Source organism: Kytococcus schroeteri (genome assembly GCF_002847825.1).
Taxonomy (GTDB): Bacteria; Actinomycetota; Actinomycetes; order Actinomycetales; family Dermatophilaceae; genus Kytococcus; species Kytococcus schroeteri.
The window spans coordinates 55448-110035 of sequence record NZ_PKIZ01000005.1 but is presented as its reverse complement, the minus strand read 5'-3'; the positions used below and the strand labels follow the sequence as shown (position 1 = coordinate 110035).

Here is a 54588-nt window from a genome sequence, read left to right as displayed (position 1 = left end):
GGCACCATCCGGTCGCGCACGCACCACTACCCCTTCCGGCTGGTGCCGCCCACCGTGCTGCAGGAGTACCTGGGCGAGGTGTGCGGGCGCGAGGGCATCGCCGTGGAGCCGGGGGTGCTCTCGTACGTGGTGCGCGCCGGCGGGGGGTCGGTGCGTGACTCGATGTCGGTGCTCGACCAGCTCATCGCCGGGTCCGGGGACGAGGGCATCACCCTGGCCGGCACCACGGCGCTGCTGGGCTTCACCGACACTGAGCTGCTGGACGGGGTGGTGGACGCCTACGCCGCCGGCGACGGGGCGTCGCTGTTCACCACCGTGGAGCGGGTGGTGGGCTCCGGGCAGGACCCGCGCCGTTTCGTGGAGGACCTCTCCGAGCGGATGCGTGACCTCATCCTCGTGGACGCCGTGCCCACCGGCACCGAGGCGGTGCTGCCCGGGGTGCCGGACGACCAGCTGGAGCGGCTGCGCCAGCAGGCCAGCGGGTTGGGGGCGGCCGAGCTCTCGCGGGCCTCGGACGTGCTCTTCCGCGGCCTGGCGGAGATGACGGGGGCGACCTCGCCGCGGCTGCAGCTGGAGATCATCATGGCGCGGCTGCTGCTGCCGCGGGCCGCGGGCGAGGGCGGGTTCGCCGCGCGGCTGGAGAAGGTGGAGCGGTGGATGGCCTTCCGAGGCGACGCGGCGCCGGTTCAGCAGACCTCGCAGCAGGGTGCCCCGGCCCAGGGGGCACCGGTGCAGCAGGAGGCGCCGGTGCAACGAGTCGTCGCTTCTGGGGGTCAGGAGCGTCCGTCGACCCCGACGAGCGACGACTCAACGGTGCGGGAGACGGGGGCGGAGGCGCCCGCGGCCGCGCCCGTGCAGGAGAGCCCCGCGCCGCAGCGGTCGGAGCCGGTGCGGGAGGCCGCTGTCCCGCGACAGGATGCCGCTGCCCCGCAGCAGGGAGCCCGCCTGGAGGCTGCGCAGCAGGAGGCCCCGGCGACTGAGGGGCGTCAGCCTCAACGAGTCGTCGCTTCTGGGGGTCAGGAGCGTCCGTCGACCCCGACGAGCGACGACTCAACGGTGGGGGCGTCGGCGGCACAGGAGCCGGCGGCAGCGAGAGGCGACGCCCCCGGTGTCGCCCCGGTGCCGGTGGAGACGCTGCGCCACGAGTGGCCGCAGGTGCTGGACCGCCTCAAGGGCATCAGTCGCGTGACCTGGGCGATGGTGTCGCAGTCCATGCAGGTGGTCGAGCTGAGCGCCGAGGGCCTCACGCTGAGCACCGAGGTGCCGCCGATCGCCGAGCGCTTCAACCGCGGCGACAACGCCCAGCGCGTGGCGGCGGCCGTGCAGGAGGCGCTCGGGTTCACCCCGCGGGTCCGCTGCGTGGTCGGCGGCCGGGGTGCTGCGGGTGGTCCCGGTGCCGCCGGTGGCCCGGGCGCCGGTGCCCCCGGCCCGATGGGGGGACCTGCCGCTCCGTCCGCTCCGTCCGCGCCGTCCGTGGCGGCCCAGGTGGCCCCCGGCGGCGGGGGTGGCTTCACCGGCGGTCCGGCGGGTCGATCCGGCGGTGCCGCGGGGCCGGTGGGTTCCCCCGAGTGGGGGCAGCGCAGCGACGCCGCCCCGGACTGGGCCACGGCGGACGCCCCGGCCCCGCAGGTGGCCCCCTCGGCACCCGGTGGCGGGCCCACCGCATCGGGCAGCGGCGGCCCGGGCAACCAGGCCGGGCCCCCGGCATCGAGGGAGGGCGGTGCGCCGACGCCCCCCGGCCCGGTGGGCGGCGACGAGCCCCCGCCCGAGGAGGAGCCGCCGCCGGAGGACGACTTCACGCCCGACCTGGACGACGAGACCGTGGAGTCCGTGGGCGTCATCGGCACGGCCGCCATCGAGAAGATCCTCGGTGGAACCGTGATCGAGGAACACACGGACCAGGCATAGGGTTCGGCCTGTGTACGAAGGCGCGGTCCAGGACCTGATCGACGAGCTCAACCGCCTCCCCGGGGTGGGTCCCAAGAGTGCCCAGCGCATCGCCTTCCACGTGCTGGCGGCCGACCCCGAGGACGTGCAGCGGCTGGCCACGGCCCTGCAGGTGGTCAAGGAGAAGGTGCGCTTCTGCGCCACGTGCGGCAACGTCGCCGAGGCCGAGGAGTGCCGCATCTGCCTGGACCCGCAGCGCGACGGCACGGCCATTTGCGTGGTGGAGGAGCCCCGCGACGTGCAGGCCATCGAGCGCACGCGCGAGTTCCGGGGGCGCTACCACGTGCTGGGCGGCGCCATCAGCCCGCTGGACGGCATCGGCCCGGACGACCTGCGCATCGCCCAGCTCATGCAGCGGCTGGGGGACGGCGAGGTGACCGAGGTGATCATCGCCACGGACCCCAACATGGAGGGCGAGGCGACGGCCACGTACATCTCGCGCCTGCTGCAGGTGCTGGACGTCAAGGTGAGCCGCCTGGCCTCCGGACTGCCGGTGGGCGGCGACCTGGAGTACGCCGACGAGGTGACCCTGGGGCGTGCCTTCGAGGGGCGCCGGGTGGTCGCCCGGCCCGGGGGTGCGGCGTGAGCGCCACCCGGTTGGTGGTGGCGCAGCCGCCGGCCAGCAAGCCCTCGCGCCGGTTCCCCAGCGCGCCCGATGCCGAGGAGCTGCGGTCGGGCTGGAAGGGCGCCCTGCGTCTGGCGGCCCTGGCCCTGGCGCCGCTGCTGGTGCTGGCCGGGCTGGTGGTGCTCATCGTCAACGTCTTCGGCCCCGTGGACGCCTACGAGGCGTGCGCCAGCCTGCGCGGGCAGTCCGTGGAGGCGGCCGAGCCGCTGCGTGTGGAGCGCACGCTGCTGCCCGTCTCGCTGACCTGCGACTTCGCGGACGGCACGAGCCAGACCATCACCGACCCGGCCGACACCGCCTGGCCGGTGGGGCTCATGCTGGGCGGGCTGGCGCTCACCGTGGTGGGGCGGGCGGCGCCGGTCCCGGCGGGTCACGTGCGGCGGCTGGTGGAGGATTCTGAACTCACCCCGCACATGATGTAGGATGCCGGGGTTGCCCGATGAGGGCGGCAGGCCTTCGGGGTGTGGCGCAGCTTGGTAGCGCGCCTCGTTCGGGACGAGGAGGTCGCAGGTTCAAATCCTGTCACCCCGACCACACAGAATCGGCTCTGGTCAGCGGAATCCGCGGCCAGGGCCGATTCGTTTTTGCCCGGTCTGCCATGGTCGGGCCATGACGGGGCCTCCCGGCGGGCTGGAACAGTGCCCGCCAGGAGGCACCCGGCTCAGGGGTGGACGCGCAGGTCGTGGGTGGGCGTGATGCCGCTGGCCGGCACGAGGTCGGCCTCCTCGAGGGCCTTCCGGAGGGACTCGGCCGCATCGATGTTGAGTGGGCTGCTCGTCCACGCCACGTAGGGCAGGGCGACGATGCGCCCCTGCTTCACCGCGGGCAAGTCCTTGGTGGCGGGGTTGGTGCGCAGGGTGCGGACCTTGTCGGCGACGCTCTCCCCGGGGTAGTCGACGATCGCGATGTAGTCCGGCTTGCCGGCCGCGACCTTCTCCCACGAGATGGCCGTCCAGGTGTCCTTGACGTCCTCGGCCAGGTTGGTGGCCCCGGCGGCCTCGATGATGCCCTGGGGTCCGCCGTACACGCCGCTGGAGAAGGGGGCGTCGGTGCCGCTGTCGAAGAGGAACACCACCGGCTTCCGCTGCGCCTGGGGGGCCTTGCGGAGCTTGGCCAGACGGGTGTCGATGTCCGCCTGGACCTCCTTCGCCCGGTCCTCGTGGCCGGTCACCGTGCCGATGTTGGTCAGGTCGGCGGCCAACGCCTTCCAGGGGTCCATCTCGCCGCGCTCCTCCTGGTCGGGGGAACGGCGACAGCTCTCGGTGAGCACGTAGGGCGCGATGCCGCGCTGGGCGAGGTCGTCGGGCATCAGGTTGCGCCCCTCGCCGAAGCCGTAGTTGTAGCCGGCGAACACCATGTCGGGCCGCTGGGCGAGGATGGGCTCGAGGCCGATGCCGACCTCACCGAGCTCCTTGAGCCCGGCGACCTCCTCCGCCCCGTAGACCTCCTCGAGGACCGCCTTGTCCTTCTCCAGGCCGGTCACCGCCACGATCTGGTCGGCCGCCCCGACCGCCAGGGTGGTGGCGATCATGTTGGAGTCGTTGACGAGCATGCGTTGGACCGGGGACGGGAAGGTGACCTCCTGGCCGCAGTTGGTCACGGTCACCGTCTCGGACGAGGCCGAGGACGCGCCGGCGCCGGAATCCGCGCCGGACGGGCCGGAGCAGCCGGCGGCGCCGAGGCCGATGACGGCGACGAGCGCCGCCGTGGTGAGCGTGCGGGTGGTCATGCTTCCTCCTGGTGGGGCTGCGGGGTCCGGGGCAGGCAGGTGAAGTGCTCGCTGCCGGTCTCCGGGTCGGTGAAGGTGACGAAGCGGACGGAGAACACATCGGCCACGCGCGGGTCGGCGAACACCTCGGCGGGGGTGCCGCTGGTGAGGACGCGGCCGGCATCGAGGACGACCACCTGGTCGCTGTACTGGGCGGCCAGGCCGAGGTCGTGGACGGCCATCACCGTGGTGCGGCCCGACCCGCGGACGAGGGTGAGCAGGTGGTGCTGCTGGGCGACGTCGAGGTGGTTGGTGGGCTCGTCGAGCAGCAGGATCGGTGTCTGCTGCACCAGCCCGCGGGCCAACAGGGCCCGGCGGCTCTCCCCGCCGGAGACGTCGCTGCAGGGCCGGTCGGCCATGCCGGTGAGCCCGACCTGGTCGAGGGCCTCCAGCACGGCCCGGCGCTCGTCGGCATCGCCCATCTCCCACGGCCTGGCCAGCGGGGTGCGGCCCATGGCGATCATCTCCCCGAGCAGCAGGTCCTCCGGCGGCGCCTCGTCCTGGGCGACCAGGGCCAGGCGCCGGGCGCGCTCGCGGGGCCGGATGCGGTCGACCGTCCGGTCGCCGAGCCAGACCTGCCCTGCCGGGGCGGGGCGGATGCCGGCGATGGTGCGCAGCAGGGTGGACTTGCCCGACCCGTTGACGCCGACCAGCGACGTGACGGTGCCGGAGGGCACCTCGAAGGTGACGTCCTGCAGGACCGTGGTCCGCCCGACCGCGGCGCTCAAGCCGTCGGTTCGCAGCCGCATCAGTCGGCTCCGTTGTAGCGGTAGTGGCGGCGACCGACGAGCACGAGGAACACCGGTGCTCCCACGATGCCGGTGACCACCGACAGCGGGATCTCCTGGGGGCGGACGCTGACCCGGGCGGCCATGTCGACCCACACCAGGAAGACGGCGCCGCTCAGGGCGGCCACGGGGACGACGGCCCGATGGCGGGCGCCGACCACCATGCGGACCAGGTGGGGTACGACGAGCCCGACGAACCCGATGCCGCCGGAGACGGCCACGAGCACCCCGACCAGCGCGGCGAGGCCGACGAACAGGGCCACTCGCAGGCCCTTGACCGGGATCCCGAGGGAGGCGGCGAGGTCGGGGCCGGCGGACAGCGCGTCGAGCCAGCGGGAGAAGGCCACCATCACCAGCACGGCGACCACGGTCGTGACCGTGGCGGGCAGCAGCACCTGCCAGCTCGCACCGCTGACGCTTCCCAGCAGCCAGAAGAGCACCGACTGGGCCGCCCTCGGGTCACCGGAACGGAAGACCAGGAAGCTGGAGACGGCGCTGAACGCCGACGACAGCACCACCCCGGTGAGCACGAGCCGCAGCGGCGTCAGGCCGCCCTGCAGCATCGCGACCCCGAACACCAGGGCTGCGGCGGCCAGGGCGCCCAGCAGCGCCCCGCCGGAGAGGGCCCAGACGCCCAGTCCGGACAGGGCGCCGGTGGTGATGACGGCCGTCGCCCCCACCCCGGCGCCCGAGGAGACGCCCAGCAGGTAGGGATCGGCCAGCGGGTTGCGCACCAGGGTCTGCATCCCGGCCCCGGCCACGGCCAGCCCCGCGCCGGCGACGGCGGCGAGCAGGGTGCGCGGGGCGCGCAGGTCCCACACGATGGCGTCCCAGGTCGGGTCGGCGGGCTGGCCACCCAGGTGCGCCTGAACGACGCTCCACACGGTGGCCACGGGCAGGGAGACGGCGCCCACTGCGAGCGAGGCGAGCATGCTGGCCAGCAGCACCAGGGTGAGCAGGACCATCAGGACCGCGGTGGGCGGCCGGGATCGGGCAGCATCAGGCAAGGGAGTGACCCACATCTCTCATCGGGGCCCAAGTCGCGAGGCCCGCGGACGGTGAACAGCGTCGGCAGGTCTTCGGACTCGGGCTCCCACGCGAGGACGCCTTCCCGGCCTGTGGCCAGTGGCACTGTGTCCCCGCGCACAGCCCATACCGCTGCGCGTCAGTCCCGGCCTCTCACCGGGTTCCCTCGCACCCCGACCGGGGTGCAACCGACCGGCACACTCTAGCCCCCGTTCCCCCGCGACGGGCAGGGCATGAGCCGGTGACCGCACCGGACCGGACGGGGTCCGGGCGGCCTGCGCGCCCTCGGCTGGGGACCCTCATTCCCCGGGGGAGCCCTCCCAGCAAAGGCAGAAGGGGTGCCCGGCCGGGTCGGCGTACACGCGGAAGCCGCCGCGGCCGTTGGGGTCCACGTCCTGGGTCTGCAGCAGCGTCGCGCCGAGCTCCAAGGCCTTGGCGTGCGCGGCCTCGAGGTCGGACGGGTAGAGGTCCAGGTGCACCTGTTGCGGCTGCCCGTCGGGCCACTGCGGGGGCACGTGGTCCGGGGCGAGCTGCACGCAGAACTCCCAGTCCCCGTCGATCAGCACGCGGTGCCAGTCGTCGTCCTGGCGTTCCACGGTGCCGTCCAGCAGGCCGGCCCAGAAGGTGGACACGGCCTCGAGGTCGGCGGCGTCCAGCACGATGATTCTGCGCGTCATCTCCATGCCCACCACGCTCCCAGCCGGCCCGTCGCCCCACAAGGCCCGGGCACGCGTGAGGCCCGCCCCGCCGGGGCGGGCCTCACGGCATCGAGTGCGGGGGTGCCGCGGGTGGGATGGGATCAGGCGTTCTTGATGGCCGACACCTCGAACTCCAGCTCCACCTTCTCGGAGACCAGCACGCCACCGGTCTCCAGGGCGGCGTTGAAGGTCAGGCCGAAGTCGCTGCGGTTGATGCTGGTGCGGCCCTCGAAGCCGATGCGCTCGTTGCCGAAGGGGTCGGTGGCGGCGCCCTCGAAGTCGAAGTCGACGGTCACGGGGCGGGTGGTGCCCTTGATGGTGAGGTCGCCGGTGACGCGCAGGGTGTCGGCGTCGGTGGCGGTCACCTGGGTGGAGCGGAAGGTGAGGGTGGGGAACTCGTCGGCGCCGAAGAAGTCCCCGGCCTTGAGGTGCTGGTCGCGGTCGGCGTTGCGGGTGTCGATGCTGGCCACCTGGGCGGTCAGATCGATGGAGGTGTCGGCGAGGTCGGCGCCGGTGGTGGCGGTGCCCTCGAAGTCGTTGAAGCTGCCGCGCACCTTGGTGACCATGGCGTGGCGGGTCACGAAGCCGATGCGCGAGTGGGTCGGGTCGATGGTGTACGTACCGGTGAGCTGCTCGAGCGTGGTCATGGTGACTCCTCCATTGGTAGGTGATCTGTCACCAACATAAGCGTGACGCATCACCGTGTCAACTGGTGGTGGTGCGCTCCGCCCTCAGACGGTGGGCTGGTCCCCCTCGAACAGGCCTGCGTGCAGGGCGCGCAGGGCGTCGTCGCGCTCGTCGGCGCGGATGACCACCGAGAGGTTGATCTCGTTGGACCCCTGGCTGATCATCTCGATGTTGGCCACCGGTGCCAGGCTGGCGAACACCCGTGCCGCCAGCCCGCGCGTGGCCCGCAGCCGGTCGCCCACCACGGCCACGATGACGCGGTCGCGCGCCACCTCCACGGTGGCGAACCCGCCGATCTCCCGCACCACCGCATCGAGGTCGACCTCGCCCTCCACGGTCACCGAGACGCTCACCTCGGCGGTGGAGATGAGCCCCACCACCACGCCGTGGCGGCCGAACACGTCGAACAGCCGCTGCATGAACCCGGCGTGCTCCAGCATCCGCGGGGAGGTGATGTTGAGCAGCGTCACCGGCCCCCGCGCCGCGATGGCGGTGGCGGACTGCGTGCCCACCTCGCCGGGGCGGATGGTGGTGAAGTCGCCCTCGGGGCGCTGGGTGTGGCGCACCGTCACCATCGCGCCCGCCTCCATGGCCGGCGCGATGGTGGCCGGGTGGAGCACGTTGGCGCCGAACGCGGCGAGCTCCGCGGCCTCGGCGGCTGACACCTCCGGCACCGAGTGCGCGGCCGGCACGACGCGCGGGTCGCACGTGAGCAGCCCCTCCACGTCGGTCCAGATCTGCACCTCCTCGGCGCCGAGCGCGGCCCCCAGCAGGGAGGCCGAGTAGTCGCTGCCACCGCGGCCCAGCGTGGTGGTGGTGCCGTGCGCGTCGCTGCCGATGAAACCCTGCGTCACCGCCGCGCCGGCCTCCTCCAGGGCCGGAACGGCCCGGCGCTGCACCGAGCGGGCGATGGCCTCGGTGTCCGGGCGGGCCGCGCCGTGGCGCGAGTCGGTGTGCACCAGCTGGCGGGCGTCCAGCAGCGGCACGCCCAGGTGGTCCGAGAGCAGACGGGTGGAGAGGCGCTCGCCGGTGGAGAGGATGGCGTCGCGGCTGCGCGGGGAGAGCTCGGCGAGGATCGCCACCGCCCGCAGCAGGCTGTCCAGGTCGCCGAACAGTGCGTCGAAGGCCGACTCCAGCTCCGGGGAGACGCCGCCCAGCAGCTCGTGCGCGATGGCCTCGTGCGCGCGCCGCACCTGCGCGCTGAGCCCCAGCGCCTCCTCGGTGCGGCCGGCCTCCGCCGCCTCCGCGGCCGCCACGAGCGCGTTGGTGGTCTTGCCCGTGGCCGAGAGCACCACCAGCGGGCGGCGCGGCATCGCGGCGGTCACCAGCTCACCCACCTGGGCGAGGCGCGCGGCATCGGCGACGGAGGAACCGCCGAACTTCATGACGAGGGACATCGGGGCTCCAGGCGGGGCGGTCCGGGCGTACCCGGAGGGGGTCAGGGCAGGAAGATGTCGGGCTGCAGCGTGTCGGGCGAGCCACCGTAGACGCTCAGGTCGGTGACGCCCGCCTCGGCCAGCACCTCGTCGTCCACGAGGAACTGGCCGGTCCGCTCGCGGGCGTCGCGCACCAGCACGGCGTGCGCGGCATCGCCCATGATGCGCGGGTCGCGGGCGCGGGCCATGGCGGCCTCACCGCCCAGCACGTTGCGGATGGCCGCCGTGGCGATGATGGTGCGCGGCCACAGGCTGTTCACCGCGATGCCGGCCTCCCGCAGCTCCTCGGCCAGGCCGAGCGTCACCATGCTCATGCCGTACTTGCTGATGGTGTACGCCGTGTGCGGGCCGAACCACTTCGGGTCCATGGTCAGCGGCGGCGACATGGTGAGCACGTGCGGGTTGTCCGAGCGCTCCAGGTGCTCGATGGCGGCGCTGGTGAGCAGGTAGGTGCCGCGGGTGTTGACCTCCTGCATGAGGTCGTACTTCTTCATGGGCAGCTCGCGGGCCGGCGAGACGTCCACGGCGCTGGCGTTGTTGACCACCACGTCGATGCCCCCGAAGCGCTCCACGGTGGCGGCCACGGCCTCGCGGACGGACTCCTCGGAGCGCACGTCGCCCACCACGGCCAGGGCCTGCCCGCCGGCGGCCTCGATCTGCTCGGCGGCGGTGTGGATGGTGCCCTCCAGCGCCGGGTGGGGCGTGTCGGTCTTGGCCAGCAGCGCCACGTTGGCGCCGTCCTGGGCGGCCCGCAGGGCGATGGCCAGGCCGATGCCGCGGCTCCCGCCGGACATGAGGATGGTGCGGCCGTTCAGGGTTCCGGTCATGGGGGCCTCCGGGGTGAGGTCGGGTCGTCGGGTCGGGGCAGGTGCGTCGTCGGGTCGGGCGGCGTGGGGCTCAGTCCGCGGACGGCGAGGAGGAGCCCCGCGGCACGAGGGTGAGCAGCGTCGCCTCCGGGCGGCAGGCGAACCGGTAGGGCGCCATCGGGGAGTGACCCAGACCCGCCGAGACGTGCATCCACGCGGCGTCGTCCGGGGCGGCCGCCGACGGGCGCGAGCCGGCCCCGGGCCACCAGCGGGAGACGCCCTTGACACGCCCGGGGTCCAGGTCGCAGTTGGTGGTCAGCGCCCCGATGCCGGGCAGGCACACCTGCCCGCCGTGGGTGTGGCCGGCGATCACCAGCCCGGCGCCGTCGGCCACCATCGCGTCCAGCACCCGCTGGTAGGGGGCGTGGGTGACGCCGATGGTGAGGTCCGCGTCGCGGGCGGCCGGCCCGGCCACGCTGGCGTAGTCGTCCAGCTCCAGGTGCGGGTCGTCCACGCCCACGAACTCCAGGCGCACCCCCTCCACCTCGATGCGGTGGCGGCGGTGCGTGAGGTCCACCCAGCCGCGCTCCTCGAAGCCGGCCACGAGCTCCCGCCAGGGCATGTCACGCTGGGTGCGCCCGCCGTAGCGGCTCCGGCCCTGGGTGACGTACTTCAGTGGGTCCACCGGGCGGGGGGAGAAGTAGTCATTGGATCCGCGCACGAACACCCCGGGCGTGGCCAGCAGGTCGTCGAAGGTGGCCATCACCCACGGCACCGCGGCCGTGGACGACATGTTGTCGCCGGTGTTCACCACGAGGTCCGGCTCCAGGGCGGCCAGGTCGTGCACCCACTGCATGCGGCGCCGCTGGCCGGGCACCAGGTGCAGGTCGCTGACGTGCAGCACCCGCAGCGGCAGCGCCCCCTCGGGCAGCACCGGCACCGTGAAGCGGCGCAGGGTGTACAGGTGGCGCTCCACGAAGTGGCCCCAGGCCACGCACGCGGCCCCGGCGCCGGCCACGGCGGCCGCCCCCAGCGCGGCGCCGCGTCCCACCCCGGCGAGCGCCCCGGGGCGGGGTTCGCGGTCGCGCAGGCGGGTCAGCAGGCGTCGGGTGTCCACGGCGCCATCATCGCACCGGGGAGGGTAGCGGCCCCGGCCGGTGGGATGATCTGCCCATGAGCGACCTCAAGCAGCAGATCACCGCCGACCTCACCACTGCCATGAAGGCCCGCGACAAGGTGACCTCCTCCACCCTGCGCATGGTGCGCACCGCCATCCAGAACGCCGAGGTGGCCGGCAGCGAGGCCAAGGAGCTGACCGACGAGGAGGTGCTGGCCGTCATCACCAAGGAGGGCAAGAAGCGCCGCGACGCCATCGCCGAGTACGAGAAGGCCGGCCGCCCGGAGCTGGCCGAGTCCGAGAAGGCCGAGCTCGAGGTCATCGAGGGCTACCTGCCGAAGCAGCTCTCCGACGAGGAGCTCGAGGCGCTGGTGGCCGAGGCCGTCGCCGAGGCCGGCGTCACCGAGACGTCCCAGATGGGTCAGGCCATGAAGGCCGCGCAGGCCAAGGTCGCCGGCCGCGCCGAGGGCGGCCGCGTGGCCGCCGCGGTGAAGAAGCACCTGGGCTGAGCCCCGGCCCGCGACGGGCCACCTCGCGCAGGGAGGGCGGGCACCCCGATGGGGTGCCCGCCCTCCCTGCGTGTGCCGGGGGCGACCGGTCAGTTCTCGCCGGTGTTCCCGTCGGCCACCGAGCCCTGCGTGCCGTCGCCCTGGGCCTCCAGCTCCTTGCGGATCTGGTCCGGGCTCGGCTGCTCGGCGTCGGTCCGCGGCGTGAGCTTCACGAACTGGGCCGTGTCCTGCTGGGAGCCGTTGGTGGTCTCGATGCTCTCGATGGTGGCGTCACCCGGGGCCCACGGCTTGGTGTTGAGCGCCAGGATGCCGGCCTTGCGCAGTTCCTCACGGGCCTCCAGCACGGTCTTGTCGCTGACGTCCGGCACGTCCACCAGGTGGCCCTTCGTCAGCTCGGCCGGCGGGGTCGGGAACTGCTCCACCGGCATGTCGCGGTGGGCGAAGTCCATGATCGACCGGAAGGTGGGCGCGGCCAGGCTGGAGCCGTACAGCCAGCCCGGGTAGGCCCGGCCACCCAGCTCGATGTCGCGCAGGTTGCCCAGACTGTCGGGCGTGCCGACCCACACCGAGGCCGCGAGCTGCGGGGTGTAGCCGGTGTACCAGGTCTCGTCCGAGCCGTCGGCCGTGCCGGTCTTGCCGGCCGACACGCGGCCCCCGGAGAGGCGGGCGCGGGAGGCGCCACCGGAGGTGGTCTCGGGCACCGAGCGGAACACGTCGGTCACCGCCGCGGCCTCACCCTCCTCGAGCACGCGCTCGCAGTGCTCGGCGTCCAGCTCCACCTCGCGGCCCTCGAAGTCGGTGATCTTCTCCACCGGGTAGGGATCGCAGCGCATGCCGCCGGAGGCCAGGGTGGCGAACGAGTTGGCCACCGTCAGCGGGCTGGCCTCGTCGGCGCCCAGGGCCACCGAGCCGGGCTTGGTGGAGAAGGGCACGTACTGGCCCTGGTCGTCCAGCTGGGAGCGGTGCAGGCCCATCTGCGTCATCGTGTCGCGCACGCGGCAGGGGTTCAGGGCGGTGGTCAGCTCGGAGTACGCGGTGTTCACGGACTCCTCGGTGGCCTCCTTGAACGGGATCGCGTCGCGGAAGCTGCCGTGGTCGTTCTGCACGGCCCACAGCTCGCCGTCCTTGACCTCAGCGCAGGGGTCGAACTCCTGCGGACGGAACACGGCCTTGGGCACGGTGCGCTCCTCGCCGCGGGAGTTGAGCGCGGTGAGGTCCACCGTCTCGCGCAGGCCGATCCTGCCGTCCACCGGGAAGCCGTCGCGCACTGCCGTGATGGCCGAGTAGAGCTTGGCCGTGGAACCGATGGCGAAGCCTCCGCTGGAGGTGAACGGCCGGTCCACCGCGTAGCCGACCGCGGTCTCGCCCTTGCCGCTGTTCAGGCCGTAGGGCCGGTTCTGCGCGATGGCGCGCACCTTGCCGGTGCCGGGCTCCACCACGGCGGCCGCGGCGGCCACGGCGTCGTCGTTCTTGGCCGGCACCTTGTCGCGCAGCTCGCGGGCGGCGTGGTCCAGCAGCTTGCTGTCGAAGGTGGTGCGGATGGTCAGGCCGCCACGGTCCAGCCGGGTGCGGCGGTCGTTCTCGGACTCGCCCAGCGCGGGCTGGCGCAGCAGCCACTCCACCACGTAGGTGCACACGAAGGGGTACTCGCTGGTGGCGCACGACCGGCGGGTGTAGGAGACCTTCAGGCCGAGGTCGCTCTTGCGGGCCTCCTCGTACTGCTCGTCGGTGATCTGCCCCAGCTGGTGCATCTTGAACAGCACCACGTCGCGGCGGTCGCGGGCCTTCTCCGGGTGGCGCACCGGGTCGCTGGACCCGGGGGCCTTCACGATGCCGGCGAGCGTGGCCGCCTGGGCGATCGTGAGTTCCTTGGCCGGCACGCTGAAGTAGTGCTGCGCGGCGGCCTCCACCCCGTAGGCGCGGTCGCCGTAGTAGACGAGGTTGAGGTAGTCGGTGAGGATCTCGTCCTTGCTGTGGGTCTTCTCCAGCGAGACGGCGTACTTGATCTCGCGCAGCTTGCGGGCGTAGCCCGCGGCGCCGTTCTGGGTGGTGGCGCGGCGGGCGGCCTCGAGGTCGCCGTCGCGCAGGGCGCGGTCCTGCAGGGAGACCTTCACGTACTGCTGGGTGAGCGTCGACCCGCCCTGGGTGCCCCCGCCCCCGAAGTTGTTGAACAGGGCGCGGCCGATGCCGGTGAGGTCGGCGCCGTTGTGGTCGAAGAAGCGCTCGTCCTCGATGGCCACCTGCGCCTTCTTCATCCACGGCGAGATGTCCTTGGAGCCCACGACCACCCGGTTCTCGCCGAAGGGGGCGGCGATCTGCTTGCCGTCGGCGGTGAGGATGCGGGTCTGCTGGGTCACGCCGTCGTCGCCGAAGTCACTCGGCAGCTCGTCGAAGTAGGTCGTGCCAGCCTGCGTGGCACGGCCCACCCCGATGGTGACGGGGACCAGCAGCACGGCCGCCAGCAGGCCCGCCAGCAGGCAGGCCACGACGAACGCCGACAGCGCGAGGAACGGGGAGGTGCGCCGGGGGGAGGGCTGGGACATGCGCCCAAGGGTACTTTCCGCATCCGCTATAGGCTCCGATCCATGCGCACATGGGAGTACGCCACCGTTCCGTTGATCGTCCACGCGACCAAGCAGATCCTCGACCAGTGGGGCGAGGACGGCTGGGAGCTCGTCACCGTGATCCCGGGGCCCGAGGGCTCCAACCCGGTGGCCTACCTGAAGCGCGAGAAGAGCGCCTGATGGGGGCCGTCGAGCAGCGCCTGGCCGAGGCCGGCGTCGAGCTGCCGCCGGCACCCCAGCCGGTGGCCGTGTACGTGCCCGCCACGGAGCACGCCGGGCTGGTCTACACCTCCGGCCAGCTGCCGGTGGTCGACGGCACCCTGGCCGGCACCGGCGTGGTGGGCGAGGGTGACGGCGACGTGACGCCTGAGCGCGCCGCCGAGCTGGCCCGCATCTGCGCCGTCAACGCGCTGGCCGCCGCCAAGTCCGTGGTGGGCGACCTGGACCGCATCGAGCGCGTGGTCAAGGTGGTGGGCTTCGTGGCCAGCCAGCCCGGCTTCACCGGCCAGCCGGCCGTGGTCAACGGGGCGAGCGAGCTCATGGGCACCGCCTTCGGCGAGGCCGGCGAGCACGCCCGCTCGGCCGTGGGCGTGGCGGCGCTGCCGCTCGGCGCGCCCGTCGAGGTCGAGGTCGTCCTGGCCGTCCGGTCCTGAGGGCCCGCGTGACCACCCCGCACCGCGACTTCCCGATGCCGCCGGCCCTCGTGCCGGCGGTGCGTGCCTGGCTGGACACCCCGGAGGCGGACCGCCCCGCCCCGGTGGCGCCCCGCGCCGCGGCCACCGTGATGGTGGTGCGCGACGGCGCACAGGGCGTCGAGGTGTTCATGCAGACGCGCGCGGCCTCGATGGCCTTCGCGCCGGGCATGATGGTCTTCCCCGGAGGCGGGGTGGACCCGCGCGACGAGGTCACCGACGCCGCCTGGTCGGGGCCCACGCCGCAGGAGTGGTCGGCCCGCATGCCCGGCACCACGCCGGCATCGGCGCAGCAGCTGGTGCTGGCCGCCGCGCGCGAGGTGTTCGAGGAGACCGGCGTGCTGTTGGCCGCCCACCCCGACGGACGTCCCGTGAGCGAGGCCGAGGCGAGTGCCCCGGCCGCCGTGGAGGGACGCCGCCGCGTGGAGGCCCGCGAGGTGGCGTTCAGCGACCTGCTGACCGAGCTCGGGCTGACTGTGCGCACCGAGTGCCTCAGCGTCCGGGACCACTGGACCACCCCCGAGTGCGAGCCGCGCCGCTACGACACGTGGTTCTTCGCCGCCCGCATCCCCGAGGGGCAGGAGCCCGACGACGGCACGAGCGAGGCCGTGTCGGCCAGCTGGGAGCGTCCTGCAGCGGTGCTGGAGCGCGCTGCCGGTGACGCGGGGCTGATGCTGCCGCCCACCATCGCCGCGCTGGAGGACCTGCGGGCTGCGGGCAGTGCCGCCGAGGTGCTGGCCGACCGCCACGAGGTGCCCGAGGTGATGCCCTGGCCCGAGGAGGTGCCGGTGGGGCCGGACGCCCCCGACGGTCTGGTCATGCGCACCCCCTGGAGGCGGTGAGCGTGCGCTCCTCCACGAGCCACCTGCCCGACGGGTCCGACTGGACCGGCGGCCCGGTGGGCGAGCGCGCCACCTGCCTGCTGTGCCCCAACCCCTCGCCGATGACGCTGGACGGCACCAACACCTGGCTGCTGGCCGAGCCCGGCAGCGACGAGGTGGTCGTGGTGGACCCCGGCCCGGAGCACCCCGAGCACCTGCGCGCCGTGGTGGACGCGGTGGAGGCCCGGGGCGCGCGCGTGGCACTCACCCTGCTCACCCACGGGCACAGCGACCACGCCGAGGGGGCCGACACCTTCCACCGCCTCACCGGGGCGCCCGTGCGGCGTGCCGTGGTGCGGGGCGGGGAGGACGACCTCGTGGCCGGCGACCACCTCAGCGTGGGCGGGCTCGACCTGGTGGTGGTGCCCACGCCCGGCCACACCGCGGACTCCGTCTCGTTCGTGCTGCCGGCCGAGAACCACCTGCTCACCGGTGACACCGTGCTGGGCCGCGGGTCCACCGTGGTGGCCCACCCGGACGGCGACCTGGAGGCCTACCTGGGGTCGCTGGAGCGCATCGAGCGGCTCACGGCATCGGGCGAGGTGACCTCGCTGCTGCCGGGGCACGGCCCGTCCGTGGCCGACGCCGCCGGGGTGGTGGGCTGGTACCAGCAGCACCGGCGGGAGCGCCTGGAGCAGGTCGCCGCCGCGGCGGGGCGGGTGCAGCCGGGGCCGGGGGAGGACCTGGCCGACGCGGTGGTGCGCACCGTGTACGCCGACGTGCCGCGCGAGGTGTGGCCGGCGGCCCGCCTCACGGTGCTGGCGCAGCTGGAGTACCTGCGCGCCCACGCCTGAGCGGCGCACCCTGCTGCACCCCATGACCCCCTGGGCCCGGGACGGGCACAGGGGGTCATGGGGTGGGGTGGGGGGGGTCAGCGGGCGCGCTTGCGCAGGCGCTCCACCTCGAGCAGGCGCACGGCGCGTGCCTCCAGGCGCAGCCACCCGCGGGAGGCGAAGTCCGCCAGGGCCTTGTTGACGGTCTCGCGGCTGGCGCCGACCAGCTGGGCCAGCTCCTCCTGGGTGAGCTCGTGCTGCACCAGCATGCCGGACCCGTCCTCGGTGCCGAAGCGCTCGGCGAGGTCGAGCAGGGCCTTGGCCACGCGGCCGGGCACGTCGGTGAACACCAGGTCGGCCACGGAGTCGTTGGTGCGGCGCAGGCGGTGGGCCAGGGCGCCGAGCATGGCCACCGAGGCACCGCTGTTCTGCTCCAGGAAGAGGCCCAGGTGGGCGTGGGCCAGGGAGAGCACCTCGGTCTCGCTCACGGTGATGGCCGATGCGGTGCGGGGACCCGGGTCGAAGAAGCTGATCTCGCCGATGATCTCGCCCGGGCCGAGCACGGCCAGCAGGTTCTCGCGGCCGTCGTGGCTGGTACGGGAGAGCTTGATCTTGCCGGAGGTGACGACGTAGAGCTTGTCGCCCGGGTCGCCCTCGGTGAAGATGACCTGCCCCCGCTTGAAGGTGCCGCGCTCGGTGAGCTCGAGCAGGGCGGAGGCGGCGGCCTCGTCCAGGCCGGAGAACAGGGGCGAACGGGTCACGATGTCGAGGTCCACGCCTGCAGTGTGCCACGCCACAGAGCCGAACCCGCGGATCGGGGCGGGAGGGGGCGGCCTATCGTGGGGCCGGTGAGTGCGCCCGCGGCCGACCCGCTCCCCGACGAGACCGACCTGGCCCGCACGCGACGTGCCCGCCGCATGTACCGGGTGCTCGCCGCGCGCCACCCGGACGCCGAGTGCGAGCTGGACTTTCGCAATCCCTTCGAGCTGCTCGTGGCCACCGTCATGTCGGCCCAGACCACGGACGTGGCCGTCAACGCCGTCACCCCCGGGCTCTTCGCCCGCTACCCCGATGCCGTGGCGCTGGCCGCCGCCGACCCCGCCGAGGTGGAGCAGCTCATCCGCCGCACCGGCTTCTACCGGGCCAAGACGCGCTCGGTCATCGGGCTGGCGCAGGCGCTCGTGGAGCGCTACGACGGCGAGGTGCCCGGCCGGCTGCGCGATCTGGTGACCCTGCCGGGCGTGGGGCGCAAGACCGCCAACGTGGTGCTGGGCAACGCCTTCGACACCCCCGGCCTCACGGTGGACACGCACTTCGGCCGGCTCGTGCGGCGCATGGGCTGGACCGCGCTGGAGGACCCGGTGAAGGTGGAGCACGCCGTCGCCGAGCTGTTCCCCCGCCGCGACTGGACCGACCTCTCGCACACCCTGATCTTCCACGGTCGGCGCGTCTGCCACTCCCGCCGGCCCGCCTGCGGCGCCTGCCCCGTGGCCCGCTGGTGCCCCTCCTCCGAGACCGGCGTGACCACGCCCCGGCAGGCGTGGGGGATGGTCAAGGGCGTGGTGCCGGTGGAGTTCCTGCCCGAGGACGAGGCCGTGCTCCCGCCCCGGGCGCGCGGCCTGGAGCCGGTGGACGGACGGGTGGTGCTGTGAGCCCGTCGGAGGCCGATCGCTCCTGGGTGTTCGACGAGCCCGCCGCGGGCGACCCGCTGCAGGTGCCGCGCTGGCTCGCCGGCCTGCAGGCCCGCGTCGACGCCGCGCCGATGGAGCGCCTCGCCCGCCCGCTGGCCACGCCGCCGGCGCAGGGGGTGCCTGCTCGCCGTGACGCGGCCGTCCTCGTGCTCGTGGGGCCCGAGGGGGTGGTGCTCACCCGCCGTGGGTCGAGTCTGGCGCACCACGCCGGCCAGGTGTCCTTCCCCGGTGGCGGGGTGGACGCCGGTGAGACCGCAGAGCAGGCCGCCCTCCGCGAGGGGACCGAGGAGGTGTGCCTCGACCCCGCATCGGTGCAGATGGTGGCCCGCCTGCCGCGGTTGCCCGTGGCGCCCAGCTTCCGCCCGGTGACCCCGGTGGTGGGTTGGTGGGAGCGGCCGCACGCCCTGTCCGTGGGCAGCGAGCTGGAGGTCGCCAGCATCCACGTGGTGCCGCTGGGCCACCTGGTGGACCCGGCGCGGCGCTTCACCGCCCGGCTACCCGGGGTGGGGCGCACGACGCCGGGTTTCGACGTGGACGGACTGTTCGTCTGGGGGTACACGGGGTGGCTGCTCTCCACCGTGCTGCGCCTCGGTGGGCTCGACCGGCCGTGGGACCCGCGCGACGTGCGCGACGTGCCGGACGGCTACCGCTGAGGGAGCCGGAACCGGCCCCGGACGCGGCGACGGCGGCCACCCCGGTGGGGTGACCGCCGTCGCGGTGCGTCGCAGTCCCGGCGGGACCTCAGGAGCGCGGCGTGGTGGTGTTGGGGTCGGCCGCGGCCTTGAGCGTCTTCTGGGTGCGGTCGGCGGCCTTGATGGCGCGCTCCGGCTTGCCCTTGATCTTCTTCATCTGCGAAAGGCCGAACAGGGCGCCGATGCCGGCGAAGACGAAGAGCACGGCGGCCACGATGAGGAAGGCGGCCCAGTGCGGCAGCACCAGGGCCAGCGCCAGGGCGGCGGCGATGAGCAGGATGCCGAAGCCGTAGGCGGCGAGCACGGCGGCGATGCCGAAGCCGGCGCCGGTCTTGATGCCCTTCTGGACGTCCTGGTTGATCTCGGCCTTGGCCAGGGCGATCTCGTCGCGGACCAGGGACTGGGCGTTGGCGGCGGCATCGCTGACGATCTGGCCGAGGGACCGCTCGTTCGCGCGCTCGGTCACGGACGCGGAGGTGCGGCCGGTGGTGGAAACGTTGGTCTTGGAGGCCGGGATGGCCATGACTACTCCCGTCGTCGGTTCTGCGGCAATGCTAGTGAGTCTTCTCCCGATTGTGCGCCCCGCCGTGCCGGGGCGCCAGTCCACACCCCGCACAGTGCCGCGTCTCACGCCGGGACCGGTCCCTACGCTGTGCGCATGGTCCAGCCCCCCACGTCGTCCTCCGCCCACCCCCTGCTGCGCGTGGCGGAGCTGCCCGGCGTGCGGGAGGCGGCCGACGCGGCGCGCGACGCCTGCACCGCCCTGCGCTGGCACGAGGCGCTGCGCCGGCGCTCCGCCGAGTGCGCCACCGAGGCGCGGGTGCACGGGGCGTGGGCGTCGGCATCGTTGGAGGGGGCCGAGCTGCCCGTGGACTGGGTGCGCGAGGCGATGGTGGGGGCGCGCGCCTGGTCGGCGGAGCCCGACCCGGTGGAGGCGGTGGTGCGGGGCGCGGTGCGGGCCACCGAGGAGGCGGTGCACCTGGAGGGGTTGGTGGGTTCCTCGCCGAGCCAGGTGCTGGCGCGCCTGCACACCGCCGCGGCCCGGGGGCTGGTGGCCGACGACCAGCTGGGGCGTCCCCGCGCCGAGGGGGAGCAGGTGCGGGAGCTCACGGAGATGGGTCCGGCGCCGGACGTGCGGCAGGTGCAGCAGCGGCTGGCTGGGCTGCGCGAGGTGCTCACCGCGCCCCCCGAGGTGCCGGCGGTGGTGGTGGCGGCCGTGGCCCACGCCGAGGTGCTGGCGGTGCGTCCCTTCGTGCGTGGCAACGGCGTGGTGGCGCGGGCGGTGCAACGGGCCGTGGTGCGTTCCCGCGGGCTCGACCCGATGGGGGTGGCGGTGGTCGAGGCGGGGCACCGCCCGGGCGGCGGGGTGGAGTACCTGGGGGCCGCTGCGGCCTACGCCACGGGGACCCCGGAGGGCGTGGCACTGTGGGTGCGGCACGTGTGTGACGCAGTCGTCGGCGGGGCGCGGGCGGGGGAGCGGATCTGCGACGCGGTGCGGGTCGGGCGGCTCCCGGGGGTGTGACGGGGGCCGGGTGGTCCGGTTCCGTCTTGCATTTCGCCCCGAGCGGGGTGCATCATGGTTGCAACGCGCTCCCTTCGGGTTGAGCGCGCGGCGCACCTGCCTTTCCCCCCCAGGGCATGGCGCGCCAGAAGGCCCCAGCTGCCCCCCCGGCTGGGGCCTTCGCCGTGCCCGGGGCCCTTCTCGTTCTCCACAGACTCGGGGGCGTGCTGAGGAGGGGTGTGGGCGCTGGTCCACAGGGTCGGGGCGAGGGCTCGGCGCGGGGGTGCCGCGCGGCCGCATCGTTCTGGCCATGACGACACACGTGATCGGGATCGGCGGGGCCACCGGCGGGCTGGGGGTCTCCACCCTCACCGCGGCCGTGGCCCTGCGGGCGGCCTCGGCGGGACTGCGCACCGTGGCCGTGGACACCTCCCGCTGGGGCACGGCGCTGGCCATCGCCCTCGGCATGGAGTCCGCGCCCGGCCTGCACTGGGACGACCTGGTGCGCAGCGACGGGGCGTTGCCCGGCGAGGAGCTCGTGGGCGCCCTGCCCAGGGCGCACGGCGTGGCCCTGCTGGCGCGCGACGGCATCGGGTCCGGGGTGTGGACCGACCTGCCCCGCCACGTGGTGCACCACGCGCGCCGGGCGGTGGCCGGCGTCGCTGACCTCGTGCTGGTGGACCTGCCGCCGGTGGGGTCCGGGGAGTTCCTCGGGTGGGCCAGCTGGTGCCACGGCGTGTGGGTGCTCGTGGGGTCGAGCCCCACCACGGTGGCCGTCGCGCCGGCCCTGCGCGGCACGCTGGGCGCCCTGCCCGGGGACGCGTCCCTGCTGGTGCGTGGCACGGACCGCCCCGGCGGGGCCTTGGTGCCCGCGGTGGAGGACCTCACGGGGCTGCCGGTGCAGGGCGTGCTGGCCGACGACCCGACCGTGGGGCGGTGCGAGCGGGAGGGGCGGCCCGTCGGGGCGTTCGACGGGCCGGTGCGCGAGGCGGCCGACACCCTGCTGCTCGGTGCGGTGGAGGGTGTGTCGTGAGCGCTCCGTCGAGCATCCGTGAGCAGATCTCCCGCGGGCGGGCTCCCAGCGAGCGCACCGTCGGTGAGGTGGCCGGGGCGCAGCGGCTGCGTCTGGGGGACCGAGGAGTGCGCGAGCGGTCCCAGCGGTTGGGCCGCAGCGTGCTGGGGGCCGGGCCGTTGGAGCCCGTGCTGGCCGAGCCCGGGGTGACCGACGTACTGGTCAACGGCACTGACGGGGTCTGGGTGGACCGCGGCCGGGGCCTGGAGCGCGACGCCACACCGATGGGCTCGGCCGAGGACCTGCGCCAGCTGGCGGTGCGCCTGGCCGGCCTGGCCGGGCGGCGCCTGGACGACACCGCACCATGCGTGGACGGGCTACTGCCCGGGGGCATCCGGCTGCACGCGGTGCTGCCCCCGCTGGTGGACGGGGCGGCGCACCTCTCGTTGCGTGTTCCCCGGGAGGTGGTGCCCAGCGTCGAGGAGATGCTGCGGCTGGGGACGCTCGACGAGCTCGGAGCCCGGGTGGTGCGCGACCTCGTGGCCCGACGGCTGGCGTTCGTGGTCTCCGGCGGGACCGGCAGCGGCAAGACGACGCTGCTGGCCACCCTGCTCAGCCTGGTGGACCCCGCCGACCGCATCCTCGTGGTCGAGGACGTCCGGGAACTGGCGGTGCAGCACCCGCACGTGGTGCGCATGCAGTCCCGCTCGGCCAACGTGGAGGGGCGCGGCGCCATCGACATGACGCACCTGGTCAAGCAGTCCCTGCGCATGCGACCCGACCGGGTGGTGGTGGGTGAGGTGCGCGGTCCGGAGATGCGCGAGCTGCTCGCGGCGCTCAACACCGGGCACGAGGGTGGGTGCGGCACGGTGCACGCCAACGCCATCGAGGACGTGGTGGCGCGCTTCGAGGCCCTGGGCGCCCTGGCGGACATGACGCCGCAGGCGGTGCACGCCCAGCTGGGCAGCGCACTGGACTGCGTGCTGCACGTGCGGCGGCTCCCCGAGCGGCGGGTGCTGGCCCAGGTGGGGGTGCTCGTGACCGGTGACGACGGCCGGGTGCGCTGCCTGCCGGCGATGGACTTCCGCGACGGGGCGCTGCGGCCCGCGGCCGCCTGGGAGCGCCTCGAGGCCCTGCTGGGGTGGTCGTCGTGACCGGGGTGCTGGTGGCGTTGCTGGTGCTGGGCGCCGGGGTCCTGTGGCCGGTGCGGGCCCGCCACGAGGTGGTCCTGGGCCTCAGCGATCTGGCTGGGCGCCGGGAGCGGGCCGCGCGGCAGCAGGCCACGGTGGCCTCGGTGCGTGGGCTGCTTGCGGTGGACCCGGTGGCGGCCACCGGCACCGGGGTGCGGGGACTGCTCGGGCGGGCACGGGCCCGGTTCGGCACGGTGCGGGTGACCGACGACGCCGTGCTCCGGCTGCTCGACGGGCTGTCCAGCGCGCTCTCGGCGGGCCTGCCCCCGCACGCGGCGCTGGAGGTCGTCGCCTCCGCGGGGCCGCAGGTGCCCTGGCTGGACCCGGTGCGCCGTGCCGCTGCGGCGGGCTCGCAGCTGGGGCCGGCGTGGAAGGAGCTGGCCACGCAGCACGAGAGTCCGGCCCTGCGGCACGTGGCCAGCGCGTGGGCGCTCTCGGAACGGTCCGGTGCGGCCCTCGCCCCGGCGGTGGCCACGGCAGCCGACACGGTGCGGCGCAGCCGGGAGAGCCGGCAGACGGCGCAGGCGGCGGCCTCGGGCGCGATGGCCTCCATGTACATGCTCTCGCTGCTGCCCCTGGTGGGCCTGGCCGGCTCCTCGGTGCTCGGCTGGTCGCCCCGGGAGCTGTACCTCGAGCAGCCGCTCGGCCTGGCCAGCGCGGTGCTGGGAGTGGTGCTGCTGGTGGTCGGGTGGGCCGTCTCGCGTCGGCTGGTGCGCCGCGCCCTGCGTGGGCAGGTGGTCCGGTGAACCCCGCGGTGCTGCTCGTCGCCCTGCTGTCCGCGAGCGCGGTGGCCCTCTGGTGGCCGACGTCTCCCGCCGCGGACGGTGGCGAGGGCGGGCGGCGTCGGGAACGCAGCGGTCGGCGGCTGTTCGGCCTTCTGCCCGCCCGGCGGGAGGAGCCGGTGGCCGACGTCGACGACCTGGCCGCGGTGCTCGACATGCTCGCGCTGGCCCTGGACTCCGGGTGCGCCGTCACCGACGCCCTGGAGGTGGTGGCCGACGAGGTCCGCGAACCGCTCGCCGGCCAGCTGCGGCAGGTGGTGGCCGCGCGGCGGTGGGGTGTCACGGGCGCCCTTGCCTGGGAGGGCCTCCCGGCGCCGTGGACCCCGGTCGCGCAGGCGCTCACGCTCGCGCACCTGGCGGGCGCCCCACCGGCCGACACGGTGCGCCGGGCCGCGGTGGACCTCCGCCGCGACCGCGCTGCTGCCCTCGAGCGGGCTGCGGCCCGTCTCCCGGTGCTCCTGGTGGTCCCACTGGGCACCGTCTTCATGCCTGCCTTCGTCCTCATCGCGGTGGTGCCGCTGGTGGTGGCGATGGCGACACAGACCCTGGGTCAGGCCTGACCCGGTGGAAAGGGGGGCCCACCACAGGGGTGGGTCCACAACAGAAAGGGAAGTCCCATGCAGAACAAGATCCAGCGCTTCGTCCAGCCCCGCATCGAGGGCATGCGCGCCGCGAACGAGAAGGGCATGGCGGTGGCCGAGTACGCCATCGGCATCTTCGTCATCGCCGCCGTGGTGCTGCTGGGCATGAACATGATGAAGGACCTGGTGCCCACGCTCATGGGGGAGGTCATCAAGGCCGCCTTCGACGCCTTCAAGTGATGACCCGGCACCGTCGAGGTCTCCGCCCGGTGGGCGCGGGTCGCCCCCGTGACGGCGAGGGAGGCTTCACCTCGGTGGAGCTGGCCATGGCCATGCCGGTGGTGGTGCTGGTGCTGGGCATGGCGTTGACCGCGATGGTGCTGGTGGTGGACCTGCTGCAGGTCACGGACGCGGCCCGGGTGGGTGCCCGGGCCGCGTCCCGTGGCGACTCCCGCATCGAGGTGCGGCACCAGGTGGAGCGCCTCGCCCCCCAGGGGGCCACGGTGCACCAGCGGCGCACCGGCAGGTCGGTCACCGTCACGGTCAAGGCCCGGGCACGCGGTCCGGCCGAGTGGTTCCCCGGGCTCCACCCGGAGTCCTCGGCCACCGCGCTCATGGAACCGGGTGTGCGATGAGCACACCCACCCCGGCGGGCCGCAGGACCGGCTCGCCGGGTCGCCGGCGCTGGACCGCCACCCGGTGGTGGCGGGACGGCGAACGGGGCTCGGGCTCGATGGTGGCCCTGCTGGTCGGTGTGGCGGTGCTCGCCCTGCTGGCCGCGGGGGTCACCGCCGGGCAGACGTGGAGGGCGGCCTCCCGGGCCCGCACGGCCGCCGACCTGGCGGCCCTCGCGGGCTCGGGGGCCACCTCGCCCACGGCCCTGCTGCCGGTGCCCCCGTGCGTGGCCGCCGCCGAGGTGGCCACGCGCAACGGGGCCCAGCTGGTGGGCTGTCGGGTGAAGGACTTCGACGTCACCGTCGTGGTGCGGGTGGACTCCGGGACGCCCTTCGGGGCGGCCACGGTCACGGCCACCGCCGGCCCCCGTCCGCAGGACGGGCCCCGGAAGCGTCGGGGGCGTCCGCCCGCCCCGTCACCACCACCCCTCCCGCCGACCCCTCCCCGGGGACGGTGAGGCTGGGAACGCGCCGTGGGCGCCCCCTGGCTGGGGGCGCCCACGGCGCAGGGCTGCGGTGGTGGGGCTCAGGCGTCGCGGCGCGGGGAGGTCGTGTCCCCGCCGTCCAGGCGCTCGCCGGAGCGCAGCGGGCGATCCTCCTGGTACTCCCCGTAGGGCACCTCGGTCTCGGGGGCGCGGTGGTCGCGGAGGTCGTCGGCACCCCGCTCGCGCAGGTCGTCCCGGACTGTGCGGCCGTCCACGTCCTCGCGGCGGGTCGTGCCCTTCTCGCGGAGGGTGCGTGCCTCGCGGGCGTCGCGCTCCAACACCTTGTGCTCCTTGCGGCGGCGCGCGTTCCGGCGGGCCCCGGCCGTCATGAGCCACAGGCCCAGGCCGATGGCCAGGAGCGAGACCATGCCGCTGAGGAACAGGGTGAGCGCCGGCATCGTGGTGCTGACGTTGAACGCCTCCAGCGTGGTGGAGCCGTCCGCGCCGGTCACCACGTAGAGGATGAACAGCACGGCGACGAGCAGGATCAGCAGGCCGATGAGGAGCATGGAGCCGCCTTCGAGGAGGGTGGGGGACGGTGCGCGCTCAGGCTACTGCGCCGACCACTGCCCGGTGAGGAGTCGCAGCACCGCCACCGCCCCGGCCTTGGACAGCGGCTCGTTGTTGTTGCCGCACTTGGGTGACTGCACGCACCCCGGGCACCCGGCCTCGCAGGGGCAGCCCTCCACCGCGGCCAGCGTGGCCTCCACCCACGGACGGCGCGCCGCGAAGCCCCGGTCGGCGAAGCCGGCCCCACCCGGGTGCGCGTCGTGCACCATCACCGTGGGCAGGCCCGTGTCCGAGTGCAGCACGGTGGAGACCCCGCCGACGTCCCACCGGTCGCAGGTGGCCACCAGGCCCAGCATTCCGATGAGGGCGTGCTCCGTGGCATGCAGGGCGCCGGCCAGCTCCAGGTCGTCCACGCCCGCCGCCTCGAGTACCTCGGGGGCGAGGGTGAACCACACCGAGCGGGTCGGCATCGTGCGCTCGGGCAGGTCCAGCGGATGCTGCCCGAGCACCTCACCGCTGGGCAGCATCCGGCGGAAGGCCGTCACCCGGGTGCGCACCAGGACGTCGCCCACGCACCAGGTGACCCCCTCGGCGGGGGCCTCGTCGCGCACGGCGGTGACGTCGAAGGCCTCCTCGGTGACCGCCCGGGTGGTCCACCCCGGGTCGCCGACGGCCACCGTGGCCACGCCCTCCTCGAGGTCCAGGTCGGTCACCACGTGCGTCACACCGGCGTGCAGGTAGACCGCGCCGGTGTGCACCGTGGAGTCCGCCCGCCCCGCGTCGATGGTGCCCAGCACCCGCCCGGTGCGCCCCTCCACCAGCTGCAGCGTGCCGGCCATGCCGCGCAGGTCCACCAGGTCGTGCGGGCGCTGCGACCCCGCCCAGTACCAGCCGGTCGGCCGCTGCCGCAGCATGCCGGCGCGCACCAACGACTCGCGCACCGTGGTCGTGCCCGGCCCGAACCACAGGGAGTCGGCCTCGGTCAACGGGATCTCCGCCGCGGCGCAGGCCAGGTGCTCGGCCAGCACCCGTGGGTTGGTGGGGTCCACCACCGTGGCCTCCACGCCGCTGTCGAAGATCGCCTCCGGGTGGTGCACCAGGTAGCCGTCCAGCGGGTTGTCGCCGGCCACCAGCACGGCCAGCGCCGGCTGCCCGGAGCGCCCCGCCCGGCCGGCCTGCTGCCAGAAGCTCGCCCGCCGCCCCGGCCACCCGGCCATCACCACGGCGTCGAGGCCGGAGACGTCGATGCCCAGCTCCAGGGCGGTGGTCGCGGCCACGGCCCGCAGCCCACCCTCGCGCAGGCGCCGTTCGATGCCGCGGCGCTCCTCGGGCAGGTACCCGCCGCGGTAGGCCGCCACGGCGTCACCGAGGTGACCGGCTCCGGCGAACCCGAGCTGGTCCGCGACGGCCCGGGCGGCCACCTCGGCACCGACGCGCGAGGTGGTGAACGTGAGCACCTGGCGCCCCCCGGCCACGAGGCGTGCCGTCGTGCGCGCGGCCTCGGTGAGGGTGGACGGGCGCTCGCCGCCGTCGGCCGCATCGGGCTGGGGGTCCCACAGGGCGTAGGTCATGGGGCCGCGCGGGGAGCCGTCCTCGGTGACGGACTGCACCGGCGCGTCGAGCAGGCGGCTGGCGTGCTCGGCCGGGTCGGCCACGGTGGCCGAGGCGAGCAGCACCGTGGGTTCGGCGCCGTAGCGCCGGGCGATGCGCAGCAACCGGCGCAGCACGAGGGCCACGTGGGCGCCCGGCACACCGCGGTGGGTGTGGCACTCGTCCACCACCACGTAGCGCAGGCGGCGCAGGAAGGCCCGCCACCGCTCGTGGCCGGGCAGCAGCGAGTGGTGCAGCAGGTCGGGATTGCTCAGTACGTAGGTGGCGTGCTGGCGGGCCCAGGTGCGGGCGTCGGGCGGGGTGTCGCCGTCCACCACCGCGGGGCGCACACCGGGCACCATCCACGCCTCCACGGCGGCCAGCTGGTCCTGGGCCAGGGCCTTGGTGGGGGCCAGGTAGAGGGCGTTGGCGCCGCGGCCGGTCACGTGGTGGGAGCCGTCGGCCAGCGCCGAGAGCACCGGCAGCAGGTAGGCCAGCGACTTGCCCGATGCGGTGCCGGTGGCCACCACGGCGTGGCGTCCGGCGTGGGCGTGCTCGGCGAACTCGGCCTGGTGGCTCCACAGCTGCTCGATGCCGGCACCTCGCAGCGCCGCCTCGACCTGCGGGTTGAGCCACTCCGGCAGGGGTGCGGTCACCGCATCGCGGGCGGGACGGGTCTCGGTGTGCACCAGCCGGTCGGCCAGTCCACCGGCGGTGAGCAGCCGCACCCAGTCCGCCGGGTCCGGCGCGGGCCCGCCCTCCACGGGGGCGGTGGCGTCAGCGGGCATGGGGCCATTCTCACGCAGGAGGTCCGGGCTCTGGTGGGCGGCGTGCGTGCGTCCGTGGCAGGGGGTGGCCCCGACCACGGGGCCACGCCGGCGGCCGGGTCGCTCGGTTAGCGTCGCCGTCCGAGGCCGGGCCACGCGGGCCCGACGGACGGGAGAGAGATGGACCTCGGGATCTGGATCGTGCTGCTGTTGTTGCTGCTGCTGGTGGTCATCGCCGTGGTGGTGCTCTACAACGCCCTCGTGCGGGCCCGCAACGCCATGCGCCAGGCCAGGCACGGCATCGAGGTGGCCCTGACCCAGCGCCACGACCTGCTCACCAAGCAGATGCAGGTGGTGCCCGCCGCGGTGCAGGCCGAGACCGCCTTCCAGGAGCGCGTGCTCGAGATGCGCCGCGCCCAGCCGGTCGAGCAGATGTCGGTGCCGCAGCTGGAGGAGGCCGACCGGGCCATGGACCGCGCCCAGTCGGCGGTGAACGTCACCGCCGAGGCGTACCCGGAGTTCCGCGCCAACGCCTCGTTCGTGGAGCTGCAGAAGTCGGCTGCCTACACCGAGGAGCAGCTCAGCGCCGCCCGCCGCAGCTACAACGCCGCGGTGGCGCGCCTGGACGACCGGCGCGAGATGTTCCCGTCCAACCTCGTGGCGGCCGTGTTCGGCTTCGGCACCGAGCCGATGTTCCGCGCGAGCGAGACCGAGCGTGCCGACGTGGACCTCTCAGGCCTGGCCGACCTGACCGGTGGGGACGCGGGCCGGGCCCGGCCCGCGTCGCTCTCCTGACCCACCCACCGACCCACCTGAGGGAGGAGCACCGTGCGCCAACCCGACCCCGCCACCGTCGTCGACACCGCCGGGGTGGACCCCGAGGCCTTCCGGGAGGAGCGTGACCGCCTCGGCCGGTCGACCGCGCTGGTCAAGCGGTGGCTGCCCCTGGTGATGGTCCCGGTGATCGTGGTGCACCTGCTGGGGATACTCGGCGTGGTGCCCATGAGCACCTCGGTGCCCCTCTTCATCGCGGCCGTGGTGGCCCTGGTGGGTGCGGCGTTCCTGTTCAACGCGGTCCGGTCCCGCCGGGCACGGCCGTTCCGTGAGCGGGCCGATGCCGAGCTGGTGCAGCCGGTGCTGTCCTCCTGGGCGCGCGAGGTGGACCGCCTCCACGGCACCACCGGGGGCCACCTCCAGCTCGGGGCGGCCGACGAGCGGCTGCTCCGCGACGCCGGCATCGTGGACACCGGCGACTCCGTGCACTGCGGCGAGTCGGTCACCGGCGTGGTGGCCGGCAGGTCGCTCGCCGTGTGCGAGTACCGCATCACCGAGCAGCAGGGGTCGGGGGAGGACCGCGAGACCGTGCAGATCTTCCGGGGTCTCGTGGCCTGGCTGCCGCTGGCCCGCGCGGTCCGCGGCGAGGTGCGGGTCTCACCGCACTCGCGGGCGGGCTTCACCGGGGGCAGTCGCCTCCTCGGGGGCCGGGGCCTGGTGATGGAGAACCCCGCGTTCTCCGACTGGTTCCGTGTGGAGGCCACCGACCCCCAGCAGGCCTACTACCTGCTCACACCCACGGTGCAGCAGCACCTGGCGGCTCTGGCCCACCGCCACCAGGGTGACCTCGCCCTCCGGGCGGTGGACGGCCAGCTCTTCCTGGCGCTGGACCTGCAGCGCGACCTGTTCGACCTGGACCTGGACTCCCGGGCCGAGGTGCGCCAGGACCTGGAGCGCATCGCCGGCGAGCTCAACGACGTGCTGCAGGTGGCGGGCGTGGCCGGCGCGTGGCCGGAGGAGGTGGCCGGTGGCCAGGGCGCCCAGGAGGCGGCATCCGTCGGCTCCGCGCAGCCGATGACGGTCACCTCGGGCCTGTCGACCGAGCCGGAGGCCGTGGCGCCGCGTCGCCGTGGCGGGCTCTCCCGGCTGGGGGCCCTCATCCCGGTGGTGCTCTTCGCCGGGTGGGTCCTCTTCGTCTCCAGCGGGCGCGTGCCGGTCTTCAGCGACGAGGGTGGGTTCGCCCTGGGGCCCAAGGTCCTCATCGTGGTGGCCGGCGGGTTGGTCGTCCTGCAGCTCGCCCGACAGGCGCTGAGCTCGCGCCGCTGAGGGGGGACCGGCCGCCTCAGACGACGACGCCCCCGGCGCGGACGGCCTCCAGGAGGCGCTCGCCGAGCAGACCGATGCCCAGGGCGATCATGGCGATCCCGGCCAACCGGGTGGTGGCCTGGGCGGCACCGGGGCGGGAACCCAGCACGCGCCCCGCGGCCGAGCCGAGGGCGAGGTAGAACACCCCGCTGATGACCACGTGCACCAGGCCCAGGGCGGCCAGCTGTGCGGGGAGCGACCAGGACTGTGCCGGGTTGGTGAACTGGGGGAGGATCGACAGGAACAGCAGCATGGCCTTGGGGTTGAGGCCGCTCACGGCCATGCCGCGCGAGATGTAACCGAGGGGGCCGGTGGCCATCACCTGCCCCTCCGGTCCTGCGGGGCCCGTCGTGCTGCGCAGAGTGCGGGCGCCGAGCACGACGAGGTACCCGGCGCCGCCGACGGTGAGGGCGAGCAGGACCACCGGCGCCTCGGCGAGGAGGGGGCCCACCCCCACGGCCACGACGGCGGTGATCAGCACGTAGCCGAGCGCGAGGCCGCCCACGGCGGGGGCCACCACGCGGTCCCGCAGCGAGGCGCTGAGGACGTACGCCCAGTCCGGGCCGGGCACCGCGATGAGGGTCGACGTGATGGCCGCGAAGCCGAGCAGCAGTCCGATGTCCACGAGTGTCCTCCTCCGGTGCCCTCCAGTGGAGGGGGAGAGTAGGGAAAAACACCCGGAATGTGCTGCCCGCAATGACCTGGGTCGGCGTGTGTAGTGGAAGGATCACCCACCATGGACGCCCTTGACCGCAAGATCCTTGCCGAACTCCAGCAGGACGGTCGCCTGACCGTCACGGAGCTCGGCCAGCGGGTGGGGCTCACGGTCTCCCCGACGCACCGTCGGCTGAAGGACCTGGAGGCGTCCGGGGCCATCACCGGGTACCGGGCGACCGTGGATCCGCGGGCGCTCGGTCTCGGCTTCGAGGCCCTGGTCTTCGTCACCATGGGGCAGGAGGACCGGGCCACGCTGCTGGCCTTCGAGGCGGAGGTCGAGCAGATGCCCAACGTCCTGCAGGCCCAACGTCTCTTCGGTGACCCCGACTACCTGCTGCGGGTCCGCACCGAGGACCTCGACGCCTACGCGCGCCTGCAGGACGACGTGCTCTCCTCGCTGCCCGGGGTGCAGCGCCTCACCTCGACCCTGGTGCTCAAGACCTTCGTGGCCGACCGGCCGTACCCCACTGACCTGGATCGGTGAGGCACCCCGCCACGGGTCCACGCACGCGGCCGGTCGCTCGGGGTGGCTGGTGACCCGCGGCCTCAGGCCATGAGGTGCGCGGCCCCATTGAGGGCCAGCACCACGCCGATGATGCCCACCACCCAGGCCATCTCGGTGCCGGCCCGGCGGTCGAGCCAGCTGCCGATGCGCCCGAGCGGGCCGTCGGCCCGGCGACCGAGGGCCGTGCGCGCCGCCACCAGCAGCAGGCCGGGTGCCACCATCACCAGGCAGTAGGCGGCAAGGGTTCCCAGTCGGCCGACGGTGGGAAGGTCCGAGCCGAGCAGCATCCCGAGGGCGCCCAGGTAGGGCAGCATCGAGGCGGCCTCCACGAGCCCGGCGGCCAGGGCGATCCCCGCGACGGTGCGCGCCCCGGCATCGGGTCCGAGGGCGTGGCGCATCCACTCCTTGCTGCGGCGGGCGCGCTCGGCCCACGGGCCCGGGAGGGCGACGGTGCCGTCGAGCACGTAGCTGAGGCCCACCAGGGCGATGCCGCCGGCCACCCACGTGGCGGGGTGCCGGGTCCAGTCGGGCCAGCCGCCGAGGCTCGCGAGGGCCTGCTGGCCGCCGAGCAGGAGGGCCACGCCGAGCAGCCAGTAGAAGACGGCCATCACTGCCAGGTGGGCCACGACGCGGCCGCCGGCGCGGGGGTGGGCGAGCAGGGCGATCACGGGCAGCACGAGGGTGCCGAAGCTGGTGCTGTCGAGCAGGGCGAGCCCAGCGAGGGCCAGGTGGCTGCCGGCGTCCATCATCACTCCTTGGAAGTACAGGTGTGTTGCCATGCAGTCTGGGGTGGGGTCCGTGGCGTTGTCAACACACCTGTGTTGTTTCCGTGGCACGATGGGGCCATGCCCCGCCTCGCCGACCACGCCGCCCGCCGCGCCGCCCTGGCCGACGCCGTGTACGCGCTGGTCGCCCGCGAGGGGCTGCACGCCGCCTCGGTGCGCGCCGTCGCCGCGGAGGTGGGCTGGTCGCCCGGCGCGGTGCGGCACTACTTCTCCGCCCAGCACGAGCTGCTGGCGTTCGTCATGGCCGAGATGGGCGACCGCATCGGCGCACGGGTGGTGCAGCTGCGTGCCGAGCAGAGGCCCGGGCCCGAGCGCGCGCGGGCCACCCTCGAGCAGCTGCTCCCGCTGGACGACGAGCGGCGCCGGGAGGTGGCCACCTACCTGGAGTTCGTGGCGGGCGGGCGCACCGACGAGCGGTTGGCGCCGGCGGCCACCGACGCCTGGCGCGGCGAGCGGTGGATGGTGCGCCTGGCCCTGGCCGACGTGCTCGACCTGCCCGCCCCGCCCGACCCTGACACCGCCCTGCCCGCCACCGCCGAGGTGGAGGTGCCGGGCGTGCACGCGGTGGTCGACGGCCTCACGATTGCCGGCTTTCTGGTGCCGGGCGAGGTGGACGCCGCCGTGCAGCGCGACGTGCTGGCCCGCGCGCTGGAGGGAGTCGCCGCGCGGGCCGGTGCGTGAGGTGTCCCGTGGGACCATGGGGCGTGTGACCGCATCGAGCCAGAGCGCCCCGCTGACCGTCGTCTTCCTCCACGCCCACCCCGACGACGAGGCCTCCCAGACCTCCGGCACCATGCGCCTCCTGGCCGATGCCGGGCACCGCGTGGTGGTGGTCTACGGCACCAACGGCGACCACGGGGTGGCCCCCGGCGACCTGGCCCCCGGCGAGACCGTGGTGGACCGGCGCCGCGCCGAGGCCGAGGCGTCCGCGGAGGTGACCGGTGCGCAGGCCGTGCACTGGCTGGGCTACACCGACTCGGGCATGACCGGGTGGGAGCAGAACGCGCACGAGACCTCCTTCCACAGCGCCGACCCGGCCGTAGCGGCCCTGAAGCTGGCCGCGGTGCTCGACGCGGAGGACGCCGACGTGCTGGTGACCTACGACTGGCACGGCGGCTACGGCCACCCCGACCACGTGAAGGCCCACCGGGTGGCGCACCTGGCGGCCGACGCCGCCGAGCGCCGCCCGCGCCTGCTGGAGAGCACCATGAACCGCGACCGCATGCGGGCCGGTGCCGAGCGCGCCAAGGCGCTGGGGCTGGAGGCGATGGACCCCGACGCCCCGGCGGACGACGGCAACCCGTTCGGCGAGCCGGAGGCGTTCATCCACTGGGAGGTCGACGTGACCGACCAGCTGCCGGTGAAGCGCGCCGCGCTGGAGTGCCACGCCAGCCAGACCAGCGACGTGGGGTTCATGCTGGCGCTGCCCGAGGAGGCGTTCGCGGCGTGGTTCGGCACGGAGTTCTACATCGAGCCCGGGCGGGAGCCGGGCATGGTGGCCGCGCGCTGGTGGGAGTGAGCCGTCCGGCTCAGGGGGGACGGCGACGTCCGGTGCGGTGAGCCCGACGCCGGGCGTCACAGATGTGGGCGTTCGGTGACGAGGAGGTCCGCTGCCGGAGGGAGGCGTTGGGTCCCGCGTGCCCGGATGCGACGCAGGAGCTCCTGCCGGGCAGGGTGCTCGGAGACCCTTCCCGACTCACCCACGAGGTAGTCGTTGAGGGATAGGCCCCGGGTCGTGGCCCTCGCGATGAGGGTCTGTCTCAGCTGCTCGGGGACGCCGTGGAGCCGGATGGCGGGCATGCCAGTCACGGGTTCTCGGTGTGCGGGGCGTCGCTGGGCATGGCACTCATCATGCTCTGGCGCCGGATCCTGTTCCAGCGTGCGCGGTGTCGCATGCCGCCGTTGGTCACAACTTTCCCAAGATGCGCCTGAAGGGGTTGTCGGGTGTGGCAGGAGGGAGCAGGGTCTTTGCACATCCTCTCCCGTGCTTCACGAGGGCGCCGGCCCCGGCCGGGGGGGAAGGAGAATGCCATGAGGACCTTCATCGGCGTTACTACTGCCACCGCTGTGCTTGTTGCGGGCTTGGTGCCTGGCACTGCCTCTGCTGCGCACGTGCCCAGCGATGAGAAGCCCACGGGCTGTCCCACGACCTATGAGGTCGACACCTTCAACTTTCGGCCGGTCTGGAAGCCGGGCCCCGGAGAGCGTGTCAAGGGCCTGCTGGGGCAGACGATCACCATCACCGTGCACAAGGGAGATGCCGTCACCACGGGCCACAGCACATCGTCCGGCTCGAGCGCCGGTATCAACGCCCAGGTGCTGGCCTACGAGGCCAACCGGTCCCATGGGAGCGACATCGCTGTCGAGATGGTCAACCAGACCACGTTCTCGGTGTCCGACACTGTGCCCCGTGGCGTGAGGGGCGGCTGGATGCAGTGGGGGTCCTGGGGGCAGAAGTACTCCTGGCGCCGCATGGTCCAGGGCGGGGACTGCACGTGGCGGACCACCGGCTCCGGTACGGCCCACAGCCCGGTGCGTGACGAGGTGGGGGTGAACAGGTCGTGGAAGTGAAGCGGGTCGCGACGGCCGGTCTCGCGGCAAGTGCTCTCCTCGTGGCTGCTGCGTGTACTCAGGGGGATTCCCCGGAGGCTGCGAAGCAGGGTCAGGCACCCACCTCCAGCCAGGTGCCACCTTCGGCCGAGCAGCGTCCCTCGGAGACGGCTGGCGCCCGATCCCCTGGGCGAAGTTCGTCCGAGGGGACCAGCCAGCCGCCCTCCACGACTCCGGGCGAGCAGGTCCGCCCCCGCCAGCTCGAGGCCCTGGTTCGTGAGGATGCGGAGCAGTCCTCGTCCGTGGTGTCGGTCGGACGGTCCTTCTCCGGGGCAGGGCCACGCACGATCCGTCTCGAGAACGGGGACGGGGTGCAGATCGACTGCGTCGGTACGGGACAGATGGTGCTCCGTTCCGGTGGACGGGAGGTCGGGGCGATGCAGTGCGCGGACGAACTGGTCACGGCACCGCGCACGGGGTACGGCATCTCCGGGCAGGAGTTCGAGGGTCGGCCAACGGTGTCGGTGCAGGTCGCCGAGGGAACCGTCTGGGCCCTGGCCGTGACGACGGCGTCCTGAGCGAGGCGGTGGCAGGCGGCCGGGCTGGCACGATGACGCCGTGAGCACCTCGCAGACCGGCCCCGTCTCCAGCCCCACCCGCCAGCCCGTCCCGCCGCCGCGCCTGGTGGCCGACGACGGCACGGACCTGCGCCCGCTGGTGGCCCGGCTCCGCGACGACCTGACCGCGGCCGGCTACACCATCGAGGGAATCCGCGCGTGCCTCGGCGAGGTGGCCAGCGACGCCCTGGAGCGCGAGCAGCCGCTGCCCGCCGACCTCGCCACGCGCGGTCGCCGGGAGCCCGTCGCCCTGCTCACCCGCCTGCTCGGCCTGGGCCTGCCGCTCAGCGCCGACGAGGCCGCCCTCGCCCTGCCCACGCTGGGGCTGGAGGGGGCGCTCGCCCTGGGAGTGCTGTGCACCGAGGGCGATGCGGTGCTGCCCGCCATCGACCTGCGCCCGCACGCCACCGAGCGCCACGCCTGGTGGGTGGCCTCGGACCTGCCCGAGATGCTCGCCGGTGGTGGCCCGCTGCCGACCGACCACGTGCTCGGCATCGGCGGCGCGAGTGGCACCCTGGCCGCGTGGACGCCCCGTCCGCAGGTGGGCCGCGCCCTGGACCTGGGCACCGGCTGCGGCGTGCAGGCCCTGCTGCTGGGCCCCCATGCCGAGCAGGTGGTGGCCACCGACATCTCCGAACGGGCCCTGGCGTTCGCGCGGTTCACCTGCGCGCTCAACGAGGTGGATCTCGACCTGCGCCTCGGGTCGCTCACCGAGCCCGTGGCCGACGAGCAGTTCGACCTGGTGGTGAGCAACCCGCCGTTCGTCATCACCCCGCGTACTGATGGTGTGCCGGTCTACGAGTACCGCGACGGCGGCGGCGAGGGCGACGGCATCACCACCGGGTTGATCGGTGACGTGGCGGACCGCCTGGCGCCCGGCGGCATCGCCACGATGCTGGGCAACTGGGAGGTGCGCGAGGGGCAGGGCTGGCGCGACCGGCTGCGCCCTGTGCTCGAGGCGGCAGGTGTGGATGCGTGGGTGGTGCTGCGCGAGGTGCAGGACCCGGCCCAGTACGCCGAGACCTGGGCCCGCGACGGCGGCCACACGCCGGGTACGGAGGAGTACGAGGCGATGTACACCGCGTGGCTGGAGGACTTCGCGGCCCGCGGCACGGCGGAGATCGGGTTCGGCGTCATCGTGCTGCACCGGCCCGAGACCGACCGCGCGCCGTGGATCGACCTCACCGAGGCGCGCGGCACCACCGGCCCGGCGATGGGGGAGGTGGTGCTGGCCGGCGTGCGCGCCCGCACCTGGCTGGCCGAGCACACGCGCGACGAGCTGCTGGACGCGCACTGGCAGTACGCGCCGGACGTGACCGTGGAGCACCACTTCGCCCACCCCGGCGACCCGGACCCGCAGGTGGTGCTCATCCGCCAGGGCAGCGGGCTACGGCGGGCGTTCCAGGTCTCCTCCGAGGTGGCCGGCCTGGTGGGGGTGTGCGACGGCGACCTCACGCTGCGGCAGGGCATCGCCGGCATCGCGGTACTCACGGACGCCGATGCCGGGCTGCTCACCGAGCAGGTGGCCCCGGTGATCCGCGACATGGTGGCCGACGGGCTGCTCGTCCTCGCCTGAGAGGGCTGTGCCCGACCTGACCGCGTGCCCTTGTGGCGGCGGTGCGGTCACTCCGGGGCGGTGAGTTCCTGGGCCTGTTTCTCGGTGATGTCGAGCTCCGGGATGGGGGCGCCGTCCTGGGTGGCGATGTTCTTCGGGGCGCCGGATCCGACATCCCAGATGCCCTCGTCGAAGGTGATCACGTACTCGTCATCAACCTCCTGCGGGCCCTGGAAGTCTTGCAGCGCCAGAAGGTAGGGCTTGCCCCGCTCCATGAGGCGCGGCATGTTCTCCGGGGCCGGATTGCCGAAGTCCGTTTGGCGCACGTGGATGGTCGTGCCCCGGAGGGTGGGGTCGGAGCTGCGCTGGACCCTCATCTCGGCGCGGACGAAGTCGACACCGTTGACGGACAGGTCCTCGGTGGAGGTCACCGTGGCCTGCACGACGGCGTCCGACTCCGTGAGCAGGTCGGCGAGGCTCTCCGCGGAATCGACCTTGCTGACCGCGACGTTTCCCTCTCCACTGGAGGCGGGTGGGGACGTCTCGGCCGCCATGCCGCCGGACTCCTGTGCGTCGTTGCACCCAGCCAGGGACAGAGCGATGGCGGTGGCAGCAGCGACGGCCGTCCAAGGACGTGTGTCAGTAGAGCGCATTGATACCCCTCCGGTCGTCGGTGGTGAGCTTCACGAGGCCGCAGGCGGAGCGCTTTGCTGTGTTGTCGACCATGATGACGCACCCAGTCTCGTGATCGAGCCCGACGGTGTGGCCGATCTCGTGGGCCGCCAAGGCCTGCTTCTTGGTGTTCGAGTAGGACCGGGTGTGGTCCCGGTTCGTGTAGGCCACCGCAGAGGTGGTGCAGTTGAACCACTTCGCGTACCCGTCCCACGAGGTGGTCCCATAGTTCTTTGTATAGAGATTGACCGTCGTCTCGATGCCTGCTCGGGCGGGTTGGAAGTCCACGTCGGTGGAGGCCACGTCCACGAGCGCCGAACGCCATGCTTGCTCGTCGGCCGAACTCACAGAATCCACGTGCCAGCGGTAGTCGGTGCGAAAAGAACAGCCTGTGTGTTCGTAGGCGGAGGCGGAATTGGTGGTGGGGGGCGGTGTCACACTCACGCTGCCCGCAGCGATGGCAACTGCGAGCATGCCTCTCATGCCTCTCATGCCTCTCATGCCTCTGGAGTGAACCGCGTCTCGCGAGTGAAACACGTCACACGGGGGAGCGCAAGGCTGTGGTGGGGTTCGACCAGGCGTCCGCGTCCAGTCGAGTGGTCACCTCAGCCCGAGGGGGCGGGGTGATGCCCGGGGCCACAGATGACCGTCTTCAGTCCGGAGGTCCGCCGTTTGGGCCGGATCTCCGGACCGCAGCCGGTCGTGTGCGCCAGTGGCCGGCGCGCGGGTCGACCTCGTGCAGCAGGGTGCGGTGCATCCGCAGGATGGCGGCGGCGTCCGGGACGTCCTCGGTGTCGGTGGCCTGCACCAGCGCTGTGGTGTTGTGTGCGATCTCCGTGGCGTTGCGCCGCGAGGTGTCGCCCACCTCGGCCGAGATGATCGCCTACGTGTTGGCGGTCAGGTGCTGAATGCGGGACGACGCGGCGACCTCGTAGGCGTCCCGGCCCTCGCGCGTGGTGCCCCTGGGCCGGTCCCGGGCCTGCCACTACTACCCCCGGTCGTGGGCTACGGTGGCCGCCGTCGACCCCGGCGCCGCAGAGCGCTGACGATTCCAGCGCACGCCCGGTCGGCAGAAGGAGTCGCATGTCCCCGGCAGCCAAGGGCAGCAAGCTCGTCATCGTCGAGTCGCCCACCAAGGTCAAGTCCATCGGCCAGTACCTGGGAGACGAGTACCGCGTGGAGGCCAGTGTCGGTCACATCCGCGACCTGCCGACGCCCAGCGAGCTCCCCGCGGACATGAAGAAGGGCCCCTACGGCAAGTTCGCCGTGGACGTGGACAACGGCTTCGACCCCTTCTACGTGGTCGACCCGGACAAGAAGAAGAAGGTCACCGAGCTGCGCAAGGCCCTCAAGGAGGCCGACGAGCTCTACCTCGCCACCGACGAGGACCGGGAGGGCGAGGCCATCGCCTGGCACCTGCTGCAGGCGCTCAAGCCCAAGGTGCCCGTGAAGCGCATGGTCTTCCACGAGATCACCAAGGAAGCCATCCAGGCCGCGGTGAACAACACCCGCGACCTGGATGACCGCATGGTCGACGCCCAGGAGTCTCGCCGCATCCTCGACCGCCTCTACGGCTACGAGGTCTCTCCGGTGCTGTGGCGCAAGGTCAAGCAGGGCCTGTCGGCCGGTCGCGTGCAGTCCGTGGCCACCCGCCTGGTGGTGGAGCGCGAGCGCGCCCGCATGGCCTTCAAGATCGCCTCCTACTGGGACGTCGAGGCCGACCTCGCCCCCGCCGGCGACCGCCAGTTCACCGCGCGTCTCACCAGCCTCGACGGCACCCGCGTGGCCACCGGCCGCGACTTCACCGATGCCGGGCAGCTCAAGTCCGGCACGCAGGTGACCCACCTGCAGCAGGCCGATGCCGAGGCCGTCGCCACCGGCATCGAGGCCGCGGACGTGAGCGTCAGCGACGTCAGCGAGAAGCCGTACACCCGCAGGCCCGCGGCGCCGTTCATCACCTCCACGCTGCAGCAGGAGGCCAGCCGCAAGCTGCGCCTGGGCTCCAAGGACGCCATGCGCGTGGCGCAGCGCCTGTACGAGAACGGCTACATCACCTACATGCGTACCGACTCGACCACGCTGTCGCAGTCGGCCATCACCGCCGCCCGCCAGCAGGCCCGCGACCTGTACGGTGCCGAGTACGTGCCGGACTCCCCGCGCGTGTACGGCAAGAAGGCCAAGGGCGCGCAGGAGGCCCACGAGGCCATCCGCCCGGCCGGTGACACCTTCCGCACCCCGGCCCAGGTGGCCGGCGAGCTGCGCGGCAGCGAGTACGCCATGTACGAGCTCATCTGGAAGCGCACGGTCGCCTCGCAGATGGCCGACGCCAAGGGCTCCACGGCCACCGTGCGCATCGCCGCGCCGCTGGCCGGAGTGCAGGTGGGCGGCGAGGCCGTGAGGGCCGCCGAGCTCACCGCATCGGGCACGGTCATCACCTTCCGGGGCTTCCTCGCGGCCTACGAGGAGGGCCGCGACGCCGAGCGCTACGGCGCCACCCCCGCCGAGGGGGGCAAGGGCAAGGAGTCGCGCCTGCCGCAGCTCTCGGCCGGGCAGGCGCTGCAGGCCTCCCGCGTGGAGGCGCTGGGCCACGAGACCTCTCCGCCGCCGCGCTACACCGAGGCCACCCTGGTGAAGGCGCTGGAGGAGAAGGGCATCGGCCGCCCGTCCACCTACGCCGCGACGGTCGGCACCATCCAGGACCGCGGCTACGTGCGCACGCAGGGCAGCGCGCTGGTGCCCACCTGGCTGGCGTTCGCCGTGACCACCCTGCTGGAGAAGCACTTCCCGACGCTGGTGGACTACGACTTCACCGCCTCGATGGAGGAGGGGCTGGACCGCATCGCCGCCGGCGAGGAGGACCGGGTGGCGTGGCTCCAGCGCTTCTACTTCGGCGACGAGGCCACCGACGCGGCCGGGCTGCGGGCGCTTGTCGAGGACCTCGGGGAGATCGACGCCAAGGGTGTGTCCACCATCGAGATCGGTGACGGCATCGTCGTGCGCGTGGGCCGCTACGGCCCGTACGTCGAGGAGGTCGCGCCGGCCGGCACCGACCCGGCCACCGGTGAGGTGCCCGAGGGGGCCGAGGTCGTGTCCCGGGCCGGCTCCGGATCCGCTGCCGACGGCGAGGAGGCCAAGCCGCTGCGCGCGAGCATCCCCGACGACATCGCGCCGGACGAGCTGACGCCCGAGATGGCGCGGCAGTACCTCTCCGAGGCGGCCTCCGACGGGCGGGTGCTCGGGCAGGACCCGGAGACGGGTCGCGACGTGGTGGCCAAGACGGGCCGCTACGGGCCCTACGTCATGGAGGTCTTCACCGACGAGGACGTCGCCCGGTTCGAGGCCGAGGGCAAGAAGACCACCGGCACGGGCAAGGACGTCGTCAAGCCGCGCACCGGCTCGCTGCTGCAGGGCATGGACGTGCGGACCGTGACCATCGAGGACGCGCTGAAGATCCTGTCGCTGCCGCGCGTGGTGGGCGCCGACCCGGAGACGGGCACGGAGATCACCGCGCAGAACGGGCGCTACGGGCCGTACCTCAAGAAGGGCACGGACTCGCGCTCGCTGGCCAGCGAGGAGCAGATCTTCACCGTCACCCTCGAGGAGGCGCTGAGGATCTACGCCGAGCCCAAGCGGCGCGGGCGCTCGGCGGCCAACCCGCCGCTCGCGGAGTTCGCCGAGGACCCGGTCTCGGGCAAGAAGGTCGTCATCAAGGACGGGCGCTTCGGGCCGTACATCACCGACGGCGAGACGAACGTCACCGTGCCGCGTTCCATGCGGCCGGAGGACGTCTCGGAGCTGCAGGCCTTCGAGCTGCTCGCGCAGAAGCGTGCCGAGGGGCCGAAGAAGAAGCCGGTGCGCAAGGCGGCGTCCAAGTCGTCCGGGAAGTCGACCGCGCGCAAGAAGCCGGCCTCCACCACCACCCGCACCGTGAAGGCAGGCACCCGCAAGAAGTCCTGACCGGCCGGGCGGGCTCCCTGCCCGCATCCGCCCCGCTAGTCCGGCTTCCCACACGGGAAGGCTCGCCGGGCACGGGAAAGGTGCTGGCCGCACGGGAAATTTCCTGTGCAGCCGGCACCTTTCCCGTGCGGCGGGCGGTTTCCCGTGCCGCCCCGCGCCCCGCCGCCGGGACGGGTGGCCTGCCGCCACCTCCGGACTGACCCTCGCCGGTCCACACTTGACCCTGACGCGACGTGAGGCGGTGCAGTGGTGGCCATGACCGATTCCGACGACCTGACGGTCGGCCAGGTGGCCGAGCACCTCGGCGTGACGGTGCGCACCCTGCACCACTACGACCAGGTGGGCCTCGCCGGTGCCTCGCACCGGTCGTGGTCCGGCTACCGGCTGTACACGGCCGATGACGTGGCCCGCCTCGAGCGGGTCGTGTTCCTGCGGCGCCTGGGCCTCTCCCTGGAGGAGATCGCGCAGGTGGCCGACGGGGGCGGCGTCGCCGACCGGCTGCGGGAGCGTCGCGAGGCGGTCATCCGACAGGTCGAGCAGCTGACCGGGTTGCTCGACGCCATCGACACGGCACTGGAGGCCGAGATGAACACCCACCCGCAGGAGACCGAGAACCACGGCTACCGCATCAGCCGGGCCGAGCAGCGCGAGATCTTCGGCGACTCCTTCGCCGACAACCTGGACGACTACCAGGCCGAGTCCGAGCGGCGCTGGGGCGACAGCCCGCAGTGGGCCGAGTCCCAGCAGCGCACGCGGCGCTACGAGAAGGCCGACTGGGAGGCCATCAAGACCGAGGCCGATCAGCTGCTGGCCGACCTCGCCTCGGTGATGCGGGCCGGTGAGCCCGCCACCTCGCAGCGCGCCATGGGCGCCGCCGAGGCCCACCGCCAGCACATCACGCGCTGGTTCTACGAGTGCACCCCGCAGATTCACCGCGGCCTGGGCGAGCTGTACGTCAGCGACCCGCGCTTCCGGCAGACCTACGAGGACGTGGCCGAGGGCCTGGCGGCGTACGCCAGGGACGCGCACACCGCCAACGCCGACCGGCTGGAGGCGTGAGCCTCAGGCCTGCGCCAGCGCCTGCTCCAGGTCGGCGATGATCGCGCCGGCCGACTCGAGCCCGACCGACAGCCGCAGCACGTCGGCTGCCGGTCGGGCGTCGGCCGGGACGGGGCGGTGCGTCAGGGCGGCCGGGTGCTGGATGAGCGTGTCCACCCCGCCCAGGCTCACGGCGTGCACGATCATCCGGCAGGCCTGCGCCACCGTCGAGGCGGCGGCGTACCCACCGGCCAGGCGGAAGGCGATCATCGAACCCGGGCCGCGCATCTGCCGGGCCACCAGCTCGGCATCGGCACCGGTGGCCAGGCCCGGGTAGAGCACCTCGGCCACCTGGGGCTGCCCGGCCAGCCACGCGGCCACCTCCTGCGCGGTGCGGGTCGCCGCCTCCACACGCACCGGCAGCGTCTGCAGCCCGCGGTGCGCCGTGTAGGCCACCTGCGGGGCCAGCAGCCCGCCGGTCACTGCGCGCACCTGGCGCAGGCGGACCGCCCACTCGGACGTGCACGCCACGGCTCCGCCCAGCAGGTCGCCGTGGCCGCCGATGGCCTTGGTGAGCGAGTGCAGCACCAGGGTCACGCCGTGGTCGGCGGGGTTCTGCAGCACCGGGGTGGCAAAGGTGTTGTCCACCAGCACCGGCACGTCGCCGGCGGCGGCCACCACGGCCTGCAGGTCCACCAGGTCGAGCGTGGGGTTGCCGGGCGTCTCGCAGATCACCAGCCCGGTGCGGTCGGTGACGGCCTCGGCCACCTCGTGCGGCTCGGCCCAGGTCACCTCGGTGCCCAGCAGGCCGGTGCCCAGGACGTGGTCGGTGCCGCCGTAGAGCGGCCGCACGGCCACCACGTGGGGCGTGCCAGCGGCCACGCAGGCCAGCAGCGAGGCGCTCACCGCGGCCATGCCGGAGGCGAAGGCCACCGCCTCGTCGGTGTGCTCGAGCTCGGCCAGGGCGTCCTCGAAGCGCGCCACGGTGGGATTCCACAGGCGCTGGTAGACCAGCGAGTGCCCCTCGCCGGGGCGCCCGCCGCCGGCGAGCTGCTCGTAGGCCTCGCCGCCGTGCTCCACGTCGGGCAGGGGGGAGGTGCTGGAGAGGTCGATGGGGGCGGCGTGCACCCCGAGCGCGGTCAGGTCGTGGCGACCGGCGTGCACGGCGACGGTGCGGGTGTCCGGGGTGGGCGTGCTCATGGGGGGTCCTTCCGAGCGGTGGGCGGCCTGCGCCGTGGTCTGTGTGCTACATCACAGTAGAGGTGTCCCGATGGGGGATTCCGGCGGGTCCCTCCGCTCTCCGGCGGGCGCGCCCTCGGTCACCTGGTGGGCGCACGGGGGATCCCCCCGTGGGCGGACATCCCGGCCCCGACCCCTTTCCTACGGTGCAGGGGCAAGGGGACCGACGAGCGCAAGGTGCAGGAAAGACCGATGGTGGGACGACTCGGCCGGGGTGCCGTGATGATGGTGGGACTCGCGACGGTGCTGGGGGCCTGCTCGGGCCAGCCCAGCGAGGAGGGGAGCGGGGGCTCGGCACCGGCCGATGCCGTCGGCACCCCCGCGGGCGGGACGACGGACGAGCCGTCGGGTGGTTCGGGCGACTCGAGCGACCCGGGCGCAGCCCCGTCCGGCAGCGCCGGCGAGGGGTCCGGCGGGAGCGGCGACGCCACCGGTGACCCGAGCAGCAGCGGCGACGACACGCACGGTGAGGCTCCCTCGCCCTCCAAGGCCCCCTCCGACCTGGCCCGCAAGGTGCCGGCCGGCGAGAAGCCGCCGCAGTTCGTGGTGATCTCCTGGGACGGCGCCGGGGAGACACCGCGCGAGAAGGGCGTCTCGCGCTTCCGCACCGCGGCGGACGAGTCCGACGCGCACATGACCTTCTTCCTCAGCGGCCCGTTCCTGGCCACCGGCGAGGAGGTGGCCGAGACCTACCGGCCGCCGATGCACCCCAAGGGCATGCAGCACATCCGGCCGCGCACGGCCCAGATGGTGCGGGAGACGACCCGTGAGCTCGCCGCCGCCATCGAGGCCGGCCACGAGCTCGGCACCCACTACAACGGCCACTTCTGCGGCCCCCAGGGCGGCGCCGACTGGTCGGTGGCCCAGTGGCACCAGGAGATGGACGAGTGGTACCGCTTCGTGGAGCGGTGGGAGGGCAAGACGCCCCTCAAGGGCGGCACGGCGCTGCCCAAGGGCATCGCCCGCAAGGTCCAAGGCGGACGCACCCCCTGCCTGGAGGGGCCGGAGAACGCGCAGAAGGCCGCGGCCGAGGACGGGTGGACCTACGACTCCTCCACCGTGGGTGCCGTGACCTGGCCGGAGAAGGCCAACGGCGTGTGGAACTTCCCGATCCCGTCGGTGCAGGTCCACGGCAGCGACGCCATGGGGCGCCGCTCGGTGCTGGCCATGGACTACAACTGGCTGTCGGCCTTCAACACCTGGGCGCCGGAGGTGTCCAAGGCCGAGCGCGGCCGGGTCATGGAGAAGACCTACGAGCACGAGCTCGAGCAGGCCCTGGAGGGCAACCGGGCGCCCCTGGTCCTGGGCAACCACCTGGCCGCCTGGGACGACGGCACCTATCTGGACGCCATGGAGCGCTTCACCCGCGAGCAGTGCCCCCGCGAGGAGGTGCACTGCGTGTCCTTCGCCGAGCTGGTGGAGTTCCTCGACGCGCAGGACCCCCAGCGTCTGGCGGCCTGGCGCACGGTGCCGCCGGGAGGCCGCGGCCGCTGGTGACCCGGGTCGGCCCGGTGGCCCCGGGCCGCGGCGCTTGGCTCAGTAGCTGCCGCTGGCCCCGCCACCGCTGAACCCGCTGCCCCCGCCGAACGAGCTCGTGCTGGAGCCGCTCGTGGGCTCGGGGGCACCCATGCTCGTGGGGTTGGCCGCGTACAACGGCAGCCACGCGCCGTAGCTGAACGCGGCACCGTTGGGCAGCGGGTCGGTGCCGTGCTCGCGGCGGTAGCGGTCGAACGCCGCGAACTCCTCGTCGTCCGGCTCGGGCAGCTCCGGGTCGGCCGCGCGGGCCTCGCGCACCAGCCGGCGGGTGAGCTCCTTCTCGCGGTCGTCCTCGGCCTTGACGCGGCGGTAGGAGCGCACGCCCAGCGTGCCGAGCACCAGGGCGAGCACCCCGCCGCCGATGCCGGCTGCCCACGCCACGGCCTTCTCGGCCGGCGTCCACGCGAACGGTTCCTCGCCCCGGGCCAGCTCGTAGAGCGTGTCCACGCCCTCGGTGTGCCCCTTCGCGAAGTCCTCGTCACCGAAGGCGTCGGTCATGCGGTCCACCACCTTCTCGGCGTCCCCGTCGTCGATGCGCTGCCGGGCGCCGTCGGCCACCTCCAGGCGCACCTCGCGGTCGCCCTCGGAGTGCAGCACCAGCACGCCGTTGTCCTTGCCGGCGTCGCCCACGCCCCACTCGGTGGCCACGCGGCGCGAGAAGTCCTCCAGACCCTCGCCCTCCAGGGACTCCACGGTGAGCACGGCCACGCGCGCAGAGTCCGTGGAGCGGTTCCCCGCGTCGATGCGGGCGTTCAGCGCGCGCTCCTCCTCGTCGGTGAGCAGGTCGGCGTGGTCGGCCACGTTGCCCGACTCCGGCGGGGCCGGCACGTCGAGGGCGGCGGCGGGGGACGCCACCACCATCGGGGCGGCCAGGGCGAGCAGCAGGGCGGGGTGTCGGCGCATGCCCGCACGGTAGGAGTGATCCGCCGGCACTGCGGTCCGTCCGCGGAGGGACCGGTCAGTCGCGCAGGCGCACCGAGAGGCAGGTGACGCAGCCCTCCATCGCCTCGAACTCGCTGACGTCCACGGTCACCACCTCGTACCCGCGCTCGCGCAGCAGGTCGGCCGAGCGCGGTGCGGAGGCGGCCATGAGCAGTCGGTCGCTGCCCAGCAGCACCACGTGCGCGCCGCCCTCCTCCGGCATCGCCAGCACCTCGCCCAGGGCCTCGTGGGTCGGGGCCACCGGCTCCCACCCGATGACGGTGCCGTCCGGCAGGGCGGTCACCGCGGACTTCAGGTGCAGGGCGCGGTCCACCGGCACCGCCTCCACCCGGGCGCCCAGCGGGGCGAGCGCCGTGCGCAGCGCGTCGACGCCGGCCTCGTCGGTGCGTCCGCCCAGGCCCACGCGCACGAGGTCGTCGTGCTTGAGCACGTCCCCGCCGTCCAGGTGCCCGGCGGGCAGGTCCACCACGCGGCGGCCCAGGCCGGAGAAGAGTTCGGCCATGCCCTCGACCTCCCCGGCCCGCTCCGGGGCGCCGGGGCGGGTGATGACCACCGTGTCGCCGTAGGCCACGGCCACGTCCTCCACGAACACGCCGTCAGGGTGCTCGTCGGCGGGCGGGGCCTCCACCACCTCCCAGCCGGCGGTGCGCAGCGCGTCGCAGTAGGCCTGCCACTGGCGCAGCGCCAGCCCGGCGTCCACCGGCCGCGGCTCGATGTGGGTGGTCAGCCCCTCGGAGAGGCGGGGGCTGGGACGGCGGACGACGGCACGCGGGGTCATGGGGGCTCCTGGTGGTGGGGCGGGAGGTGGTCGCAGGGTACGGCGAACCCCGCCGGGTGGCCGGCGGGGTCTGCGGGTGTGCTGCGGTGCGGGTCGGCTCAGTTGAAGAGCTCGCCGATGACGCCGCCGCCGCTGGAGCCGCCGGAGGAGCCGGAGTGCGGCACGTTCTCCGAGGGCTGCACGATGACGTGGCCCTGGCCCGAGAAGGCCATCTGGAAGGTCTCGCCGGTGCCGCCGCGCAGCATCGAGCCGAGGCCGCCGGAGTCCACGCGCACGTCCATGCGGGTGCCACGGGTCCACATCACGGCCGCCTGCGGGTCCACGAAGGTGTTGCCGCCGGAGACGTCCAGGGCCACCGGCTCGCCCTTGGTGGTGATGGCCACGTAGCCGGTGCCGCGCAGGCCCACGTTGTAGAGGCCACCGGTCATGGCGGCGCCACGGGCCTGGATGCGGTGGATGTCCCAGTCGATGGAGGCCGAGAAGGCCAGCACGTTCTGGCCGTTGATGCTCAGCTCGTCGTTCTCCATGTAGAGCACCTGGATGCCGGCGGCCTGGTCGGCCAGGAACAGCTCGCCGGTGCCGGTGGCCTCCATCATGTCCACGCCCTCGCCGGTGACGGCCTGCTTGAACATCTTGCCCAGGCCGCCGGAGCCCTTGTTCTTGAAGCGGATGTCGCCCTGGTAGGCCACCATCGACCCGGTGAGCGCCCAGACCGGGCCGTACTGCATCTGCACCTTGAGGAGCTTCTTGTTCTGCAGCATGAACTGGTCGTTGCCGGAGACTTCCTCGTACTGGTCGAACAGCTTGCCGTGCAGGGCCATTGGGTTCCTCCTGGGGTCGGCGGCGCCGGTGGGCCGGGCCGTGCGGTTGTCGGCGGCCACGCTAGCCACGGCGGGGCTCGTGCGGGACCCCCACCACGGGTGGATGTGGACGGACGGCCGGAACCCACAGGCGGCGGGGAGGTCGTCGGTGCCCGCCACTAGAGTCGCCCCATGCAGAGCGACGGTTCGAGGGGCGGTCCGGGCGGCACCGCGGAGGCGCAGGGGGAGCCCGTGCCGTGGTTGACCGACGACGAGCAGGCGCTGTGGCGCCGGTGGGTGTCGCTGTGCACCGACGTGCAGGCCCACCTCAACCGTTGCCTGCAGGAGCACGCTGACCTGTCCATCTCGGACTACGAGGTCATGGTGATGCTCTCCGATGACGGCGACCGCCTGCGCGTCACCGAGCTGGCGCGCCGCATGGGCTGGGAGCGCAGCCGCCTGAGCCACCACGTGAGCCGCATGGAGAAGCGCGGTCTGGTGCGACGCGAGGCCACCGCGGAGGACGGCCGCGGTGCCGACGTGCTGCTCACCGCCGAGGGGCGGGCCGCCCTCGAGGCCGCCGCCCCCGGCCACGTGCGGGACGTGCGGGCGGTCTTCCTCGACGGGATGAGCTCCGAGGAGTTCATGGCCCTGGAGCGCGTCACCACCCGGATGGTGGAGCGGGTGCGCCCGGGGGAGGAGCACACCCGTGCCCTGCCCCGGCGGGAGCGCCGGTGACGGCCTCGCCGGCGGGCGTCCTCGTCGTCCTCGAGGGGGGTGATGGCGCCGGCAAGAGCACGCAGATCGCGCGGCTCGTGGAGCACCTGGGGGCCGCGCACCCCGCACGCGAGGTGGTGGTGACCCGGGAGCCCGGGGGCACGCCCCTGGGTGCCCGCATCCGTGAGCTGCTGCTCCACGGTGACCACGTGGCCCCGCGGGCCGAGGCGCTGCTCTTCGCCGCCGACCGGGCCCACCACGTCGCCAGCCTCGTGCGCCCCGCCCTGGAGCGGGGGGCCGTGGTGGTGGGGGACCGCTACGTGGACTCCTCGGTGGCCTATCAGGGCGCCGGGCGCGCCCTGGACGCCACTGAGGTGGCCTCGATCTCCCGCTGGGCCACCGAGGGCCTCGTGCCGCACCTGACCGTGCTGCTCGACGTGGACCCGCAGGAGGGGCGACGGCGCCGTGGGGGCCGGGACGACCGCCTCGAGGCCGAGTCCGCGGCCTTCCACGCCCGGGTGCGCGAGCACTTCCTGGCCCTGGCCGCCGCCGCGCCGGAGCGCTACCTGGTGCTCGACGCCGCCCGGCCGGCCGCCGACCTGGCCGCCGAGGTGGCCGGGGCCGTGGACGCCCTGCTGGGAGGCGCCGGTGCGTGACGGCGTCTGGGGTTCGCTGGTGGGCCAGGAGGAGCTGGCCGCCGGGCTCGCCGCCGCGGTGGCCGACCCGGCGCGGCTGACCCACGCCTACCTGTTCACCGGGCCTCCGGGGTCCGGCCGGTCCACCGCGGCGCGCGCCTTCGCCGCCGCCCTGCTCTGCCCCGACGGCGGCTGCGGGGAGTGCCGTGAGTGCCGCACCGCGCTGGACGGCAGCCACGCCGACGTGGAGGTGGTGAACACCGAGGGGCTGAGCATCCCGGTGAAGCAGGCGCGCGAGCTGGCCCTGACCGCGGCCCACCACCCGTCCGTGGGGGCCTGGCGCATCATCGTCATCGAGGACGCCGACCGGCTCACCGAGCAGGCCGCCGACGCCCTGCTCAAGGCGCTGGAGGAGCCCAGCCCACGCACCGTGTGGATGCTGTGCGCCCCCTCGCCGCAGGACGTCATCGTCACCATCCGGTCGCGCTCGCGGCACCTCTCGTTGCGCACCCCGCCGGTGGAGGCCGTGGCGGCGCTGCTGGAGTCGCAGGGGGTGGACGCGGCGATGGCGGCCTACGCGGCCCGAGCGGCGCAGTCCCACATCGGGGTGGCGCGGTGGTTGGCCCGCGACGAGTCCGCGCGTGCCCGGCGCCACACGGTGACCCGCATCCCCTTCGAGCTGGAGGGGCTCGGCTCGGCGCTGCGCAAGGCGGCCTCCCTGCACGAGGTGGCCACCAGTGAGGCGGCGGCCGAGGCCGAGCAGCGCGACGTGGCCGAGCGCGAGGAGCTGCTGCGCCTCAACGGCGCGGACCCCACTGCGCGCGCGCAGCCCCCGGCGATCCGGGGGCAGCTCAACCAGCTGGCCAAGGAGCAGAAGGCGCGGGCCACGCGGCGGGTGCGTGACGTCATCGACCGCACGCTGGTGGACCTGGCCTCGGTGTACCGCGACGCGCTGCTGGTCTCCGTCGGGGCCAGCGGGGTCGACTTGGTGAACCCGCAGGACGCCGGGGACCTGCAGCGGTTGGCGGGCACCACGAGCGCCGACGCGCTGCTGCTCTGCCTGGAGCAGGTGGACACCGCGCGCACCCGCATCGGGGAGAACGTGACCCCCCTGCTGGCGCTGGAGGCGATGCTGGTGGGCCTGCACCAGCTGCAGGGGGACCTGGCCCGTACGAGCACCGGAAGGGGTCCCCGATGACCACCCGCACCCCACGACACCGCGCCTCCCGTGCGCGCGCCCTGCTGGCCGGGGCCGCCGTGCTCGGGCTGGGCCTGACCGGCTGCACCCCCGACGGTGGCCCGCTGCCGGAGGACCTGCGCAGCCCGGGCGCCGAGGAGTCCCTGCCCGCCCCGCCGGCCGAGCTGTCCCGTTTCTACGAGCAGCAGCTGGAGTGGGAGCGCTGCGACGGCGGGGAGTGCGCGGAGCTGGAGGTGCCGGTGGACTACGACCGGCCCGACGGGGAGACGATGCAGCTGGCCCTCTTCCGGGTGCGGGCGGGCGACGACGAGCACCGCATCGGGTCGCTCGTGCTCAACCCCGGTGGCCCCGGGGCCAGCGGCGTGGACTACGCGCAGGCGGCCGACCAAGTGGTGGGTCCGAAGGTGCGGCGCGTGTACGACGTGGTGGGCTTCGACCCGCGCGGTGTGGCCCGTTCCGAGGCCGTGGACTGCGTGGACGACCCCGGGCTGGACGCCCTGCTGGGCCTGGACACCTCCCCGGACGACGCCGCGGAGAAGCGGGAGGCGACGCGAGTGCAGAAGGCCTTCGCGCAGGGCTGCCGGGAGAAGCTTGGCCACCGGCTGGGCTCGATCACCACGTCCAACGCTGCCCGCGACATGGACGTGCTGCGCGCCGCCCTGGGGGACGCGCGGCTGAACTACCTGGGGCTCAGCTACGGCACCCAGCTGGGCGCCACCTACGCCCAGGAGTTCCCCCGCCGTGTGGGGGCCTTCGTGCTGGACGGCATGCTGCCCACGGACCTGGATGCCACGCAGATCGCCATCGGGCAGGCCAAGGGTTTCGAGACCGCCACCGGTGCCTTCCTGGACTGGTGCGTCCAGGAGCGTTCCCGGTGCCCGCTGGGCGGTACGCGCGAGGAGGCCACCGCCGGCCTGCGGGAGCTGCTGCGCCGCATCGACGAGGAGCCCCCGCCAGTGGGGTCCGACCCGCGGGTCACGGAGCTGACCGTCGGCTGGGCCACCTACGGGCTGGCCGCCGCCATGTACGACGAGGGCAGCTGGGAGAGCCTCGCCCAGGCCCTGGAGGCGGCGCAGCGTGGTGACGGCCAGCGGCTGCTGGAGCTGGCCAACGGCTACGCCGACCGCACCGCCGACGGGGAGTACGCCTCCAACCTCATGGAGGCCTTCACCGTGTACTCGTGCAACGACCGCGCCGAGGACACCACCGGGCGCACCGAGGCGCAGGTGCGGGCCGCGTTCCGCCGGGAGGCACCGTTGTGGGGCGACTTCCTCATGGGCGAGGGGTCGGCTTGCGAGGGGTGGCCGGTGAAGCCCGCCCAGCCGTTCGACGCCGTCGCCCAGGGCAGCGGCCCCATCCTCGTGGTGGGCACCACCCGTGACCCGGCGACCCCGCTGGCGTGGGCGCAGCGCGCGGCGAAGGACTTCGAGAACGGGCACCTGCTGACGCTCGACGGCGACGGGCACACCGCATACCGCCGGGGCAGCCAGTGCGTGGACTCCGCCGTGGAGGGCTACCTGCTCACCGGCGCGGTGCCCGAGGGTGACGCCGCGCGCTGCTGAGGGGAGGTGCTGCCGCGTCGGATTTCCGCCGCGTGGCGGGGCACCGCTATAGTGGGCGTTCGCATCACGCGCCCGGAGCGTGTGGAGCACCCGCCGCCTTAGCTCAGTCGGCCAGAGCGGTTCACTCGTAATGAACAGGTCATCGGTTCGATTCCGATAGGCGGCTCCGGCGCACGGAGGCCCCACCAGTAGGTGGGGCCTCCGTCGTGTGCGGGTGCGTCAGCGGGTCACGAACTCGCGCTTGTTCATCGTCATCGAGTGACCGCTCGCGGTGTTGGTGCACGTCAGGCCGGTCGACTCGGAGTCGCACGTGATGTCGCCGAAGGTCACGCTCTCCCCGTACTCGAGCACCTGGCCGGCCGGGCCGCCGTTGTCCCCGCGGTAGTTGGGGGCGTCGCCCTTGGCGGAGAGCCCCGCCGTGCCCTGCTCGGGCAGCGTCGCCCACCAGAGCGGCATGTCGTTCTCGGTGCCGTAGCGCTCGGAGTCGAGATAGGACTCGATGCCGCACTCCGCCCAGGTGCGGTGCAGCTCGCACCCGATCTTGTCGCTCGGGGTGAGGATGCGGGCCACGCCCTGGTGCACGACCTCGGGGGCCGCGCCACGGGGCGGGGTGTCACCGGTGTCCACGGGCGGGTCGGTGGGCTTCTCCCTGCCCTGCTCGGGGAGCTCCTCCTCCGTGGGCGGGAGGTCGCCGGCCATCACGACCTTCTGCGCGGACCCGTCCCACGTGAAGGTGCTGACCGCCCTGCCGGAGCGCGCGGCGTTCGACTCCCCGGGCTTCGGGTACAGGTACGTCACCTCGATGACGTCGTCCGCGCGCCTCCTCATGAGCTGCCCCATGCCCACGGGCTGTGCCGTCGCGGTTCCGAGGTACTCGCCCCGGTGGAAGAGCATGATCATCCAGGGTGAGCTCCCGGTGGCGTACTCGACGGTCACGGCGATGGGGGAGAGGTCTGCGCACGGGTCGTACAGCGAGGTGTCCGCGCCGTTGCTGTGCCACGTCCAGTCGCTCTCCCGGGCGTTGAGCTTCCGCAGGCCGTGGTGCAGGGCCTTCTCGGCGCCCGCGCCGGCGCACTCCTCCGCGTCGCCCGGCGCCGCGGGGGCGGTGCTGGGCGAGGGGGTCGAGGCGTCCTCGGTGGGCGTGGCGCTGCGGGTGGACGGGGCGGCGGCCGGGGAGGGACTCCCCGAGGGGCTCGGCCGGGCACCCGGCGACGTCGGTGACGCGCTGGGCGATGCGGTGGGGCCGGCGTCGGACGCGGTGTCGCTCACCCGGCTCGTGGGCGACTCGTCCGCGGCCTCGGGGGAGGTCTCGGGTGACGTCTTGTCGGAGCTCTCGCTGCTCGGGGCAGGGGAGGCCGTGGAGGTGTCGGACACCTTGGGCGGTGCGGCCGGTTGCTCCTGGGCGCTCTCCTGCGAGCCGCCGGAGCAGGCGGTCAGGCTGAGCAGGCCGATGCCGGCCAGGGCAGCCAGGCGGGACGGGGTAATGCGGATCATGGGACTCCCTCGGGGTGTGTGTGCTCGGACCCTAGGGGCGCGGACTGTCACCGGGCTTTCGCCCGCGGGCGTCCCGTGCACGACGACGGGGCGGGCACGACCTCGTCGGTCGCACCCGCCCCGTCGGGCGTCGTCGCGCGGTGGCTCAGGCCTCCGGCTTGTCGGCCTGCGACCCGCCCTCGGCGCGGTCGATCGAGCGCTCGGTGTCGTCGGCGTCGTGGCCCGGCAGCGGCCAGCGGGCGGTGGTCATGCCCTCGGCCTTGGCGCGGTCCAGCGCCTCGGTGATGATCTTCTCGGCGGCCGCGCGGTCACCCCAGTGCGAGCCCTCCTCCACGTACTTGCCCGGCTCCAGGGCCTTGTAGACCTCGAAGAAGTGGCGGATCTCGTCGAGGGTGAAGTCGGACACGTCGGAGGTGTCCTGGATGGCGTCGCGGCGCGGGTCGCCCGCGGCCACGCACAGCACCTTGTCGTCACCGCCGGCGTCGTCGACCATGTGGAACACGCCGACCGGGCGCACACGCACGATGCAGCCGGGGAAGGTCGGCTCGTCCAGCAGCACCAGCGCGTCCAGCGGGTCGCCGTCCTCGCCCAGGGTGTCCTCGATGTAGCCGTAGTCGGCCGGGTAGCGCATCGCCGTGAAGAGCAGGCGGTCCAGGCGGATGCGGCCCGTCTCGTGGTCGATCTCGTACTTGTTCTTGTTGCCGGCGGGGATCTCGACGGTCATGTCGAATTCCATGGAGCCTCCTTGGTTGGCGTCTACGCTGGGGCCAGTCTCCCCCATCCTGTGCGTGCGTCCGAAAGGTGCCCGGTGAAGTCCTCCCTCCGCAACACCCTCATCGCCTCGACCACGGTGGTGGCCCTCGTGGGCGCCTACGTGACGGCCGATGTCTACGACAAGGTGCCGGGAGTGCTCACCAATGCGCCGGCCCCCTCCGAGGGGGACAACGGCTCGCCCGACCTGCTCACCGCACGTGCCGGGTCCCCCGACGAGGCGGCCGCCGCCGGCCAGCCGGTGGAGGTGCTCGACCAGGCGATGGCGCCGGGAGCCGCCAACGCGGTGGTCGACGGCCCCACCGACGAGGAGGAGGTCAGGAAGATCGACGAGGGCCTGCCCGAGCGCAAGCCGGTCGTGGAGCACCTGGACAACTCCGGCCCGGCCCCCAGCAAGGAGGCGGTGCGCAAGGCCCTGGGCGACACCATCGAGGCCGAGGAGCTGGGCTTCCTCTCCATGGACGTGCGCGACGCCGCCACCGGCGAGGTGCTCTTCCAGCAGAACGCCGACCGCCCCAACCACCTGGCGTCCATGACCAAGCTCGTCTCCACCGGCGCGGTGGTGCACTCCGGGTGGAATCTCGACCAG

At 73.8% G+C, this 54588-nt stretch carries 58 protein-coding genes, 2 tRNA genes and 1 riboswitch (2 of these 61 only partly in view); of the genes, 36 read left to right on the top strand and 24 right to left on the bottom strand.

The annotated features are described in order from the left end of the window. The 4 genes from CYJ76_RS04045 to CYJ76_RS04030 form a co-directional block, all read left to right on the top strand. Positions 1-1908, top strand: partial view of a DNA polymerase III subunit gamma and tau gene (locus tag CYJ76_RS04045; protein ID WP_101849314.1) — the 3' portion only. It extends 492 nt beyond the left edge of the window; only the last 1908 of its 2400 coding nucleotides appear in the window; its start codon lies beyond the left edge, outside the window; it ends in the stop codon at positions 1906-1908. Positions 1909-1918: 10 nt separating this feature from the next. Continuing rightward, positions 1919-2533: a recombination mediator RecR gene (recR, locus tag CYJ76_RS04040; RefSeq protein ID WP_070705490.1), complete on the top strand. Its 615-nt coding sequence runs from the start codon at positions 1919-1921 to the stop codon at positions 2531-2533. Beyond that, complete coding sequence (locus tag CYJ76_RS04035; RefSeq protein WP_101849313.1) at positions 2530-2994, top strand: hypothetical protein; 465 nt, start codon at positions 2530-2532, stop codon at positions 2992-2994. Before recR ends, CYJ76_RS04035 begins: the two co-directional genes overlap by 4 nt. 35 nt (positions 2995-3029) lie before the next feature. Continuing rightward, a tRNA-Pro gene (locus CYJ76_RS04030) sits at positions 3030-3106 on the top strand. 127 nt (positions 3107-3233) lie between these two features. Here CYJ76_RS04030 and CYJ76_RS04025 read toward each other — a convergent pair. The 8 genes from CYJ76_RS04025 to CYJ76_RS03990 all read right to left on the bottom strand — a co-directional run bounded on the left by CYJ76_RS04025 (position 3234) and on the right by CYJ76_RS03990 (position 10832). Next, positions 3234-4301: an ABC transporter substrate-binding protein gene (locus CYJ76_RS04025; RefSeq protein ID WP_101849312.1), complete on the bottom strand. Its 1068-nt coding sequence runs from the start codon at positions 4299-4301 to the stop codon at positions 3234-3236. Continuing rightward, positions 4298-5089 carry an ABC transporter ATP-binding protein gene (locus CYJ76_RS04020; protein WP_101849311.1) on the bottom strand — a complete coding sequence of 264 codons (792 nt, stop codon included), beginning with the start codon at positions 5087-5089 and terminating at the stop codon, positions 4298-4300. The genes CYJ76_RS04025 and CYJ76_RS04020 overlap by 4 nt, the downstream gene beginning before the upstream one ends. Next, positions 5089-6093: a FecCD family ABC transporter permease gene (locus CYJ76_RS04015; protein ID WP_237769798.1), complete on the bottom strand. Its 1005-nt coding sequence runs from the start codon at positions 6091-6093 to the stop codon at positions 5089-5091. The genes CYJ76_RS04020 and CYJ76_RS04015 overlap by 1 nt, the downstream gene beginning before the upstream one ends. A gap of 88 nt (positions 6094-6181) precedes the next feature. Then, positions 6182-6360: riboswitch (cobalamin riboswitch) on the bottom strand. 93 nt (positions 6361-6453) lie between these two features. Further along, positions 6454-6837: a VOC family protein gene (locus tag CYJ76_RS04010; protein ID WP_070705491.1), complete on the bottom strand. Its 384-nt coding sequence runs from the start codon at positions 6835-6837 to the stop codon at positions 6454-6456. A 116-nt stretch (positions 6838-6953) separates the two neighbouring features. Further along, positions 6954-7499, bottom strand: coding sequence for a YceI family protein (locus CYJ76_RS04005; RefSeq protein WP_070705485.1), 546 nt, complete (start codon positions 7497-7499; stop codon positions 6954-6956). Positions 7500-7583: 84 nt separating this feature from the next. Continuing rightward, positions 7584-8936, bottom strand: a complete 1353-nt coding sequence (locus CYJ76_RS04000) for an aspartate kinase (protein ID WP_101849310.1) — start codon at positions 8934-8936, stop codon at positions 7584-7586. Positions 8937-8977: 41 nt separating this feature from the next. Next, entirely contained in the window at positions 8978-9802 is an 825-nt protein-coding gene (locus CYJ76_RS03995) for an SDR family oxidoreductase (protein WP_070705483.1), read from the bottom strand. Positions 9803-9872: 70 nt separating this feature from the next. Further along, a complete protein-coding gene (locus tag CYJ76_RS03990) occupies positions 9873-10832 on the bottom strand; it encodes a metallophosphoesterase (RefSeq protein WP_180802203.1) in 960 nt (319 codons plus the stop codon). Between the two features lie 122 nt (positions 10833-10954). On the opposite strand from CYJ76_RS03990, the gene CYJ76_RS03985 reads away from it, so the two are divergent. Further along, on the top strand, positions 10955-11407 hold the full coding sequence (locus CYJ76_RS03985) for a GatB/YqeY domain-containing protein (RefSeq protein ID WP_070705289.1): 453 nt from the start codon (positions 10955-10957) through the stop codon (positions 11405-11407). An 89-nt stretch (positions 11408-11496) separates the two neighbouring features. Here CYJ76_RS03985 and CYJ76_RS03980 read toward each other — a convergent pair whose 3' ends face one another. Next, positions 11497-13950 (bottom strand): transglycosylase domain-containing protein, encoded by a 2454-nt coding sequence (locus CYJ76_RS03980; RefSeq protein ID WP_070705163.1) that lies wholly within the window; start codon positions 13948-13950, stop codon positions 11497-11499. 42 nt (positions 13951-13992) lie between these two features. On the opposite strand from CYJ76_RS03980, the gene CYJ76_RS12185 reads away from it, so the two are divergent. The 4 genes from CYJ76_RS12185 (at position 13993) to CYJ76_RS13060 (ending at position 16338) form a co-directional block, all read left to right on the top strand. Then, the gene (locus tag CYJ76_RS12185; protein ID WP_141494177.1) at positions 13993-14151 is read left to right on the top strand and encodes a DUF4177 domain-containing protein; all 159 of its coding nucleotides are present in this window, start codon (positions 13993-13995) and stop codon (positions 14149-14151) included. Then, positions 14151-14624, top strand: coding sequence for a RidA family protein (locus CYJ76_RS03975; RefSeq protein ID WP_070705162.1), 474 nt, complete (start codon positions 14151-14153; stop codon positions 14622-14624). The genes CYJ76_RS12185 and CYJ76_RS03975 overlap by 1 nt, the downstream gene beginning before the upstream one ends. A gap of 8 nt (positions 14625-14632) precedes the next feature. Beyond that, on the top strand, positions 14633-15505 hold the full coding sequence (locus CYJ76_RS03970; protein WP_101849308.1) for an NUDIX hydrolase: 873 nt from the start codon (positions 14633-14635) through the stop codon (positions 15503-15505). 101 nt (positions 15506-15606) lie between these two features. Then, the gene (locus CYJ76_RS13060; protein WP_083323546.1) at positions 15607-16338 is read left to right on the top strand and encodes an MBL fold metallo-hydrolase; all 732 of its coding nucleotides are present in this window, start codon (positions 15607-15609) and stop codon (positions 16336-16338) included. Between the two features lie 77 nt (positions 16339-16415). Here the strand turns inward: CYJ76_RS13060 and CYJ76_RS03960 are convergent, their stop codons facing one another. Next, positions 16416-17093 carry a Crp/Fnr family transcriptional regulator gene (locus CYJ76_RS03960; RefSeq protein WP_070705160.1) on the bottom strand — a complete coding sequence of 226 codons (678 nt, stop codon included), beginning with the start codon at positions 17091-17093 and terminating at the stop codon, positions 16416-16418. A gap of 141 nt (positions 17094-17234) precedes the next feature. On the opposite strand from CYJ76_RS03960, the gene nth reads away from it, so the two are divergent. Further along, positions 17235-17969, top strand: a complete 735-nt coding sequence (gene nth / locus CYJ76_RS03955) for an endonuclease III (protein WP_070705164.1) — start codon at positions 17235-17237, stop codon at positions 17967-17969. Next, the gene (locus tag CYJ76_RS03950; RefSeq protein WP_101849307.1) at positions 17966-18661 is read left to right on the top strand and encodes an NUDIX hydrolase; all 696 of its coding nucleotides are present in this window, start codon (positions 17966-17968) and stop codon (positions 18659-18661) included. The genes nth and CYJ76_RS03950 overlap by 4 nt, the downstream gene beginning before the upstream one ends. Positions 18662-18749: 88 nt before the next feature. Here the strand turns inward: CYJ76_RS03950 and CYJ76_RS03945 are convergent, their stop codons facing one another. Further along, entirely contained in the window at positions 18750-19223 is a 474-nt protein-coding gene (locus tag CYJ76_RS03945) for a phage holin family protein (protein ID WP_083323630.1), read from the bottom strand. A 135-nt stretch (positions 19224-19358) separates the two neighbouring features. Between CYJ76_RS03945 and CYJ76_RS03940 the strand changes: the two genes are divergently transcribed. The 8 genes from CYJ76_RS03940 (at position 19359) to CYJ76_RS03905 (ending at position 24898) form a co-directional block, all read left to right on the top strand. Next, entirely contained in the window at positions 19359-20222 is an 864-nt protein-coding gene (locus CYJ76_RS03940) for a Fic family protein (RefSeq protein WP_101849306.1), read from the top strand. A gap of 289 nt (positions 20223-20511) precedes the next feature. Beyond that, positions 20512-21234, top strand: coding sequence for a CpaE-like family protein (locus tag CYJ76_RS03935; RefSeq protein ID WP_144043031.1), 723 nt, complete (start codon positions 20512-20514; stop codon positions 21232-21234). Next, a complete protein-coding gene (locus CYJ76_RS03930) occupies positions 21231-22367 on the top strand; it encodes a TadA family conjugal transfer-associated ATPase (protein ID WP_070705514.1) in 1137 nt (378 codons plus the stop codon). The genes CYJ76_RS03935 and CYJ76_RS03930 overlap by 4 nt, the downstream gene beginning before the upstream one ends. Beyond that, on the top strand, positions 22364-23149 hold the full coding sequence (locus tag CYJ76_RS03925; RefSeq protein WP_070705513.1) for a type II secretion system F family protein: 786 nt from the start codon (positions 22364-22366) through the stop codon (positions 23147-23149). Before CYJ76_RS03930 ends, CYJ76_RS03925 begins: the two co-directional genes overlap by 4 nt. Next, the gene (locus tag CYJ76_RS03920) at positions 23146-23745 is read left to right on the top strand and encodes a type II secretion system F family protein (RefSeq protein WP_101849304.1); all 600 of its coding nucleotides are present in this window, start codon (positions 23146-23148) and stop codon (positions 23743-23745) included. Before CYJ76_RS03925 ends, CYJ76_RS03920 begins: the two co-directional genes overlap by 4 nt. Before the next feature lie 57 nt (positions 23746-23802). Beyond that, positions 23803-24006, top strand: a complete 204-nt coding sequence (locus CYJ76_RS03915; protein WP_070704396.1) for a hypothetical protein — start codon at positions 23803-23805, stop codon at positions 24004-24006. Then, positions 24006-24401 carry a TadE family protein gene (locus CYJ76_RS03910; RefSeq protein WP_101849303.1) on the top strand — a complete coding sequence of 132 codons (396 nt, stop codon included), beginning with the start codon at positions 24006-24008 and terminating at the stop codon, positions 24399-24401. The genes CYJ76_RS03915 and CYJ76_RS03910 overlap by 1 nt, the downstream gene beginning before the upstream one ends. Then, complete coding sequence (locus tag CYJ76_RS03905) at positions 24398-24898, top strand: Rv3654c family TadE-like protein (protein ID WP_101849302.1); 501 nt, start codon at positions 24398-24400, stop codon at positions 24896-24898. Before CYJ76_RS03910 ends, CYJ76_RS03905 begins: the two co-directional genes overlap by 4 nt. Positions 24899-24966: 68 nt before the next feature. On the opposite strand, the gene CYJ76_RS03900 is transcribed toward CYJ76_RS03905, so the two are convergent. Then, entirely contained in the window at positions 24967-25434 is a 468-nt protein-coding gene (locus tag CYJ76_RS03900; protein WP_101849301.1) for a hypothetical protein, read from the bottom strand. Positions 25435-25476: 42 nt separating this feature from the next. Next, positions 25477-27813 (bottom strand): DEAD/DEAH box helicase, encoded by a 2337-nt coding sequence (locus CYJ76_RS03895; RefSeq protein ID WP_101849329.1) that lies wholly within the window; start codon positions 27811-27813, stop codon positions 25477-25479. Positions 27814-27972: 159 nt separating this feature from the next. On the opposite strand from CYJ76_RS03895, the gene CYJ76_RS03890 reads away from it, so the two are divergent. Together CYJ76_RS03890 and CYJ76_RS03885 are read left to right on the top strand one after the other, a co-directional pair. Beyond that, positions 27973-28587, top strand: a complete 615-nt coding sequence (locus CYJ76_RS03890) for a LemA family protein (RefSeq protein WP_070704135.1) — start codon at positions 27973-27975, stop codon at positions 28585-28587. A gap of 33 nt (positions 28588-28620) precedes the next feature. Then, positions 28621-29892 (top strand): DUF3137 domain-containing protein, encoded by a 1272-nt coding sequence (locus tag CYJ76_RS03885; RefSeq protein ID WP_101849300.1) that lies wholly within the window; start codon positions 28621-28623, stop codon positions 29890-29892. Positions 29893-29908: 16 nt separating this feature from the next. Here CYJ76_RS03885 and CYJ76_RS03880 read toward each other — a convergent pair whose 3' ends face one another. Then, the gene (locus CYJ76_RS03880) at positions 29909-30556 is read right to left on the bottom strand and encodes a LysE family translocator (protein WP_101849299.1); all 648 of its coding nucleotides are present in this window, start codon (positions 30554-30556) and stop codon (positions 29909-29911) included. Positions 30557-30667: 111 nt separating this feature from the next. Between CYJ76_RS03880 and CYJ76_RS03875 the strand changes: the two genes are divergently transcribed. After that, on the top strand, positions 30668-31132 hold the full coding sequence (locus tag CYJ76_RS03875; RefSeq protein WP_101849298.1) for an Lrp/AsnC family transcriptional regulator: 465 nt from the start codon (positions 30668-30670) through the stop codon (positions 31130-31132). A 62-nt stretch (positions 31133-31194) separates the two neighbouring features. Here the strand turns inward: CYJ76_RS03875 and CYJ76_RS03870 are convergent, their stop codons facing one another. Then, positions 31195-31932: a GAP family protein gene (locus tag CYJ76_RS03870; RefSeq protein ID WP_101849297.1), complete on the bottom strand. Its 738-nt coding sequence runs from the start codon at positions 31930-31932 to the stop codon at positions 31195-31197. Between the two features lie 66 nt (positions 31933-31998). Here CYJ76_RS03870 and CYJ76_RS03865 point away from each other — a divergent pair, with 66 nt between their 5' ends. The 5 genes from CYJ76_RS03865 (at position 31999) to CYJ76_RS03840 (ending at position 36681) form a co-directional block, all read left to right on the top strand. Next, a complete protein-coding gene (locus tag CYJ76_RS03865) occupies positions 31999-32619 on the top strand; it encodes a TetR/AcrR family transcriptional regulator (protein WP_101849296.1) in 621 nt (206 codons plus the stop codon). 16 nt (positions 32620-32635) lie between these two features. Continuing rightward, positions 32636-33457, top strand: coding sequence for a PIG-L deacetylase family protein (locus CYJ76_RS03860; protein WP_101849328.1), 822 nt, complete (start codon positions 32636-32638; stop codon positions 33455-33457). A 512-nt stretch (positions 33458-33969) separates the two neighbouring features. Then, the gene (locus tag CYJ76_RS03850; RefSeq protein ID WP_101849295.1) at positions 33970-34509 is read left to right on the top strand and encodes a hypothetical protein; all 540 of its coding nucleotides are present in this window, start codon (positions 33970-33972) and stop codon (positions 34507-34509) included. Positions 34510-34859: 350 nt separating this feature from the next. Further along, positions 34860-35066: a hypothetical protein gene (locus CYJ76_RS12180; protein WP_141494748.1), complete on the top strand. Its 207-nt coding sequence runs from the start codon at positions 34860-34862 to the stop codon at positions 35064-35066. Positions 35067-35106: 40 nt separating this feature from the next. Continuing rightward, the gene (locus CYJ76_RS03840) at positions 35107-36681 is read left to right on the top strand and encodes a N5-glutamine methyltransferase family protein (protein WP_101849294.1); all 1575 of its coding nucleotides are present in this window, start codon (positions 35107-35109) and stop codon (positions 36679-36681) included. Between the two features lie 47 nt (positions 36682-36728). Here the strand turns inward: CYJ76_RS03840 and CYJ76_RS03835 are convergent, their stop codons facing one another. The 3 genes from CYJ76_RS03835 to CYJ76_RS12175 form a co-directional block, all read right to left on the bottom strand. Beyond that, positions 36729-37214 carry a hypothetical protein gene (locus CYJ76_RS03835; protein WP_070705475.1) on the bottom strand — a complete coding sequence of 162 codons (486 nt, stop codon included), beginning with the start codon at positions 37212-37214 and terminating at the stop codon, positions 36729-36731. A gap of 85 nt (positions 37215-37299) precedes the next feature. Next, complete coding sequence (locus tag CYJ76_RS03830; RefSeq protein ID WP_238138140.1) at positions 37300-37806, bottom strand: matrixin family metalloprotease; 507 nt, start codon at positions 37804-37806, stop codon at positions 37300-37302. Between the two features lie 178 nt (positions 37807-37984). Continuing rightward, positions 37985-38197, bottom strand: coding sequence for a hypothetical protein (locus CYJ76_RS12175; RefSeq protein WP_141494751.1), 213 nt, complete (start codon positions 38195-38197; stop codon positions 37985-37987). A 218-nt stretch (positions 38198-38415) separates the two neighbouring features. On the opposite strand from CYJ76_RS12175, the gene topA reads away from it, so the two are divergent. Together topA and CYJ76_RS03820 are read left to right on the top strand one after the other, a co-directional pair. Further along, positions 38416-41289 carry a type I DNA topoisomerase gene (gene topA, locus CYJ76_RS03825; RefSeq protein ID WP_101849292.1) on the top strand — a complete coding sequence of 958 codons (2874 nt, stop codon included), beginning with the start codon at positions 38416-38418 and terminating at the stop codon, positions 41287-41289. A gap of 255 nt (positions 41290-41544) precedes the next feature. Further along, complete coding sequence (locus CYJ76_RS03820) at positions 41545-42348, top strand: MerR family transcriptional regulator (RefSeq protein WP_180802199.1); 804 nt, start codon at positions 41545-41547, stop codon at positions 42346-42348. Positions 42349-42351: 3 nt separating this feature from the next. On the opposite strand, the gene CYJ76_RS03815 is transcribed toward CYJ76_RS03820, so the two are convergent. Then, the gene (locus tag CYJ76_RS03815) at positions 42352-43527 is read right to left on the bottom strand and encodes a trans-sulfuration enzyme family protein (RefSeq protein WP_101849290.1); all 1176 of its coding nucleotides are present in this window, start codon (positions 43525-43527) and stop codon (positions 42352-42354) included. A gap of 231 nt (positions 43528-43758) precedes the next feature. Here CYJ76_RS03815 and CYJ76_RS03810 point away from each other — a divergent pair, with 231 nt between their 5' ends. After that, positions 43759-45063, top strand: a complete 1305-nt coding sequence (locus CYJ76_RS03810) for a polysaccharide deacetylase family protein (RefSeq protein WP_070706176.1) — start codon at positions 43759-43761, stop codon at positions 45061-45063. A 39-nt stretch (positions 45064-45102) separates the two neighbouring features. Here CYJ76_RS03810 and CYJ76_RS03805 read toward each other — a convergent pair whose 3' ends face one another. The 3 genes from CYJ76_RS03805 to CYJ76_RS03795 all read right to left on the bottom strand — a co-directional run bounded on the left by CYJ76_RS03805 (position 45103) and on the right by CYJ76_RS03795 (position 47712). Next, positions 45103-46005 (bottom strand): TPM domain-containing protein, encoded by a 903-nt coding sequence (locus CYJ76_RS03805; protein ID WP_101849289.1) that lies wholly within the window; start codon positions 46003-46005, stop codon positions 45103-45105. A 55-nt stretch (positions 46006-46060) separates the two neighbouring features. Next, positions 46061-46822: a dimethylargininase gene (ddaH, locus tag CYJ76_RS03800; protein WP_101849288.1), complete on the bottom strand. Its 762-nt coding sequence runs from the start codon at positions 46820-46822 to the stop codon at positions 46061-46063. A gap of 98 nt (positions 46823-46920) precedes the next feature. After that, entirely contained in the window at positions 46921-47712 is a 792-nt protein-coding gene (locus tag CYJ76_RS03795; protein WP_238138139.1) for an AIM24 family protein, read from the bottom strand. Positions 47713-47814: 102 nt separating this feature from the next. Between CYJ76_RS03795 and CYJ76_RS03790 the strand changes: the two genes are divergently transcribed. The 5 genes from CYJ76_RS03790 to CYJ76_RS03770 all read left to right on the top strand — a co-directional run bounded on the left by CYJ76_RS03790 (position 47815) and on the right by CYJ76_RS03770 (position 51900). Then, positions 47815-48360, top strand: a complete 546-nt coding sequence (locus CYJ76_RS03790; protein ID WP_101849286.1) for a MarR family winged helix-turn-helix transcriptional regulator — start codon at positions 47815-47817, stop codon at positions 48358-48360. After that, a complete protein-coding gene (tmk, locus tag CYJ76_RS03785) occupies positions 48357-48995 on the top strand; it encodes a dTMP kinase (protein WP_101849285.1) in 639 nt (212 codons plus the stop codon). The genes CYJ76_RS03790 and tmk overlap by 4 nt, the downstream gene beginning before the upstream one ends. Beyond that, the gene (locus CYJ76_RS03780) at positions 48988-50172 is read left to right on the top strand and encodes a DNA polymerase III subunit delta' (RefSeq protein ID WP_101849284.1); all 1185 of its coding nucleotides are present in this window, start codon (positions 48988-48990) and stop codon (positions 50170-50172) included. The genes tmk and CYJ76_RS03780 overlap by 8 nt, the downstream gene beginning before the upstream one ends. Further along, a complete protein-coding gene (locus CYJ76_RS03775) occupies positions 50169-51734 on the top strand; it encodes an alpha/beta hydrolase (protein ID WP_101849283.1) in 1566 nt (521 codons plus the stop codon). The genes CYJ76_RS03780 and CYJ76_RS03775 overlap by 4 nt, the downstream gene beginning before the upstream one ends. Positions 51735-51826: 92 nt before the next feature. Next, positions 51827-51900: transfer RNA gene (locus CYJ76_RS03770), tRNA-Thr, on the top strand. 53 nt (positions 51901-51953) lie between these two features. Here CYJ76_RS03770 and CYJ76_RS12385 read toward each other — a convergent pair. Together CYJ76_RS12385 and CYJ76_RS03760 are read right to left on the bottom strand one after the other, a co-directional pair. After that, a complete protein-coding gene (locus tag CYJ76_RS12385; protein ID WP_180802198.1) occupies positions 51954-53228 on the bottom strand; it encodes an LppP/LprE family lipoprotein in 1275 nt (424 codons plus the stop codon). A gap of 145 nt (positions 53229-53373) precedes the next feature. Beyond that, a complete protein-coding gene (locus tag CYJ76_RS03760) occupies positions 53374-53964 on the bottom strand; it encodes an inorganic diphosphatase (protein WP_070705232.1) in 591 nt (196 codons plus the stop codon). A 72-nt stretch (positions 53965-54036) separates the two neighbouring features. Between CYJ76_RS03760 and CYJ76_RS03755 the strand changes: the two genes are divergently transcribed. Then, a protein-coding gene (locus tag CYJ76_RS03755) for a D-alanyl-D-alanine carboxypeptidase (protein WP_101849282.1) crosses the window boundary here: on the top strand, positions 54037-54588 show its 5' end (the start). The gene runs 1038 nt beyond the window's last position; 552 of the gene's 1590 nt are visible here — the first part of the coding sequence; the start codon lies at positions 54037-54039; its stop codon lies off the right edge, out of view.

Bases quoted from the DNA above. Each gene is read 5' to 3' on its own strand.
- CYJ76_RS04025 (WP_101849312.1), bottom strand. From the start codon at position 4,301: ATGACCACCCGCACGCTCACCACGGCGGCGCTCGTCGCCGTCATCGGC.
- CYJ76_RS04020 (WP_101849311.1), bottom strand. From the start codon at position 5,089: ATGCGGCTGCGAACCGACGGCTTGAGCGCCGCGGTCGGGCGGACCACG.
- CYJ76_RS04015 (WP_237769798.1), bottom strand. From the start codon at position 6,093: ATGGTCCTGCTCACCCTGGTGCTGCTGGCCAGCATGCTCGCCTCGCTC.
- CYJ76_RS04010 (WP_070705491.1), bottom strand. From the start codon at position 6,837: ATGGAGATGACGCGCAGAATCATCGTGCTGGACGCCGCCGACCTCGAG.
- CYJ76_RS04005 (WP_070705485.1), bottom strand. From the start codon at position 7,499: ATGACCACGCTCGAGCAGCTCACCGGTACGTACACCATCGACCCGACC.
- CYJ76_RS04000 (WP_101849310.1), bottom strand. From the start codon at position 8,936: ATGTCCCTCGTCATGAAGTTCGGCGGTTCCTCCGTCGCCGATGCCGCG.
- CYJ76_RS03995 (WP_070705483.1), bottom strand. From the start codon at position 9,802: ATGACCGGAACCCTGAACGGCCGCACCATCCTCATGTCCGGCGGGAGC.
- CYJ76_RS03985 (WP_070705289.1), top strand. From the start codon at position 10,955: ATGAGCGACCTCAAGCAGCAGATCACCGCCGACCTCACCACTGCCATG.
- CYJ76_RS03980 (WP_070705163.1), bottom strand. From the start codon at position 13,950: ATGTCCCAGCCCTCCCCCCGGCGCACCTCCCCGTTCCTCGCGCTGTCG.
- CYJ76_RS12185 (WP_141494177.1), top strand. From the start codon at position 13,993: ATGCGCACATGGGAGTACGCCACCGTTCCGTTGATCGTCCACGCGACC.
- CYJ76_RS03975 (WP_070705162.1), top strand. From the start codon at position 14,151: ATGGGGGCCGTCGAGCAGCGCCTGGCCGAGGCCGGCGTCGAGCTGCCG.
- CYJ76_RS13060 (WP_083323546.1), top strand. From the start codon at position 15,607: ATGACGCTGGACGGCACCAACACCTGGCTGCTGGCCGAGCCCGGCAGC.
- nth (WP_070705164.1), top strand. From the start codon at position 17,235: ATGTACCGGGTGCTCGCCGCGCGCCACCCGGACGCCGAGTGCGAGCTG.
- CYJ76_RS03945 (WP_083323630.1), bottom strand. From the start codon at position 19,223: ATGGCCATCCCGGCCTCCAAGACCAACGTTTCCACCACCGGCCGCACC.
- CYJ76_RS03940 (WP_101849306.1), top strand. From the start codon at position 19,359: ATGGTCCAGCCCCCCACGTCGTCCTCCGCCCACCCCCTGCTGCGCGTG.
- CYJ76_RS03935 (WP_144043031.1), top strand. From the start codon at position 20,512: ATGACGACACACGTGATCGGGATCGGCGGGGCCACCGGCGGGCTGGGG.
- CYJ76_RS03915 (WP_070704396.1), top strand. From the start codon at position 23,803: ATGCAGAACAAGATCCAGCGCTTCGTCCAGCCCCGCATCGAGGGCATG.
- CYJ76_RS03910 (WP_101849303.1), top strand. From the start codon at position 24,006: ATGACCCGGCACCGTCGAGGTCTCCGCCCGGTGGGCGCGGGTCGCCCC.
- CYJ76_RS03905 (WP_101849302.1), top strand. From the start codon at position 24,398: ATGAGCACACCCACCCCGGCGGGCCGCAGGACCGGCTCGCCGGGTCGC.
- CYJ76_RS03900 (WP_101849301.1), bottom strand. From the start codon at position 25,434: ATGCTCCTCATCGGCCTGCTGATCCTGCTCGTCGCCGTGCTGTTCATC.
- CYJ76_RS03895 (WP_101849329.1), bottom strand. From the start codon at position 27,813: ATGCCCGCTGACGCCACCGCCCCCGTGGAGGGCGGGCCCGCGCCGGAC.
- CYJ76_RS03890 (WP_070704135.1), top strand. From the start codon at position 27,973: ATGGACCTCGGGATCTGGATCGTGCTGCTGTTGTTGCTGCTGCTGGTG.
- CYJ76_RS03875 (WP_101849298.1), top strand. From the start codon at position 30,668: ATGGACGCCCTTGACCGCAAGATCCTTGCCGAACTCCAGCAGGACGGT.
- CYJ76_RS03870 (WP_101849297.1), bottom strand. From the start codon at position 31,932: ATGGCAACACACCTGTACTTCCAAGGAGTGATGATGGACGCCGGCAGC.
- CYJ76_RS03865 (WP_101849296.1), top strand. From the start codon at position 31,999: ATGCCCCGCCTCGCCGACCACGCCGCCCGCCGCGCCGCCCTGGCCGAC.
- CYJ76_RS03860 (WP_101849328.1), top strand. From the start codon at position 32,636: ATGGGGCGTGTGACCGCATCGAGCCAGAGCGCCCCGCTGACCGTCGTC.
- CYJ76_RS03850 (WP_101849295.1), top strand. From the start codon at position 33,970: ATGAGGACCTTCATCGGCGTTACTACTGCCACCGCTGTGCTTGTTGCG.
- CYJ76_RS03835 (WP_070705475.1), bottom strand. From the start codon at position 37,214: ATGGCGGCCGAGACGTCCCCACCCGCCTCCAGTGGAGAGGGAAACGTC.
- CYJ76_RS03830 (WP_238138140.1), bottom strand. From the start codon at position 37,806: ATGCTCGCAGTTGCCATCGCTGCGGGCAGCGTGAGTGTGACACCGCCC.
- topA (WP_101849292.1), top strand. From the start codon at position 38,416: ATGTCCCCGGCAGCCAAGGGCAGCAAGCTCGTCATCGTCGAGTCGCCC.
- CYJ76_RS03820 (WP_180802199.1), top strand. From the start codon at position 41,545: ATGACCGATTCCGACGACCTGACGGTCGGCCAGGTGGCCGAGCACCTC.
- CYJ76_RS03815 (WP_101849290.1), bottom strand. From the start codon at position 43,527: ATGAGCACGCCCACCCCGGACACCCGCACCGTCGCCGTGCACGCCGGT.
- CYJ76_RS03810 (WP_070706176.1), top strand. From the start codon at position 43,759: ATGGTGGGACGACTCGGCCGGGGTGCCGTGATGATGGTGGGACTCGCG.
- CYJ76_RS03805 (WP_101849289.1), bottom strand. From the start codon at position 46,005: ATGCGCCGACACCCCGCCCTGCTGCTCGCCCTGGCCGCCCCGATGGTG.
- ddaH (WP_101849288.1), bottom strand. From the start codon at position 46,822: ATGACCCCGCGTGCCGTCGTCCGCCGTCCCAGCCCCCGCCTCTCCGAG.
- CYJ76_RS03790 (WP_101849286.1), top strand. From the start codon at position 47,815: ATGCAGAGCGACGGTTCGAGGGGCGGTCCGGGCGGCACCGCGGAGGCG.
- CYJ76_RS03775 (WP_101849283.1), top strand. From the start codon at position 50,169: ATGACCACCCGCACCCCACGACACCGCGCCTCCCGTGCGCGCGCCCTG.
- CYJ76_RS12385 (WP_180802198.1), bottom strand. From the start codon at position 53,228: ATGATCCGCATTACCCCGTCCCGCCTGGCTGCCCTGGCCGGCATCGGC.
- CYJ76_RS03760 (WP_070705232.1), bottom strand. From the start codon at position 53,964: ATGGAATTCGACATGACCGTCGAGATCCCCGCCGGCAACAAGAACAAG.